This is a genomic window from Umezawaea sp., assembly GCF_057122925.1.
Window position 1 is genome coordinate 1 of record NZ_DBNGPQ010000092.1, and the last position, 56996, is coordinate 56996.

General features: G+C 71.4%; 48 protein-coding genes, 1 tRNA gene and 2 riboswitches. Of the genes, 34 read left to right on the top strand and 15 right to left on the bottom strand.

Features of this window, described 5'->3' with window-relative positions; genetic code table 11:
- Positions 1-456: 456 nt before the first annotated feature.
- A complete protein-coding gene (locus tag AC156L_RS20490) occupies positions 457-783 on the bottom strand; it encodes a hypothetical protein (protein WP_330878000.1) in 327 nt (108 codons plus the stop codon).
- A gap of 221 nt (positions 784-1004) precedes the next feature.
- On the opposite strand from AC156L_RS20490, the gene AC156L_RS20495 reads away from it, so the two are divergent.
- From AC156L_RS20495 to AC156L_RS20525, 7 genes are all read left to right on the top strand, one after another.
- A complete protein-coding gene (locus AC156L_RS20495; protein ID WP_330878001.1) occupies positions 1005-1886 on the top strand; it encodes a helix-turn-helix domain-containing protein in 882 nt (293 codons plus the stop codon).
- 7 nt (positions 1887-1893) lie between these two features.
- Positions 1894-2106, top strand: a complete 213-nt coding sequence (locus AC156L_RS20500; protein ID WP_330878002.1) for a DUF397 domain-containing protein — start codon at positions 1894-1896, stop codon at positions 2104-2106.
- 688 nt (positions 2107-2794) lie between these two features.
- On the top strand, positions 2795-3439 hold the full coding sequence (locus tag AC156L_RS20505; protein WP_330878003.1) for a DedA family protein: 645 nt from the start codon (positions 2795-2797) through the stop codon (positions 3437-3439).
- A gap of 268 nt (positions 3440-3707) precedes the next feature.
- A complete protein-coding gene (locus AC156L_RS20510; RefSeq protein WP_330878004.1) occupies positions 3708-6617 on the top strand; it encodes an AfsR/SARP family transcriptional regulator in 2910 nt (969 codons plus the stop codon).
- Between the two features lie 166 nt (positions 6618-6783).
- Entirely contained in the window at positions 6784-9108 is a 2325-nt protein-coding gene (locus AC156L_RS20515) for a chitinase C-terminal domain-containing protein (protein WP_330878111.1), read from the top strand.
- Between the two features lie 168 nt (positions 9109-9276).
- Positions 9277-9471, top strand: a complete 195-nt coding sequence (locus AC156L_RS20520) for a hypothetical protein (protein ID WP_330878005.1) — start codon at positions 9277-9279, stop codon at positions 9469-9471.
- A gap of 11 nt (positions 9472-9482) precedes the next feature.
- Positions 9483-12473 (top strand): helix-turn-helix transcriptional regulator, encoded by a 2991-nt coding sequence (locus tag AC156L_RS20525; RefSeq protein WP_330878006.1) that lies wholly within the window; start codon positions 9483-9485, stop codon positions 12471-12473.
- Here the strand turns inward: AC156L_RS20525 and AC156L_RS20530 are convergent.
- Positions 12470-13330 carry an AraC family transcriptional regulator gene (locus tag AC156L_RS20530; RefSeq protein ID WP_330878007.1) on the bottom strand — a complete coding sequence of 287 codons (861 nt, stop codon included), beginning with the start codon at positions 13328-13330 and terminating at the stop codon, positions 12470-12472. The two genes, AC156L_RS20525 and AC156L_RS20530, sit on opposite strands and share 4 nt — an antisense overlap.
- 215 nt (positions 13331-13545) lie before the next feature.
- On the opposite strand from AC156L_RS20530, the gene AC156L_RS20535 reads away from it, so the two are divergent.
- The 6 genes from AC156L_RS20535 (at position 13546) to AC156L_RS20560 (ending at position 21129) form a co-directional block, all read left to right on the top strand.
- Positions 13546-14307 carry an ABC transporter ATP-binding protein gene (locus AC156L_RS20535; protein ID WP_330878008.1) on the top strand — a complete coding sequence of 254 codons (762 nt, stop codon included), beginning with the start codon at positions 13546-13548 and terminating at the stop codon, positions 14305-14307.
- Positions 14307-16838 (top strand): ABC transporter permease, encoded by a 2532-nt coding sequence (locus AC156L_RS20540; RefSeq protein ID WP_330878009.1) that lies wholly within the window; start codon positions 14307-14309, stop codon positions 16836-16838. Before AC156L_RS20535 ends, AC156L_RS20540 begins: the two co-directional genes overlap by 1 nt.
- A 684-nt stretch (positions 16839-17522) precedes the next feature.
- Positions 17523-18803: an extracellular solute-binding protein gene (locus tag AC156L_RS20545; protein ID WP_330878010.1), complete on the top strand. Its 1281-nt coding sequence runs from the start codon at positions 17523-17525 to the stop codon at positions 18801-18803.
- 63 nt (positions 18804-18866) lie between these two features.
- Positions 18867-19175, top strand: coding sequence for a hypothetical protein (locus AC156L_RS20550; RefSeq protein WP_330878011.1), 309 nt, complete (start codon positions 18867-18869; stop codon positions 19173-19175).
- Positions 19176-19184: 9 nt separating this feature from the next.
- Entirely contained in the window at positions 19185-19664 is a 480-nt protein-coding gene (locus AC156L_RS20555; protein ID WP_484407175.1) for an ABC transporter permease family protein, read from the top strand.
- A 4-nt stretch (positions 19665-19668) separates the two neighbouring features.
- Complete coding sequence (locus tag AC156L_RS20560) at positions 19669-21129, top strand: GH1 family beta-glucosidase (RefSeq protein WP_330878013.1); 1461 nt, start codon at positions 19669-19671, stop codon at positions 21127-21129.
- Between the two features lie 508 nt (positions 21130-21637).
- On the opposite strand, the gene AC156L_RS20565 is transcribed toward AC156L_RS20560, so the two are convergent.
- From AC156L_RS20565 to AC156L_RS20580, 4 genes are all read right to left on the bottom strand, one after another.
- Positions 21638-22669 (bottom strand): LacI family DNA-binding transcriptional regulator, encoded by a 1032-nt coding sequence (locus AC156L_RS20565; RefSeq protein WP_330878014.1) that lies wholly within the window; start codon positions 22667-22669, stop codon positions 21638-21640.
- Positions 22670-22750: 81 nt separating this feature from the next.
- Positions 22751-23854: a GNAT family N-acetyltransferase gene (locus tag AC156L_RS20570; RefSeq protein WP_330878015.1), complete on the bottom strand. Its 1104-nt coding sequence runs from the start codon at positions 23852-23854 to the stop codon at positions 22751-22753.
- 58 nt (positions 23855-23912) lie between these two features.
- A complete protein-coding gene (locus AC156L_RS20575) occupies positions 23913-24308 on the bottom strand; it encodes a hypothetical protein (protein ID WP_330878016.1) in 396 nt (131 codons plus the stop codon).
- Positions 24309-24672: 364 nt separating this feature from the next.
- Complete coding sequence (locus AC156L_RS20580) at positions 24673-25098, bottom strand: hypothetical protein (protein ID WP_330878017.1); 426 nt, start codon at positions 25096-25098, stop codon at positions 24673-24675.
- 127 nt (positions 25099-25225) lie between these two features.
- Between AC156L_RS20580 and AC156L_RS20585 the strand changes: the two genes are divergently transcribed.
- Together AC156L_RS20585 and AC156L_RS20590 are read left to right on the top strand one after the other, a co-directional pair.
- Positions 25226-25786 carry a DM13 domain-containing protein gene (locus AC156L_RS20585; RefSeq protein ID WP_330878018.1) on the top strand — a complete coding sequence of 187 codons (561 nt, stop codon included), beginning with the start codon at positions 25226-25228 and terminating at the stop codon, positions 25784-25786.
- 228 nt (positions 25787-26014) lie between these two features.
- Positions 26015-27010, top strand: a complete 996-nt coding sequence (locus AC156L_RS20590) for an AraC family transcriptional regulator (protein WP_330878019.1) — start codon at positions 26015-26017, stop codon at positions 27008-27010.
- Positions 27011-27256: 246 nt separating this feature from the next.
- Here the strand turns inward: AC156L_RS20590 and AC156L_RS20595 are convergent, their stop codons facing one another.
- Together AC156L_RS20595 and AC156L_RS20600 are read right to left on the bottom strand one after the other, a co-directional pair.
- Positions 27257-29320 carry a 3-hydroxyacyl-CoA dehydrogenase NAD-binding domain-containing protein gene (locus AC156L_RS20595; protein WP_330878020.1) on the bottom strand — a complete coding sequence of 688 codons (2064 nt, stop codon included), beginning with the start codon at positions 29318-29320 and terminating at the stop codon, positions 27257-27259.
- A 3-nt stretch (positions 29321-29323) separates the two neighbouring features.
- A complete protein-coding gene (locus AC156L_RS20600; RefSeq protein ID WP_330878021.1) occupies positions 29324-30526 on the bottom strand; it encodes an acetyl-CoA C-acetyltransferase in 1203 nt (400 codons plus the stop codon).
- A 195-nt stretch (positions 30527-30721) separates the two neighbouring features.
- On the opposite strand from AC156L_RS20600, the gene AC156L_RS20605 reads away from it, so the two are divergent.
- The 8 genes from AC156L_RS20605 to glyA all read left to right on the top strand — a co-directional run bounded on the left by AC156L_RS20605 (position 30722) and on the right by glyA (position 37883).
- A complete protein-coding gene (locus AC156L_RS20605) occupies positions 30722-31870 on the top strand; it encodes an acyl-CoA dehydrogenase family protein (protein WP_330878022.1) in 1149 nt (382 codons plus the stop codon).
- A 36-nt stretch (positions 31871-31906) separates the two neighbouring features.
- Entirely contained in the window at positions 31907-33037 is a 1131-nt protein-coding gene (locus AC156L_RS20610) for a CaiB/BaiF CoA transferase family protein (protein ID WP_330878023.1), read from the top strand.
- Positions 33038-33435: 398 nt separating this feature from the next.
- Complete coding sequence (locus AC156L_RS20615; RefSeq protein ID WP_330878024.1) at positions 33436-33597, top strand: hypothetical protein; 162 nt, start codon at positions 33436-33438, stop codon at positions 33595-33597.
- A gap of 245 nt (positions 33598-33842) precedes the next feature.
- The gene (locus AC156L_RS20620) at positions 33843-34334 is read left to right on the top strand and encodes a helix-turn-helix transcriptional regulator (protein ID WP_259623720.1); all 492 of its coding nucleotides are present in this window, start codon (positions 33843-33845) and stop codon (positions 34332-34334) included.
- A gap of 108 nt (positions 34335-34442) precedes the next feature.
- Positions 34443-34799: a hypothetical protein gene (locus AC156L_RS20625; RefSeq protein WP_330878025.1), complete on the top strand. Its 357-nt coding sequence runs from the start codon at positions 34443-34445 to the stop codon at positions 34797-34799.
- A gap of 26 nt (positions 34800-34825) precedes the next feature.
- A complete protein-coding gene (locus AC156L_RS20630) occupies positions 34826-35128 on the top strand; it encodes a DUF3817 domain-containing protein (RefSeq protein ID WP_330878026.1) in 303 nt (100 codons plus the stop codon).
- A 68-nt stretch (positions 35129-35196) separates the two neighbouring features.
- Positions 35197-35284: riboswitch (glycine riboswitch) on the top strand.
- A riboswitch (glycine riboswitch) is annotated at positions 35285-35379 on the top strand.
- Positions 35380-35496: 117 nt separating this feature from the next.
- The gene (gene gcvT, locus AC156L_RS20635) at positions 35497-36597 is read left to right on the top strand and encodes a glycine cleavage system aminomethyltransferase GcvT (RefSeq protein ID WP_330878027.1); all 1101 of its coding nucleotides are present in this window, start codon (positions 35497-35499) and stop codon (positions 36595-36597) included.
- 20 nt (positions 36598-36617) lie between these two features.
- Positions 36618-37883, top strand: coding sequence for a serine hydroxymethyltransferase (gene glyA / locus AC156L_RS20640; RefSeq protein ID WP_330878028.1), 1266 nt, complete (start codon positions 36618-36620; stop codon positions 37881-37883).
- A gap of 213 nt (positions 37884-38096) precedes the next feature.
- Here glyA and AC156L_RS20645 read toward each other — a convergent pair whose 3' ends face one another.
- Positions 38097-38759, bottom strand: coding sequence for a hypothetical protein (locus tag AC156L_RS20645; RefSeq protein WP_330878029.1), 663 nt, complete (start codon positions 38757-38759; stop codon positions 38097-38099).
- Between the two features lie 204 nt (positions 38760-38963).
- On the opposite strand from AC156L_RS20645, the gene AC156L_RS20650 reads away from it, so the two are divergent.
- Genes AC156L_RS20650 through AC156L_RS20670 form a run of 5 tightly spaced genes read left to right on the top strand, consistent with a single transcriptional unit; the run spans position 38964 to position 45113 of the window.
- Entirely contained in the window at positions 38964-40175 is a 1212-nt protein-coding gene (locus AC156L_RS20650) for a class I SAM-dependent methyltransferase (protein ID WP_484407179.1), read from the top strand.
- A complete protein-coding gene (locus AC156L_RS20655) occupies positions 40172-40948 on the top strand; it encodes a DUF1295 domain-containing protein (RefSeq protein WP_484407177.1) in 777 nt (258 codons plus the stop codon). Before AC156L_RS20650 ends, AC156L_RS20655 begins: the two co-directional genes overlap by 4 nt.
- A 45-nt stretch (positions 40949-40993) precedes the next feature.
- Complete coding sequence (locus tag AC156L_RS20660; protein WP_330878032.1) at positions 40994-41662, top strand: response regulator transcription factor; 669 nt, start codon at positions 40994-40996, stop codon at positions 41660-41662.
- Positions 41659-42993 (top strand): sensor histidine kinase, encoded by a 1335-nt coding sequence (locus AC156L_RS20665; RefSeq protein WP_330878033.1) that lies wholly within the window; start codon positions 41659-41661, stop codon positions 42991-42993. Before AC156L_RS20660 ends, AC156L_RS20665 begins: the two co-directional genes overlap by 4 nt.
- A gap of 50 nt (positions 42994-43043) precedes the next feature.
- Positions 43044-45113 (top strand): S9 family peptidase, encoded by a 2070-nt coding sequence (locus AC156L_RS20670; RefSeq protein WP_330878034.1) that lies wholly within the window; start codon positions 43044-43046, stop codon positions 45111-45113.
- 39 nt (positions 45114-45152) lie between these two features.
- On the opposite strand, the gene AC156L_RS20675 is transcribed toward AC156L_RS20670, so the two are convergent.
- The 4 genes from AC156L_RS20675 to AC156L_RS20690 form a co-directional block, all read right to left on the bottom strand.
- Entirely contained in the window at positions 45153-46019 is an 867-nt protein-coding gene (locus AC156L_RS20675; protein WP_330878112.1) for a spermidine synthase, read from the bottom strand.
- A gap of 5 nt (positions 46020-46024) precedes the next feature.
- Complete coding sequence (gene speD, locus AC156L_RS20680) at positions 46025-46435, bottom strand: adenosylmethionine decarboxylase (RefSeq protein ID WP_330878035.1); 411 nt, start codon at positions 46433-46435, stop codon at positions 46025-46027.
- Between the two features lie 54 nt (positions 46436-46489).
- The gene (locus AC156L_RS20685; RefSeq protein ID WP_414719975.1) at positions 46490-47656 is read right to left on the bottom strand and encodes a type III PLP-dependent enzyme; all 1167 of its coding nucleotides are present in this window, start codon (positions 47654-47656) and stop codon (positions 46490-46492) included.
- A gap of 138 nt (positions 47657-47794) precedes the next feature.
- Entirely contained in the window at positions 47795-49003 is a 1209-nt protein-coding gene (locus tag AC156L_RS20690) for a metallophosphoesterase (protein WP_330878037.1), read from the bottom strand.
- Positions 49004-49397: 394 nt separating this feature from the next.
- Here AC156L_RS20690 and AC156L_RS20695 point away from each other — a divergent pair, with 394 nt between their 5' ends.
- Positions 49398-51014, top strand: coding sequence for an aromatic amino acid ammonia-lyase (locus tag AC156L_RS20695; protein ID WP_330878038.1), 1617 nt, complete (start codon positions 49398-49400; stop codon positions 51012-51014).
- 16 nt (positions 51015-51030) lie between these two features.
- On the opposite strand, the gene AC156L_RS20700 is transcribed toward AC156L_RS20695, so the two are convergent.
- Entirely contained in the window at positions 51031-51294 is a 264-nt protein-coding gene (locus AC156L_RS20700) for a hypothetical protein (protein ID WP_330878039.1), read from the bottom strand.
- Between the two features lie 92 nt (positions 51295-51386).
- Between AC156L_RS20700 and pabB the strand changes: the two genes are divergently transcribed.
- Positions 51387-53450, top strand: a complete 2064-nt coding sequence (gene pabB, locus AC156L_RS20705) for an aminodeoxychorismate synthase component I (protein ID WP_330878040.1) — start codon at positions 51387-51389, stop codon at positions 53448-53450.
- A gap of 67 nt (positions 53451-53517) precedes the next feature.
- Here pabB and AC156L_RS20710 read toward each other — a convergent pair whose 3' ends face one another.
- Positions 53518-53859, bottom strand: a complete 342-nt coding sequence (locus AC156L_RS20710) for a histone-like nucleoid-structuring protein Lsr2 (RefSeq protein ID WP_259623707.1) — start codon at positions 53857-53859, stop codon at positions 53518-53520.
- A 270-nt stretch (positions 53860-54129) separates the two neighbouring features.
- Here AC156L_RS20710 and AC156L_RS20715 point away from each other — a divergent pair, with 270 nt between their 5' ends.
- From AC156L_RS20715 to AC156L_RS20730, 4 genes are all read left to right on the top strand, one after another.
- A complete protein-coding gene (locus tag AC156L_RS20715) occupies positions 54130-54411 on the top strand; it encodes a metal-sensitive transcriptional regulator (RefSeq protein ID WP_330878041.1) in 282 nt (93 codons plus the stop codon).
- 50 nt (positions 54412-54461) lie between these two features.
- A tRNA-Leu gene (locus AC156L_RS20720) sits at positions 54462-54535 on the top strand.
- A 787-nt stretch (positions 54536-55322) separates the two neighbouring features.
- Positions 55323-55919 (top strand): phosphoribosylanthranilate isomerase, encoded by a 597-nt coding sequence (locus AC156L_RS20725; RefSeq protein ID WP_330878042.1) that lies wholly within the window; start codon positions 55323-55325, stop codon positions 55917-55919.
- Positions 55920-55960: 41 nt separating this feature from the next.
- The gene (locus tag AC156L_RS20730; protein WP_330878043.1) at positions 55961-56701 is read left to right on the top strand and encodes a methyltransferase domain-containing protein; all 741 of its coding nucleotides are present in this window, start codon (positions 55961-55963) and stop codon (positions 56699-56701) included.
- Positions 56702-56996: the final 295 nt, after the last annotated feature.

Below are 56996 nucleotides of genomic sequence, written 5' to 3' on the forward strand. Positions count from 1 at the left end.
TGCGGTCGTGCGGTCGTGCGGTCGTGCGGTCGTGCGGTCGTGCGGTCGTGCGGTCGTGCGGTCGTGCGGTCGTGCGGTCGTGCGGTCGTGCGGTCGTGCGGTCGTGCGGTCGTGCGGAACGCGGTGAGGCGGTGACGCGGCAAAACAGGAACGCGGCAACACAGGAACACAAGAACGCAGAAACACAGGAACGCAGAAACGCAGAAATGCGGGAAACGTGGTGGGAAAAGGTGCGGTGGTCGGCGTGCGGTGCTGGGGTCTTGCGAGAACTGCGGCCGCCGTGTGCGGAACAGTCGGGGTGGAACCAGTCGGGGTGGAACTACGTCTGCGGGGCCGCGGTGGTGGTCCGCGGTGACCGCGTCGGTGTTGTCGTCACGACCGTGACGGTGGTCGAGGTCGTCGGTGGTTCAAGCCAGGTGGACCCGCGCCGCCGTCGCGTGGAAGACCGTGCCGCGCTCAGCCGACCCGACGGAGGTGGCGGTGGCTGCCGCCCCCTGGGGACTGCTCGCCCGCCACGGTCAGGCAGAGCTGCGCGCTCAGGTACGCGCGGCAGGGCGCGGGTAGGCGCCTGCTCCACCAGCGGGTGCGGCAGGTGGGGCAGCGGCCGTGCTCGTCGGGCTGGTGTTCGTCCAGCAGGACCTTGATGGCGGCGACGATGCGGGGCAGTTCGGCCCTCGCGAGTTCCGCGACGGTCTGGTCGTCGCCGCGGGCCGCCATCTGGGCCACGGTGGCGAGGTGTTCGTGCAGCGACTTGTCGAGTTGGCTGAACACGGTCACGGACATCTCAGCGCTCCCCGACCGGCTGAACTGGGGGATTCCAGGCGACGGCTGGGCGTCGTCCCGTGACGCTGGGCATGGCTGCGACCCTCCGGAGTCCTTCCACGACCGGATGGCCGCGAAAACGTGCTCATGCAGCCTGCGACCGTTCACCCGCGAACTGCAAGTTGCAGTACACGAATGGATGACGTCTCTTTGCTCGCTTGGCTTCTCGTCACAGACTGTGCATGACCCAGGAGGTGCTGGTGATGGCACGGGGCAGCAGCCCGACGTTGCGCAAGCGCAGGCTCGTGGCCGAGCTCCGCCGGTTGCGCGAGGTCGCGGGTCTGACGATCGAGGAGGTCGGCGAGCGGCTGGAGTGCTCGGCCTCGAAGATCAGCCGGATCGAGACCGGTCGGGTGGGGGTCACGCCGCGCGACGTGAGGGACATGCTCGCCGCGTACGGGGCCGACGACCTGCTGCTGGACGAACTGGTCCAACTGGCGCGCGAGGCGCGCCGCAAGGGCTGGTGGGACGAGTACGGGGACATCGCGCCCGGTCGGTACATCGGGTTCGAGGCGGACGCGGAGTTCGTGCGCACCTACCAGGGTCTGATGATCCCCGGCCTGCTCCAGTGCGAGGAGTACACGCGCGCCCTGATCCGCGAGGTGCTGCCCGACGCCGCTCCCGCCGAGGTGGAGCGGCGGGTGAAGCTGCGCAACGCCCGCCAGGCGCTGCTGCGGGAGGAGGACCCGCTGCGGTTGCACGTGGTGATCGACGAGGCCGCCCTGCGCAGGCTCGTCGGCGGCCCCCTCGTGCTGCGGGCCCAGCTCCGACGACTGCTGGAGGTCGGCGAGCTGGCCAACGTCACCCTCCAGGTCGTCCCCTTCGCCTGCGGCGGTCACGCCGCGATGGACGGGCCGTTCGTCATCCTGAGCTTTCCCGAGCGGCTCGATCCGGACGTGGTATACATCGAAAGCACCAGAAGCGGCGTCTATTTGGAGCAGCCCTCGGACGTCGAGTGGTACTCCCAGATGTTCGAGCGGTTGTCGGGCACCGCGCTCGGGCCTGTCGAGTCGGCCGAGGTGCTCGAAGCCGCGGCGCACGCTCTTTCCCCAGAACTGGAGTGAATCCGCAGTGGAACCAACAACCGATTTGTCGAGAGCGACCTGGCGCAAGAGCAGCCGGTCGTCAGCGGGTGGGCCGGACTGCGTGGAGGTCGCGCTCGCGCCGGTCGGAGCCGGTGTCCGCGATTCGAAGAACCCCTCGGGCCCCGTGCTGGGCTTCGACGGAGCCGCTTGGGGCCGCTTCCTCGGCACGACCAAGCACGGTGCGTTCGACCTGAACTAGCTCGTCCGGGGGACATCCCCCTCACTCCTCCCTCAGGGTCTTCTACGACTCCGGTCTGGTTCGTGGTCAGACCGTGGAACGACGCGGTGTAGCCCGCGGTCCGATGTTCGCGACACCCCTTTCCGGTGAACTGTGTCCAGTCACCGGAAAGGGGTTCACGTCGTGTCGTCGCGCGTTCCCGTTTCCGTCGTGCTCGGGCTGTGCTGCCTGGTCGCGGGCCTCGTGCCCGCGCTGCGGGAGCCGACCAGGTACCGCGGCGCGGACCTGGTCGAGGGCCGCTGGTGGCGGCTCCCGGTGAGCCTGTTCGGCTCCTACCACCTCGCGCACGTCCTGTGGACGCTGCTGCTCGTGGCGCTCGTCGTCGCGACCCTCGAACGGACCGCGGGGTCCGCCGCCACGGTCGTCGTCCTCGCGCTCGGCCACCTCGTGCCGACCCTGGTCGCCTTCGGCTTGGCGAACCTGTTCTCCGCGCACGCCGTGCTGCACCGCCTCGACTACGGCGCTTCGGCCGCGCTCGCGTGCGCCGCCGCCGCTCTGGCGCTCCTGCGCCGCTCACGGGTGCTCGCGGCGGTCATCGCCGCGGTGCTCGTGGCCGACCTCTTCTACAGCGACTGGCTCACGGCCGCGCAGCACTGGGCCGCGGTCCTGCTGGGGCTGGGGCTCGTCGCGCTCACCTCTGGGGGAACGCATGGGATTCGTGACCGACGCGCTGGCCGGGCTGGCGAGCCTGCCGCAACCGGCGGTCGTGGCCGTGACCGGGGCGCTGACCCTGGCCGAGTGCACGCTGGGGGTGGGCTTCCTGGCGCCGGGGGAGACGTCGCTGCTGATCGCGTCGACGACGGTCACGACGGTGCCGCGGTTCCTGGTGATGTGGCTGGTGGTGTCGGTGTGCGCGGTGGCGGGCGACAGCATCGGGTACCTGCTCGGCCGTCGCTACGGTGAGCGGCTGCGCGAGTCGCGGATCGTCCGCAAGCTCGGGCAGGTCCACTGGGACCGGGCCGGTGACCTGCTGCGCAGACGCGGTGGGACGGCCGTGTTCACCGCCAGGTTCCTGCCGGTGGTGAGGACGCTGGTCCCGGCGTCGGCCGGGGCGTCGAAGCTGCCCTACCGCCGGTTCCTGCCCGCCTCCGTCGCCGGCGCGATCTGCTGGTCGGCGCTGCACATCGGCATCGGGTCGGCGGCGGGCGCGTCGGCGAAGTACGTCGAGTCGGTGCTCGGCGGGGTCAGCTGGGTCCTGTTCGGCGCCATCGCCGTCGCGGGCGCGGTCTACGCGCTGCGCCGCAGGGCGAAGGAGCGGCGGGTCCCGGAGCGCGAGTTCGAGAAGGTGTCCTGAAAAGGGCGAAGAGGGCCACCCCCTACCGGGTGGCCCTCTTCATCTGATGGGGACGTGGGTCGGCCGGCGTTCCGCCGCCGCGGGCTGGATGCCCCTTGCACGCCGGACGACCCACGTCGATCAGGGAGATGGCGGAGGTTCGGTTCCGCCATCTGGTCCAACCTCCCCCACCGGGTTTCGCCCTGTGTGGTTGGTCGGACACGCTTAGCCTAAGAACGCGGCTACAGCGCGACTGGAGCCGGACTGAAGTGATCTCTAGGCTCAGGGCGTGGGGCACAGCACTTCGGCAAAGGACACGTCGGTGGAGCACGACAACCCCGAGTCCCTCCGGTTCGAGGTACTCGGCCTGCTGCGGGTGATCCGCACCGGTCGCGAGGTCGACCTCGGTGCGGCCAAGCAGCGTGCCGTCCTGGCCGTGCTGCTGCTCAACCGCAACACCCCGGTGAGCCGCGACCACATCATCACGGCGGTCTGGGGCGACGCCGCGCCGACGAGCGCGGTGAACCTCGTGCAGACGTACGTGGCCGGGTTGCGCCGGGCGTTGGAGCCGACCCGCGCCCGTAGGGCGCCCGCCGAACTGCTGACGTCGGTCGGCGACGGCTACCTGCTGCGGGTCGACCGCGGCGCGCTGGACCTGGACGTGTTCGAGTCGAGCGCGGCGGAAGCGGTGAGGCTGCGGGCCGCGGGCGACCTCGCGGGCGCCGCCCGGCTGCTGGAGGACGGGCTCGCGCTGTGGCGGGCCGAACCCCTGGGCGGCATCTCCGGGCTGTTCGCCGAGGTGGAGCGCGGCAGGCTGGTCGAGCGCCGCTTCGCCGTGCTGGAGGAGCGCGCCGAGCTGCGGCTGGCGCTCGGCCAGGGAGCCGACCTGGTCGGCCAGCTCACCGCGCTGGTCGGCGACCAGCCGCTGCGCGAGCGCGCGCACGGGCTGCTGATGCGCGCGCTGTGCCAGGCCGACCGCCAGGCCGAGGCGCTCGCCGTCTACCGCGAGGCGCGCCGGGTCCTGATCGACGAGCTGGGCGTCGAGCCGGGGCCGGAGCTGCGCCGCGTCCAGATGGCCGTGCTGGCGGGCGACGACCCCGAACCCGGCCGGGCCGCGACCCCCGCCCCGCCCGCACCCGTCACGCCGATCTCGCCGGTCGGCGGCACGGTGCCTGCCCAGCTCCCGCGCGCCCCCGCGTCCCTGATCGGCAGGGACGCCGAGCTGCGCCGCATGGACGAGCTGCTCGCCGACGACCCCGGCAGCGGCCTGCTGCTGGTGGTGAGCGGCCCCGCGGGCGTCGGCAAGACGGCCCTCGCGCTGCACTGGGCCCACCGGGTCCGCGACGCCTTCCCCGACGGGCAGCTCTACGTCGACCTGCACGGCTACGACCCGAACCAGGACCCGCTGGACGCGGGCGAGGTGCTCAACCGGTTCCTGCGCACGCTCGGCGTGCAGCCGAACGACGCCCCGGTGACCGTCGAGGAGCGCTCGGCCCTCTACCGCACGCTCGTCGCGGACCGCCGCATGGTGGTGATGCTGGACAACGTGCTCGGCTCGACCGAGCTGCTGCCGCTGCTGCCCGGCTCGTCCTCGTGCGTCGTCGTGACCAGCCGCAGGCGCCTGGTCGGGCTGGTCGCGCACGCCGAGGCCCGGCTGGTGGAGCTGGACATGCTCACCCCGGAGGCGGCCGTGGAGGTGCTGGGCCGGGTCGCCGGTCGCGGCGCGGGCGCCGACGCCGCCGGGCTGCGCAGGCTGGCCGAGCTGTGCGACGGGCTGCCGCTCGCGCTGCGCATCGCCGCCGCCCGGCTCGCGGTGTCGCCGACGCTGCGCGTGGCGGACTTCGTGGCGGAGCTGGACGACGAGCACGGCAGGCTCGCCGCGCTCGGCCTGGAGGACGGCGAGGGCCCCGTGCGGGCCGCGCTGGACGCGTCCCGGCGCGCGCTGCCGCCGCTGGCCGCCCGCCTGCTCGCGCTGGTCGGCCTGCACCCCGGCACGCACGTGACGCCGTTCGTCGCCGCCGCGATGGCCGCCGTCGACGCGGGGCAGGCGCAGCGGGCGCTGGACTCGCTGACGGCGGCGAACCTGCTCTCGGTCGGCGAGCCCGGCCGCTACGGCGCCCACGACCTGGTCCGCGTGTACAGCAAGACCCTCGCGGGCGAGCTGGCGCCGGAGGAGCGGCGCGACGCCACCGGCCGGATGCTCGACTACTACCTGCACGTCGCGGACGTGGCCGACGGCCTGCTGCCGATCAGCCGCGGCAGCGTCCGGGTCGAGCCGAAGCACCGGCCGACCGCGGTGCCGAAGCTGGCGTCGTCGGCCGACGCGATCGGCTGGCTGGAGGCCGAGGAGGCGAACCTGCTGGCCGTCGCCGACCTGGCCGCGGACAGCTCCGCGCCGGTGTTCGACCGCGAGTGGCTGGTGCACGCCTGGCAGCTCGCGTACGCGCTGTCGCGGTTCTTCTGGCTGCGCGCCGACCACGGGACCTGGCTGCGGGTCACCGAGTCCGGTCTGCGGGCGGCCACCGAACTCGGCGAGCCGAAGGCGAAGTTCGTGATGCTGTTCAACCTCGGCACGGCGCTGCTGCGGCTGCGGCGCAACGACGAGGCGCTGGTCCGGCACGGCGAGGCGCTGGACGTGGCGCGCGCGAGCGGCGACCTCGACCAGCAGGCGCGCGCGCTGACGACGGTGGCGGACACGCTGCTCGACGTCGGCCGGATCGAGGAGTCCGAGGCGCACTACCGCGAGGCCATCGAGGTCAGCCGCAGCGCCGGGTCGCGGTGGACCGAGGCGAACGCCCACCACAACCTCGGGCTGCTGTACCTGGCGAACGGCCGGGTGGCGGACGCGCCGACGTGGCTGCGCGCTGCGTTGGTGATGTACCGGGAGGTCGGCGAGCAGTGCGGCGAGTCGACGTGCCACTCGGACCTGTCGGTCGCCCTGCTGTCGGAGGGGCACTACGAGGAGGCCGCGGTGAGCGCGCGGTCGGCCTTGACGCTGGCGACGGACGCCGCCAGCCCGTACCACCAGGCGCTCGCGCACGACCAGCTCGCGACCGTGTTCGACCGCCAGGGGGTGCCGGGCGCGGTGTCGCACTGGCAGCGGGCGCTCGCGCTGTTCACCGAACTGGACGCCCCGGAGGCAGACCAGGTCCGGGCGCGGCTGGCCCGCACGCGGGCGGTGTCGCCGACCGCTGTGTGACGATTGGTCTATACCTATTGACACCGGGTGCCCGCGCTACCTACGTTCAGCGCGACGCGTCACGGGTGAGCCGTGACACACATCCCTGCTCTCTCAACACACCTGCCAGGCCGCCGCCAGGTGCAGGAGGTTCGCCGTGCCCAGAAAGCTGGTGCCGGTGTTGGCGATGCTCGCCACGCTGGCCGGACTCTTGATCGCCGTAGCCAACCCCGCCCCGTCCAGTGCCGCGGGCAACGAGGACTGCCGCCCCGACGGCCTCTACAAGACGCCCGGCGTCGACGTGCCGTACTGCTCGGTCTACGACACCGCGGGCCGGGAGTCGTTCGACGCCAACCACTCCCGCCGCGTCATCGGCTACTTCAGCAGTTGGCGCACCGGCAAGGACGGCTCGCCCGCGTACCTGCCGAAGGACATCCCGTGGAGCAAGGTCACGCACCTCAACTACGCGTTCGCGCACATCGACAACCAGAACAGGATCTCCGTCGGTGACGCGGGCGCGACCAACGCCTCCACCGGCATGGAGTGGCCCGGTGTCGCGGGCGCGGAGATGGACCCGTCGCTGTCCTACAAGGGGCACTTCAACCAGCTGACGAAGTTCAAGAAGCAGAACCCGAAGGTGAAGACGCTGATCTCGGTCGGCGGCTGGGCGGAGACCGGCGGCTTCCTGCGCCCCGACGGCACCCGCGACGCCAACGGCGGCTTCTACAAGCTGGGCCAGGACCAGGGCGCGATCAACACCTTCGCCGACTCGGTCGTGGACTTCCTGCGCACCTACGGATTCAACGGCGCGGACATCGACTACGAGTACCCGACGTCGAACAACAACGCGGGCAACCCGGACGACTTCGCCCTGGCCAACGCGAACCGCGGCCGGCTGTGGGCGGGCTACGAGAACATCATGAAGACCCTGCGCGAGAAGCTGGACCGCGCGGGCGCCGCCGACGGCAAGCACTACCTGCTGACCGCCGCCGTTCCCGCGTCGGGCTGGCTGCTGCGCGGCATGGAGGCCTACCAGGTCACCAAGTACATGGACTACCTGAACGTGATGACCTACGACCTGCACGGCTCGTGGAACCACTTCGTCGGCCCGAACGCCGCGCTCTACGACAACGGCAAGGACGGCGAGCTGGCCGCGGGCGGCGTCTACACCGCCCCGCAGTACGAGGGCATCGGCTACCTCAACACCGACTGGGCCTACCACTACTTCCGCGGCGCCATGCCCGCGGGCCGGATCAACATGGGCCTGCCGTTCTACACCCGCGGCTGGCAGGGCGTCAGCGGCGGCGTCAACGGGCTCGGCGGCACGGCCGCGCTCCCGGACCAGTCGAAGTGCCCCGCGGGCACGGGCGGCTCGGTCGGCTCGACGACCCCGTGCGGCAACGGCGCGATCGGCATCGACAACCTGTGGCACGACAGCACGGCGGGCAACGCCGAGGTGCCGTCGGGCGTGAACCCCATGTGGCACGCCATGAACCTCCAGAACGGCATCACGCCGGACTACCTGGCGGCGTACGGCCTCACCCCGGACACCGACCCGACCGACCGGATCAGCGGCACCTACGCGCGCAACTACGACAGCACCCTCGTCTCCCCGTGGCTGTGGAACAGCACCAAGAAGGTGTTCCTGTCCACCGAGGACGAGCAGTCGGTCGCCACGAAGGCGAAGTACATCGCCGACAAGGGCATCGGCGGCGTGATGATCTGGGAACTCGCCGGTGACTACCGGTTCGACTCCACCAAGCAGCAGTACACGATCGGCGACACGCTGATCAGCAAGATCAACGACGGTCTGCGCGGCGCGGCCCCGTACGGGAACCTCAAGGCGTCCACGGCCACCCCGGCCGACGTGCTCGACGTCTCGGCCGTGGTCGGCGGCTTCGCCCTCGGCGACGCCAACTACCCGATCACGCCGAAGCTGAAGATCACCAACAACTCGACGGTCACCATCCCCGGTGGCGCGAAGATCGAGTTCGACTACGGCACCAGCGCGCCCGGCAGCATGACCGACCAGTCCGGCTTCGGCCTCCAGGTCGTGTCGAAGGGCCACACCGGGTCCAACGTCGGCGGTCTGCGCGGCGACTTCCAGCACGTGTCGGTGGCCATGCCGACGTGGCAGTCGCTGGCACCGGGCGCCAGCGTCGACATCACGATCAACTACCAGCTCCCGATCACGTCGCCGTCGAACTTCCGGTTCACCTTCGGCGGCAAGACCTACGCCATCGCGTCGGACCACCCGCGCGGAGCGGGCGGCAACCCGCCGACCAGCACCACCACGACGACGACGACCACGACCACCACCACCACGACGACGACCACCACGACCACCCCGCCGAACTGCACCGCGGCGGCGTGGGACCGGACGAAGGTCTACGTCGGCACGAACGCGGTGTCGTGGAAGGGCCGCAAGTGGACGGCCCAGTGGTGGACGCAGGGCGAGGAGCCCGGCACCACCGGCGAGTGGGGCGCGTGGCGCGACAGCGGCGCCTGCTGATCGCCTGACGCGGAGCGCGGGGGCACCTCCGACCAGGGTCGGGGGTGCCCCTTCCCGCTGTCGGGTAAGGCCCTCGCGGGCGCGGGCCACGTGAACCTCCGATGCCCGCCCCCACCCCTTACGACGACTCTCGGTGTCACTGACGAAGACGACACGGGAGTGAAGACGATGAGCCTCGAGTGGACGCCCGAAGCGATCAAGGCGGAGGTCGACTACCGGCAGCGGTCGATGCGGGCCGACGCGGAGCACGTGCGGCAGTCGCGGCGCACCGCGCCGCGCAAGGCGGCCTGGTGGGCGCGGCTGGCCGGGTTCGCCGGGGCCGACGTCCCCGAGCAGCGGAAAGCCAGGGGCGACGCCGCCTGAGGTGTGCGAACATGCCACTCGTGGCGCGTCTCGGATCCGGCATCCCCCTGGTGGCCCGCGGTCGGGAAATGGCTCGGCTGCGGGCTTCGCTCGCGTCCGCCGCCGCGGGATCGGCGTCGGCGGTGCTGCTCGCGGGTGACGCGGGGGTCGGCAAGACGCGCGTGGTCGAGGAACTGGCGTCCGCGGCGGACACGCTGGTGCTGACGGGCCGCTGCCTCGACGTGGAGGAGATGGGCATCCCCTACCTCCCCTTCGCCGAGGTGCTCGGCCAGGCGAGGGACCGGGGCCTGCTCGACATCGGCGCGAGGCCCGCACTGGCGCGGCTGCTGCCCGAACTGGCGCTGCCGGTGGGGCAGGACGAGACGCGGGACGGCTCGAACCAGCCGCCGCTGTTCCCGCGGAGCCGCCGGTCGGAGCAGGACGTCGGCCAGTTGCAGCTGTTCGACGCGGTGCACGGGCTGCTCGGCGAGCTGGCCGAGCGGCGGACCGTGCTGCTGGTGCTGGAGGACCTGCACTGGGCGGACGCCTCGACCCGCTACCTCCTGTCGTTCCTGCTGTCGCGGCTGCGCTCGCAGCGGCTGCTGATCCTGGGCACCTACCGGTCCGACGACCTGCACCGCGCGCACCCGCTGCGGCCCCTGCTGACCGAGCTGCTGCGCCTGCCCGCCGTGGAGCGGCTGGAACTGGCGCCGTTCGGGGCTGAGCAGTCGCGCGCGTTCGTCGAGGCGCTGGCCGACGAGCTGCCGGACGACGTGGTCCGCGAGGTCGCCGAGCGGTCGGAGGGCAACCCGTTCTTCGCCGAGGAACTGCTCGCCGCCGCGAGCTGCCTGCCCAGCGGCGGCATGCCGGCGGCGCTGGCTGACGTGCTGCTGACCCGGATCGAACGCCTGGCGCCCGACACCCAGCACGTCCTGCGGGTCGCGTCCATCGGCGGCAGGCGGGTGAGCCACGACCGGCTGCGGACCGTGGCGGGCCTGGACGACGCGAGGTTGGACGCCGCGCTGCGGGAAGCCGTGCAGCACCACGTGCTGCTGGTCGGCGACGCCGACGAGATCTACGTGTTCCGGCACGCCCTGCTCCAGGAGGCGGTCTACGGCGACCTGCTGCCCGGCGAGCGGGTGCGGCTGCACGCGGCGTACGCGCGGTACCTGACCGGCCGCGAGGGGCGCGGGTTCGCGGCGGGGCTGGCCTACCACAGCCTGGAGAGCCACGACCTGCCGCGCGCGCTGGCCGCGTCGGTGGACGCCGGGCAGGAGGCGCACCGCACGGGCGCGCCCGCCGAGGCGCTGCGGCACTTCGAGCAGGCGCTGAGGCTGTGGGCCGCGGTCGCGGAGGACCAGCGGCCACCGGACGTGACGGAACTGGTGCTGCTGAGCCGCGCGTCCTGGTCGGCGGGCACGGCGGGGCAGCCGGAGCGGGCGCTCGCGTTCGCCAGGTCCGCGACCGAGGTCGTCGACCCGGCCGACCCGGAGAAGGCCGCCGAGATGTGGCGGCGGGTCGCGCAGGCGTCGCAGGGGCTCGACGGGCACGACCGGGAGATGCACGAGGCCGTCGACCAGGCGTGGCGGCTGGTGCGCGACCGGCCCGCCAGCCAGTCCCGCGCGTGGGTGCTGGCCGTGTCGGCGTCGTGCCTGCGCTACGCCCGCGACCTGCCGCTGGCGCGGGAGCGCGCGGAGATGGCGGTGCGCGACGGGCGCGAGTCCGGCGCGGCGGGGGCCGTCGCGGACGCGCTGGCCACGCTGGGGCTGCTGGACGGCCGCGAGGACCGCACCGAGTCGGCGCGCGAGCACCTGATCGGCGCGATCGACTGCGCCGTCGAGGCGGACGCGGTCAACACCGAGATGCGCGCCCGGTACTTCCTCGGCCTGGACCACTACGACCGGGGCGAACTGGAGGACGCGCTGCGCGTGTTCGAGGAGGCGTCCCGCCGGGCCAGGGCCAAGGGCATCACCTGGAGCGGGTTCGGGCTGGAGGTGCGGGTGCTCCAAGCGCTGGCGCTCTACCACCTTGGCCGCTGGGACGAGAGCGCCGCCGCGGCCGAGCCACCCGGCCTGGCCGTGTCGAGCACGGTCGTCGCGAGGCTCGCCGCCGTGGGCACGCACGTCGCCGTCAGCCGGGGCGACGTCGACCACGCCGAGCGCATGATCGCCGAACTCCGCGAGGACTGGCACCGCGACGTGCAGATCGCGCTGATCACCGGCGGCACCGGGGCCGAGCTGGCGCAGTGGCGCGGCAGGCCCGAGCAGGCCGTGGACCGCGTCGCGGACGCCCTCGCCTGGACCCGCGAGGTGGGCGACGAGTGGCTGCTGGCGGGCATCCGGCTGGGGGCGCTGGGCGTCGCGGCCCACGCCGACGTCGCCGCCGGGGCCAGGCGCCGCCGGGACGGCGACGGCGAGGCGACCGCCGTCGCCGAGGGCAACCGGCTGGCCGACCACGCCCGCGCCACGGCCGTGAACGGCCTGCCGCGCACCGGCGTCCTCGGCCCGGAGGGGCGGGCGTGGCTGGCGCGCGCCGACGCCGAGCGCAGCAGGCTCACCGGAGCGGGCGACCCCGAGCTGTGGGCGCGCGCCGCGGCCGAGTTCGGCTTCGGCATGGTGTTCGAGCAGGCCGTGTGCCGGTGGCGGCTGGCCGAGGCGCTGCTGGGCGCCGACCGCCGCGACGAGGCCGCAGCCCACCTGCGGGAGGTCGCCGAGTTCGCCCGCACCGTCGGCGCGGCCCCGCTGCTCGACGCCGTCACCCGCGTCGCCCGCCGGGCCCGCGTCACCCTGCGCGCGGACGAGGCCGAGCCGCGCGACCGCGTGGACCCGTTCACCCCGAGGGAACGGTCCGTGCTCGGCCTCGTCGCACTGGGGCGCACCAACCGCGAGGTCGGCGAGGAGCTGTACATCAGCGAGAAGACGGTCAGCGTCCACCTCACCCGCATCATGGCGAAGCTCGGCGCGGGCCGCCGCGCCGAAGCCGTCGCCCTCGCCTACGACCGCGGCCTGCTGGACCACTCCTAGGCGCGTTCCACCTTCACCCACAGCGCCGCGTCCGCCGTGGCGCCGTCGGCCGACACCTTCGCGCTGAGCAGCGACGGACCCGGCGCGCTGCGGTAGGGGTTGGACGGGAACCACTGCGTGTACACGTCCCGCCACACCTCCTGCAACACCTTCGGGAACTCGCCCGAACTCTCGAACACCGCCCACGTCCCGGCGTCCACGTCCAGCGACTCCAGGTCCTCCGGCACGTCGGCGCCGGACGCCACGGCGTAGTAGAAGTCCAGCTCGGTGCCCTCCTCGAAGCCCTCGTCGACGTTCACGCTCACGTTGAGCACCCCGGACGGCTCCTGGTCCGACAGCGCCTCGATCCGCGCCCGCACCTCCGGTCCGAGACCCTTCACGAACTCGACGATCGCCGGGTTCATCCCCTCGTGGACGAGCGGCACCCTCGCCCTCCGGCCGACCACCCGGAACCCGTCCTTCTCCACGACCCGGTACCGCATGCTGCTGCTCCCTTCGACGACGAGGCGGAAGGACATCCGTGGCTGGGACCGCAGGGCCGCTCCGGTCCTGCGCGCCTCACCGGGCCCGACGCCGTGCACGGCCCGGAACGCCCTGGCGAACGCCTCGCCCGAGCCGTACCCGTACCGCACGGCGATGTCGAGCAGCGTCTCCCGCCCGGCCAGCACCTCCGCGCCCGCGACGGTGAGCCGCCTGCGCCGGACGTACTCCGACAGCGGCACGCCCGCGAGCGCCGAGAACAGCCGACGCAGGTGGTACTCCGACGTCAGCGCGATCCGCGCCAGGTCGGCAACCTCGATCGGCTGGTCGAGGTTGCGCTCGACGTGCTCCATGGCCTGGTTCAGCCGTTCCAGCACTCCGGCCTCCCTTCCTCGACGTCCATGCTGCGGCCCGTCCACCCTGCCGGACCCGACAGTTCGTGCCCGCCCCGGTCGGGTCGTGCGACCACGGGAGGAGCCGGGGTCATCCTGCGGGTTGAGTCCGGAGTGCGCGTCGGGAGGGATGTCCGCTCACGTGGCCGCTGCCTAGGTTTTCCCCTGTCAGCGAGACGGTGAGCGAAATGGGGCAGGGAATGTCTGCAGTGGTGTCCGAGACGGGCCGGGTTGGCACGCAAGCCGCCGTCGCCGCCTCCAGCCTGGTGAAGGTGTACGGCAAGGGCGACACCGCGGTGCGGGCGCTCGGCGGCGTGAGCGTCGCGTTCCAGGCCGGGAAGTTCACGGCCATCATGGGCCCGTCGGGCTCCGGGAAGTCGACGCTCATGCACTGCCTCGCGGGTCTGGACAACGTGGACGGCGGGTCCGTCCACATCGGCGGGACCGAGATCACCGGCCTCAACGACAAGGACCTGACCAAGCTCCGCCGCGACCGCGTCGGGTTCGTCTTCCAGGCGTTCAACCTGCTGCCCACGCTGTCCGCGGAGGCGAACATCCTGCTCGGCCTCGAACTGGCGGGCCGCAAGCCCGACAAGCAGTGGTTCGACACCATCGTCGACGTGCTGGGCCTGCGGGACCGGCTGAAGCACAAGCCGTCCGAGCTGTCCGGCGGCCAGCAGCAGCGCGTGGCCTGCGCCCGCGCCCTGGTCGCCCGCCCGGACGTGGTGTTCGCCGACGAGCCGACCGGCAACCTGGACTCGCGCTCCGGCGCCGAGGTCCTCGACTTCCTGCGGATGTCCGTGCGCAAGCTCGGCCAGACCGTGATCATGGTGACCCACGACCCCGTCGCCGCGTCCTACGCCGACCGCGTCGTGCTCCTCGCCGACGGCCACCTCGCCGGTGAGATCCAGAACCCGACCGCCGACTCGGTGCTCTCCGCGCTCAAGCACCTGGGGGCGTGATGCTGAAGACGATCATCGCGGGTGTCAGGGCGCGCACCGCGCGGCTCCTGCTGTCGTCGATCGCCATCATGCTCGGGGTCGCCTTCGTCAGCGGCACGCTCGTGCTCGGCGACGGCATCACCGAGGGCATGAAGGACGAGTTCGCCAAGACCTCGCGCGGCGTCGACGCGTCGATGTCGCTCACGGGGGAGGGCCCGGAGTCCGAGACCGGCATCTCCCAGGCCGCGCTCGACAAGGTCCGCGGCACGCAGGGCGTGCAGGGCGCGGACATCCGCAGCTACGTCTCCGCCGCGCTGCTGACGGCGGGCGGCAAGGCCAAGCCCGCCAGCGCAGGCCCGCTCGCGTCCACGCCGGAGCTGCGCGAGTACGACCTGAAGGACGGCCGCTTCCCCGCGTCGACCACCGAGACCGCGGTCGACGTGCGGGCACTGGCCACGACGAAGCTGTCGCTGGGCCAGCAGATCACGCTGCTCGACGAGAACGACGCCAAGCACTCGTTCACCATCGTCGGCACGTTCGCCCAGGGCGCCAACTCCATGTCGCTCGGCGGCAGCGAGCACCTCGTCCTGCTGCCCGAGGCGCTGACCGGGCTCAGCGACAAGGTCCGCGGGTACGAGCTGGTCGCGAAGGCCGCTCCCGGCGTGACCCAGCAGCAGCTCGTCGCGAACCTGGAGAAGACCTTCGGCGGCGACAGGGCGTTCAAGTTCCAGACCGGTGAGCAGCTCACCACCGAGACCCTGAAGCAGATCAGCGAGCGCTCGAACGAGTTCACCCAGCTGCTGCTCGCGTTCGCGCTCATCGCGCTCGTGGTCGCGGCCATGGTCATCTACAACACGTTCACCATCCTGGTCGCCCAGCGCACCAGGGAACTCGCCCTCATGCGGTGCGTCGGCGCCAGCCGCGGCCAGGTGTTCGGCAGCGTCATCGCCGAAGCCGTCGCCATGGGCTTCCTCGCCTCCGTGATCGGCCTGTTCGGCGGGATCGGCGTCTCCGCCCTCATGCAGACGGTCGTCGGGTCGCTCTCCGGCGACAACACGGTCGTCCGGCTCCCCGTCACGCCCACCACGGTGCTCGCCGCGTTCGGCGTCGGCGTGCTGATCACGGTGGTCTCGGCGGCGCTGCCCGCCCGCAAGGCGACGAAGGTCGCCCCGGTCGCCGCGCTGCGCGCCCAGCTCGACAGCGGCGAGGAGGTCGCCCGCACCGGCAAGCTGCGGATCGCGTTCGCCGTGCTCCTCGGCCTGGCGGGCGCGGGCGTCGTCTACCTCGGCACGGGCATGGAGGAGGAAGCGGCGCTGATCATCACCGGCTCCGGCACGATGCTGCTGCTGGCCATGGTGGTCACGCTCGGCCCGGTGCTCGTCGGACCGGTCAACCGGGTGCTCGGCGTCGTGCCGAGGGCGCTGTTCGGCGTTCCCGCCAAGCTGGCGTCCGGCAACGCGGGCCGCAACCCCAAGCGCACCGCGGCCACGACCGCCGCGCTGATGATCGGCGTGACCATCGTCAGCCTCGTCACGGTCGTCGCCACCAGCGCGAAGGAGACCGCGAGCGCCGAGGTCGACCAGCGCTTCCCCGCCGACTACACCGTCACCTCGTCGATCTACAGCAGGCCGTTGCAGCAGGACCTGCTGGACCAGCTCACCGCCGTCCCCCAGGTCGCCAAGGTGGCCCCGGTGGCCGCGTTCGCCCCGGAGAGCGAGGAGAACTCCCAGTACAGCGCGTACCTGGAGGCCACCACGCCCGAGGCGCTCGGCGACCTCGTGCGGCCGAAGGTCGTGTCGGGCAGCATCACGGGCCTCGAGGACGGCGAGGTCGCGATCAGCTCCAGCTTCGCCAAGCGCGGCGGACTGGCCGTCGGCGGCACCCTCCCGCAGGGCGTCGGCGCCACCAAGAAGGACCTGAAGGTCGTCGCGGTCGTCGACGGCATCGACAGCAGCGGCATCGTCACGCTGGCCACGCTCAACTCGTTCAACCCCGACACGCCCGGCTTCCGCAGCATCATGGTGAAGCTCAAGGACGGCGTGGGCGCCGAAGCGGGCCGGGCGGCCGTCGAGAAGGTCACCGACCCCTCGCCGATCGCCGTCATCGACAGCGCCGCCGAGACGAAGGCCCAGCTCAACACCCAGGTCGACCAGGTGCTCGGTTTCATCTGGGCCCTCATCGGCCTCGCCGTGATCATCGCCCTGTTCGGCATCGCCAACACGCTGACGCTGTCGGTCCTGGAGCGCACCAGGGAGTCGGCGCTGCTGCGGGCGCTCGGCCTCACCAAGAGCCAGCTGCGGCTGATGCTCGTGGTCGAGTCGGTCCTGATGGCCGTCATGGGCGCCGCGATCGGCCTGGTCCTCGGTGTCGGGTTCGGCTGGATCCTGGTCGAGGCGCTGTCGTCGGACAGCTTCCCGATCACCTTCGACGTCCCGGTCGGCCAGATCGGCGTCATGCTCCTCGCGGCCGTGGTCGCGGCGATGATCGCCGCCGCCATGCCCGCGAGGCGAGCGGCCCGCACCTCGGTCGTCGCCGGGATGGCCGAGGCCTGACCCGACGGCCCGTCCTTCTTCGGGGGAGGGCGGGCCGTCATCCCCGGTACGGCCGCTGCCCCGCGCCCCACGGTGCGGGGCAGCGGCGCGCCACGGGGGTGCGAAGCCGGGGTCCGCGGTCGCGGGAGCCGTTCCAGCTCCCGCACGGGCCGGTCCGGGGACGCGACGAGGTCGCACGACCGGTACCGCTCGGCGAACCCAGCCCCGCCGAGCCGCGGCTCGCACAGGTCGCCCTCGGGCACCACCGCGTCGAGCCGACCACCTCGCGGCGGCGTTCCGCCCGAACGTCCGATTCGCACCGCGGCGGCGTCCGCTCCGCGGGACGGCCGGGAGCGGTCGAGGAATCTTTTCTTCCCGCGCGTCACGTTCGGCGGCGCGAGGCCTCTACCAGGGTGCGGGGTTGGCTCGGGCGAGGGCCGAGCCAACCCCCGCCTCTTGCCCCTCTGGGCCGTTCGGAGCACAGTTCACCCGGTGTTCACCCGTACTGGTGCTGCCGCCACCACCTCGTACTGCTGAAATCACGGGCGGCCCCGTGCTCGTCGCGCGGTGCGCCGGAAGCGGTCGGAAGGTTACGGAACGATGTCGACAGCGGTCCGCCTGCTTGACACCGGGGGCTGCCACGTCGACTGTGAGAGCGCTCTCACTGCGTTGGGTCACGCGGGCGGAGCGCGCCGAGGAGGACGGATGAGCAGGACTCTGGTCGGTCGTGCGGCTGCGGCCGTGGTGGCCGCCCTCGCCGTGACGAGCGTCGCGGCGTGCGGGGGAGAGGCGGGAGGCTCGGACGGCAAGATCAAGCTGTCCATCGGCGTCTTCTCCGACTTCGGGTACGACGCCCTGGTCAAGGAGTACCAGGCCGCGCACCCGAACATCGAGGTCGAGCAGCGCAAGGTCAAGATGGAGCAGCACCACACGCAGCTCGCCACCCAGCTCGCGGGCGGACGCGGCGCCGCGGACATCGTCGCCATCGAAGAGGGCAACGTCGCCCAGTTCCGCCAGTCCAAGGACAAGTTCGTGAACCTCGCGGACCACGGCGCCAAGGACCTGGAGAACCAGTGGGCCGCCTGGAAGTGGAGCCAGGGCACCACCGACAACGGCAACTTCGTGCTGGGGCTCGGCACGGACATGGGCAGCCTCGCCCTGTGCTACCGCCGCGACCTGTTCGAGGCGGCGGGCCTGCCCGTCGACCGCGTGGAGGTCGGCAAGCTCTGGCCCACGTGGCAGGACTACGTCGCCACCGCCCAGACCTTCACCGAGCAGACGCCGGACGTGAAGTTCGTCGACACGGCCCTCAACGTCTACAAGGCGATCCTCGACCAGACCGAGGAGGCGTACTTCGCCAAGGCCGACGACTCCTACATCGCCGACAGGAACACGAAGGTCGGCGACGCCTTCACCCTCGCGGCGAGCCTCGGCGAGAAGCGCCAGACCGGCGCGCTCCCCCCGTTCAGCCCGGAGTGGAACGTCGCGCTGAAGCAGGCGTCCTTCGCCACCACCACGTGCCCCGCCTGGGCCCTCGCCCTCATCAAGGCGGGCGCGGGCGACGAGGCCGCGGGCAAGTGGGACGTCGCGGACGCCCCCGGCCCCGGCGGCAACTGGGGCGGGTCCTTCCTGGCCGTGCCCAAGCAGAGCGCGCACCCCCAGGAGGCCTACGAGCTGGCCAAGTGGCTGACCGCCCCCGAGCAGCAGAAGCGGATCTTCAAGGAGACCGGCAACCTGCCGAGCGAACCGGTGGCCTACAAGGACCCCGAGGTCACGGCCACCGTCAACACCTACTTCAACAACGCCCCGGTCGGCCAGATCTTCGGCACCTCCGCCGAGAACCTGCAACCCACCTACCGCGGCACCAAGGACTCCAAGGTGACCCCGGTGTTCAGCAGCGCCCTCTCCAGGGTCGAACAGGGCAAGCAGAACACGTCGGAGGCGTTCGCGCAGGCGTTGAAGGAAGCGCAGGACGCCGTCAAGTGACACCGGACAACCACGGGCGGAGCGGGGTCCCGGCCCCGCTCCGCCGCGCGCCGGGGGCCGTCGATGGCCGGTGAGACCAACGGCGACCGGCGGTGGCCGCTCGCGCGGCTGGACGGCGAGTGCACGCCCCACCTGGTGATCGCCCCCTTCTTCCTGGTGTTCGGCGTCTTCGGCCTCCACCCCCTGCTGCACACCGCCTGGGTGTCGCTGCGCGACTGGCAGCCGATCGACGGCGACCAGGGCCTCGTCGGCCTCGACAACTACGCGACCCTCCTCGGCGACGCCAACTCCTGGAACACCCCGATCCTGGTCGTCCTGGTCGTCGCGGGCATCAACTTCTCCGTGACGCGACGCATCGCGTCCAAGGGCTGAGGGGGAGCCGTGGCAGCGCTCGACACCGCCCCGCCGCTGACGCCGGGTGGTCACCCGGTCGAGAACACCACCAGGGTCTTCGACACCGTCGACTCCTCCCCGGCGATGACGAACTCCCCGTTCCTCCTCGCCCCGGGCACCGCGATGGTGCCGACCCAGCTCGGCGTGGCCCCGCTCCACACGCTGATGTCCGACCTCGACCGGTACGGCACCCCGCAAGCCGTCATCGTGCGACCCCAGGCCGCCGTCATGGGCGTGTTCGCGTTCACGACGGCGTGGAACGACTTCTTCCGGCCGCTGATCGTGCTGGACCCCAACGACGGCCCGACGGTCCAGGTCGCGCTGTCAGCACTGGCCAGCGGCTACCACACCGACCACTCGCTCATGCTCGCCGGCGCATCGCTCGCGGTGCTGCCGGTCGTCGCGATCTTCATCCTGCCGGCCCGCCGGATCGTCGGCGGGATCGTGCAGGGTGCCGTGAAGGGATGACTAGATGACCACCACCGACCCGGACAGCCGAGTCGGGCGGGCGCCAGTGCCCGCCCCGGACCTCGCCCCCGACACCCTCCGATTCCCGGCGGGCTTCACCTGGGGCGCGGCCACCGCGTCCTTCCAGATCGAGGGTTCGACCACCGTGGACGGTCGCACACCGTCCATCTGGGACACCTTCGCCGCCACGCCGGGCAAGGTGCTCAACGGCGACACCGGCGAGCCCGCGTGCGACCACTACAACCGGTCCGCCGAGGACGTCGAGCTGATGTCGCAGCTCGGCCTGGCGGCGTACCGCTTCTCCGTGGCGTGGCCCCGGATCGTGCCCGCGGCCGACGGCCTGGTGGAGCCGCGCGGTCTGGCGTTCTACGACAGGCTGGTGGACCAGTTGCTGGCCAAGGGCATCGAGCCCGTCGCCACGCTGTACCACTGGGACCTCCCGCAGTGGCTGGAGGACCAGGGCGGGTGGCGCAACCGCGACACCGCCCACCGGTTCGCCGAGTACGCGCAGGTCGTGTTCGGCCACCTCGGCGACCGGGTGAAGCTGTGGAGCACGCTCAACGAGCCGTGGTGCTCCGCGTTCCTGGGTCACCACAAGGGCAACCACGCGCCCGGCCTGACGGACTCCAAGGCGTCGCTGGAGGCCATGCACCACCTGCTCCTGGCGCACGGCCTCGCCACGCGGGCGATGCGCGAGCGGGCCACCGAGGAACACAAGTTCTCGCTGGTCCTGAACTTCACCCAGGGCAAGGCTGACAACGATGACACCGCGTCGCTGGACGCCGTGCGCAAGGTCGACGGCCTGCACAACCGGATCTTCCTGGACCCGGTGCTCGGCCGCGGTTACCCGGCCGACGTAGTGCAGGACGTGGCGTGGCTCGGTGACTGGCAGCGCGTGGTGCTGGACGGTGACCTCGACGTCATCGCCACGCCGATCGACTTCCTGGGCGTGAACTACTACAGCCCCACCCGCGTCGCGCCCGCCGCCGACCCGGAGGTCGTCACCGACGGGCCGTTCCCCGGTCTGCGCGGTGTCGAGCTGCTCGACCCGCGCGGTGAGCTGACCAGCTTCGGCTGGGAGCAGAACGCGGACGCGTTCGCCGAGCTGCTCGTCCGCCTCGGGAAGGACGCGCCGGGCCTGCCGATCGTGATCACCGAGAACGGGTCGGCGTTCGTCGACGAGGTCGACGAGTTCGGCCACGTCGAGGACCCGCAGCGGGTCGCGTTCCTGGTCGACCACCTGCGGGCCGTGCACCGGGCCATCGAGGCGGGCACCGACATCCGCGGGTACCTCGCGTGGTCGCTGCTGGACAACTTCGAGTGGGCCGAGGGGTACAGCCAGCGGTTCGGTGTCGTGCGGGTCGACTACGAGACCCAGGAGCGGACGGTGAAGCGCAGCGGGGCGACCCTGGCGCGGATCATCGGCCGCAATTCGATTCCCGCCACCGGGTACGAGGTGGAGTAGGGGCGTGAGGTGACGAGGGGCCCGCACCGTCGCGCGGGTCCCTCGTCCAGGGCTTGAGGAGGTCCCGATCGGGGCCTCCTCAATTCATGTGCGATGCATATTCCGGGGGAGACGTACGCAGAGTTGTTTGCATCGACAAGCGCTCATCGGAATGACGGCCGTCCGCCGTGCCCCGACCGCGGACTCGCCACCCCGTCGAGCGGTGTCCGGTGCTCAGGGCGGGGGTGCCGCACCGCGTGACCGGAAGCCCGGTCGGCGGAATGGCGATTGACCCGCGGTCAACAATTTCCGAACGGCAAAACGCGATCACGCGGAATCGCGCTTCCCCGCCTCGCGCACTCACGCCGACTCAGAGGTAACCCGCCCAGGGGGACCCCTGTTTTATACATTACTCTCGGGGTCCGACAAATACGGTGAGTTGTCTGCGGCAATAGGAAATGCTCGAAAGAGTGGCCATTGGCGGCGATAAGGACACCAGGGGTAGTAGTAATACCGCCCGAAGGTGGTATCAAGTCGACTGGCGGCGCACGAGAATCGTCGGCAGCACTTCCCGGCGGGCCCGGACCGGCTCGTCGCGCAGCAGCCGCAGCAGGTGGTTGACCATGTGGGCCACCTGGTCGTTCGAGTCCTGCTTGATCGTCGTCAGCGGCGGCTCGGTGTGCGGGGCGATCAGCGGGTGGTCGTCGAAGCCCACGACGGCCACGTCGTCCGGCACGCGCCTGCCCGCCTCGCGCAGGGCGTCCAGCGCGCCCGCGGCCATCAGGTCGCTGGCGACGAACGCGGCGTCCAGGTCGGGCACGCGGTCGAGCAGCGCGGCCATCGCCCGCTTGCCGCCCTCGCGGTCGAAGTTGCCGCTCTCGGTCATCAGCGCGGTCACGGCGTCGTCCGCGCCGACGGCCGTCCGCCAGCCTTCGAGGCGGTCGATGGACGAGTACTCGTCGGCCGTGCCCGTGACGCTGACGATCTTCTTGCGCCCCAACGACAACAGGTGCTCGGTCGCGACGACCGCGCCGCCGGTGTTGTCGTTGTCGACCAGGTGCAGGCCGCGCAGCGGACCCCACGGGCGGCCCGCGTAGACGACCGGCAGCGGGAGCTTGCGGGCGATCGACGGCAGCTGGTCGCCCTTGTGCGGCGCGAACAGCAGGGCGCCGTCGACGTGGCCGCCCGCCAGGAAGCGCTCGGCGCGGGCCTGGTCCTCGGGGGAGTGCACCAGCATCAGGACCATCTGCACGTCCGCGGCGGCGAGCGCGCGGGCCGCCGCCCTGATCAGCTGCCCGAAGTGCGGGTCGTCGAAGATCTTCGGTTCCGGCTCGGAGAACACGACCGCGACCGCGTCGGTGCGCCGCGTGACCAGCGAGCGGGCCGCGTGGTTCGGCGTGTAACCGAGCTCCACCACCGCAGCCGTCACCGCTTCGTGCGCCTCGGGACTCACCCTCGGCGAGGAGTTCAGCACCCGCGACGCCGTCGCCCTCGACACGCCCGCTCTCTCGGCGACGTCCTCCAGGGTGGGACGCGCCGCGCGCTGCGGTTGGACGGACACGGGCACCACTCCTCGACGATCGGTGAATCGGCTCAGCTTAGCCGGATCACCCCCGCTCGGGAGCGCTCCCACACCCGACCGTCAGCGAGTCCCACCGATTTGCGCACGCGCCGCGCGGACGGGTGCGCGCAGCGGCGCGGGCGTCGGCGTGATGGACAGCCGCAGCAGTCCGTCCTCCCGCCGCACCGCGGTCTCCAGGCCCGCGCGGGCGGCCGTGCGCACGAGCCCGGTCTCCGAGGGCAGGCACCACGCCACGAGTTCGCGGTACCCCGCCGCACGACCGGTGTCGGCCAGCGCGCACAGCAGCGCCGTGCCCACTCCCCGGTGCTGCCACGCGTCCTCGACGAGCAGGGAGATCTCCGCGCTGTCCGGAGTGGACGTCCGGATCAGCTGGCCCAGCGCCACGACCCGGTCCGCGCACTGCGCCACCACGGTGCTGCCCCGCGGCGGGCTGAGCAGCCGGTGCAGCCAGCGGCGCGGGAGCGTGCGCATCCCGGAGTGGTAGCGGGTGAACAGGGTCCGCATCGAGCACCGCGAGTGCAGGGCCGCCACGGCGTCCTCGTCGTCCGCGCCGCCCGCCCTGAGCACCAGCGCCATGCCGTCCGCGCTGATCAGCGCCGTCGGTCGAGGGGTGGGCGTGCCCGACTCGTCGAGCAGGTCGATCAGCGCCGCCGCTCTGGCCAGTTCGACCTGGGTGAACGGCGACCAGCCGCGCCGCGCCACGACGACCGTGCCGTCACGGGTGAGCAGGCGCGCGTGGTGGCCGGGCTTCTCGTCGGACGGGTCGCCCTCGGCGCCGACGGGCAGCACCACGACCGAGTCCGCGGCCAGCACGGCGCGCAGGGCGTCGCACGCGCTGCCGGGGTGGCGGACCGCGTCGCCCGCCGCGCGCAGGGCCGCCGTCGGGGCGTCGACCAGGTCGTGCACGTCGGCGTTGGTGATGCCGACGCACCGGCCGCCCTCGGCGCGGATCGCCTCGACCAGGTCGGCGGGCAGCAGGCCGGGCGCGGCCCGCACGACGAGTTCGTCGACGACGCCGCCGGGCACCGGGATGACGGACAGCGCGAGCACGTTGCAGTCGCGTTCGGCGAGTCGGATGGTGACCCTGGCGAGCGCGCCGGGACTGTCGTCGAGCTGGACGCGCAGTCGCCAGGTCAGCGGTGTGGTCTTCCCCGTGGACTCCATCGCTCCAGGCTTCCGAGCTCCTGTTGCCGCCGGGGGACGGGCTTGTTTCGACTTCCGCTCAGGGGCCGCAGGTGGGCGGTGGCAGCGGGTTGAGCGGGCTGCACGGCCATTCCCTGGGCTTGGTGGTCGTCGTCGTGGTGGTGGTCTGGGTCGTCGCCACCGGAGGCGCGACGGCCTCGGTCGTCGTGGTCTCGGGGGGCGGCGCGGCGGGGGGAGTGGTGGTCGTCGTGGTCGTGGTCGTCGTCGTGGACGACGGCGGGACGCTGGAACTCGAACCGGTCGACGACGACGGGGGTCTGGACGTGCTCGACGGGGCGTTGGTCATCCAGGTCGACCCCGGCTTCGTCGGATCACCGGCCTGCTGCCCGGAACCGTCGAGGAGCACACCCAGCAGCACACCGGCCAACGCCGATGCCGCGACGGCCGAGCCGCACGCGGCCCAGAGCACTCGCACAGCAAGCTCCTTCGCAGGGATGACCAGAACGTCGTGTGGAGAGGGATTCGTTCGAGACAGTACAGGTGGTTCGACGCCGGATAAATGTGTTGGCTGAACTTAATCGAGCCATTCCAGGTCTGCCTCTGACCCCTGGAAGTCGATGCACCGATCGATCTCCCAGCGCGTGGTTTTCCGCGTCGGCGCGCTGACCGGGAAGAATGGCTCGACGACCACCCCGGCTCCCTTGTCACCGCGCTCGAACCGCCGCGCACCGGCCGACTTTGCGCCCGCGGCCCGTGCGCGGGACGACCCGGCTCGAGTCCTATGCGCACGGTCGGGTGAAATGGCTCCGGGTGCCCGGTTCACGCACCCGGACCGGTGGTCAACGCCTGCCGCGCATCGCGTTCAGGTCTTCCTGGATCCGCGCCAGCCTCTGGTCGACGCTCGCCGTGCCCGCGATCCGCGCCAGCACCAGGCTCGCGCCGGACAGGCCCGCCACCAGCACCGAACCGGTCATGTGCCACGTCGGCGCGTCGCCCGCGCAGGTGAAGACGTCGGTGAACCGGTCGTTGGAGCAGGTCGCGAACGGCACCGCGGCCAGTCCGACGCTCGCGACGGCCACACCCCCGAGCAGCGCCGAGCCGAACGTGCGCATGAGGTCGAACGCGGCGTTGGCCGTGCCCACCGCGGCGATCACGAACAGCAGCGGGACGGGACTCGGGAACGGACCCGCGGCGGCGCAGCCGAGCATGATTGCCCCGACCACCAGTTGGCCGACGGTCGTCTCCGTGCTCGTTCGTGGAACCACCGGGCGACCCTAACCCGATCAGGTGAGCTGATGTCAGAACTTCGTAAGGCCGAAACCGCCCCGTGAGGCACGTCTCCGGTGGTCTCCTCTCGGGGACGGACTGATCGGACGACGAAGGGTGGCGGGCATGTCCCGGCGGGTAGTGGTGAGCGCGGTGGCGGTGGTCCTGGTCGTGGGGGTCGGGGTGGGCTTGGCGCTGTTCCAGCCCTGGCGGCTGATCACCACCCGCACCGCCGACGAGGCCCTGCTGGTCCCACCGTCGACCAGCGCCCCGGCGGCAGGCGCGCCGACGACCACCGGCCCCACGGCCTCCGCGACCTCGTCGACCCCCGAACCCCCGAAGCAACCGGTCGCACTGGCATCGGGACCCTTCCGCTCACTGGAGCACGCGACCACGGGCTCCGCGACGCTGGTGCGGCGAGCCGACGGCGGCCACGTCGTCCAGTTCGAGGCCCTGGACACCAGCGACGGTCCGGACCTCTACGTCTACCTGTCCGACAAGCCGTCCGACTCGGCCGAGAAGGCGTTCGGCAGCGGTTTCACCAGCCTGGGAAAGCTCAAGGCCAACCAGGGCAACCAGGTCTACGAGATCCCGGCGGCCACCGACCTGGACGGCGTGCGCAGCGTCGTGATCTGGTGCCAGCGGTTCTCCGCGGGCTTCGCCGTAGCGCCGCTGGAACAGGCCTGACACGCAGGCGGAACACGGCCGCCTGCGCGGCCCGGATAGGGCCGTTGGACCGTATTGACGTATCTGGTCTAGACCTCATACCGTGGTGTGAGGCACAACTTCCCTTGCCGGCGGACGAGCACAAGCCCCGTCGGCGAGGAGTCGGCTCACTGGGGTGAGCCATCCGCGGGCGGCGGCGCGGGAGACCGCGCCGCCGCACCCGGATGTCCGGTGGGAGACTGTCGGGTGATGCTCACCAGGACCATCGCGATCCACTACGTCCGCGCCGCCCTGCGCGGCGCGCTCCGCGGCGGCCACGACGTGACCCCGGTGCTGGCCGCGGCCGGGATCAGCGGGTCGCTGCTGGCCGACGACCGCGCCAGGGTCACCGCCGAGCAGTACACCCACCTCATCCAGGCGCTGTGGGACCAGCTCGACGACGAGCTGATGGGCTTCGGCCCGAAGCCGAGCAAACGGGGCACCTTCCAGACCATGTGCCTGCTGGCGGTCCACTGCCCGGACCTGGGTGCCGCACTGCGGAGGGGCCTGGACTTCTACGACCTGCTGGACTCCAGGCCTGCCATGTCGCTGGTGGAGGACACCCCGGACACCTTCCGCCTGGAACTGGACCTGTCCGCGGCGGACGACCCGGACCACTTCCTCGCGGAGTCCCTGCTGGTCCTGTGGCACCGCTTCTCCAGCTGGCTGATCGGCAGGCGGATCCCGTTGCGCAGAGTCGACTTCAGCTACCCGGAACCAGCCCACGGCGGCGAGTACCACCTCATCTTCGGCTGTCCGCTGAACTTCAACGCACCGAGGACAGCGCTCAGGTTCGACACCAGGTTCCTCAGGATGCCGGTGGTCCAGGACGAGAGCGCACTGCACCGCTACCTCCGCGCCTCACCGGCGGAGTTGTTGTCCCGCAGGGACTACGGCGCCAACACCGCGGGCCTGGTGAGGCGCATCCTCGGCAACGGGATCTCCGGCGGCCTGCCAGAGGTGGCGGCGAGACTGGGAGTCAGCGCCCCAACGCTGCGCAGAAAACTGGCAGCGGAAGGCACCTCGTTCCGCGAGGTGAGAGAGCAGCTGCTGCGCGACCAGGCGGTCTCAAGCCTGGTGAGGGGCGGCGAATCGGTAGAAGAGCTGGCTCTGAGATTGGGTTTCTCGGAAGCCTCGGCGTTCCACAGGGCGTTCAAACGCTGGACGGGAAGCAGCCCGGGAGCCTACAGAGCAGCCGGCACCTGACCACCGAGAACTCTCACAGGTCCAACGGCACCCAGCCGGCTCCCGGCCAACGGCACCCGGATGTGACCGGCCCCCGGCCCGAACCAACCCCGGACCCACCCCACCACCCACAGCTCTTCCACCCGCACCCCCCGCCCCCGATGCTCTAAGACCCTCGACGCCCCACCCCTTTGTCCAGGCATCTTTCCAGCCTGGACAAAGGGGCGGGGCGTCGAGACACTGCCAAGATCGGGGAGGGAAGATCCCCTAGAACCCCTCCCCCCTCACCACCCGCTCCCGCAGCGAAGCAGGCGGCCGGAACCTCTCCCCGTACGTATCCGCCAGGTAATCAGCCCGCTCCACGAAAGCCCCGAGCCCGTACGAGTTCACGAACTGCAACGTCCCCCCGGACCACGGCGCGAACCCGAACCCGAAGACGCTCCCGATGTTCGCGTCCCGAACACTCGTCAACACCCCCTCGTCCAGGCAGCGCACCGTCTCCAACGCCTGCACGAACAGCAACCGGTCCGCGACGTCCTGCTCGGACACCCCGGCGTCCTCGCGCGAGTACCGCGTCACCAGTTCCGGCCACAGGAACTTCTTCGCGCCCTCCGGGTACTCGTAGAACCCGGCCCCACCGGACTTCCCGGTGCGTCCGAGCCCCACCAGCTCCTCGATCACCGCGAACGCCGGGTGGGCGCCCAGCGCGGCCAACGACGGGTCGTCCGCCAACGTCTGCTCGCGGATCTTCAGCTGCAACGTCAGCGTCACCTCGTCGGACACCGCCAACGGCCCCACGGCCATCCCGGCCCTCTTCGCCACGTTCTCGATCAACGCGGGCCGGACGCCCTCGGCGACCATCGTCACGGCCTCGGTCACGTACGTCCCGAACGTCCGCGACGTGTAGAAGCCCCGGCTGTCGTTCACCACGATCGGCGTCTTCCCGATCTGGAGCACGTAGTCGAACGCCTTCGCCAGCGTCTCGTCCGACGTCTTCTCCCCGCGGATGATCTCCACCAGCCGCATCTTCTGCACCGGCGAGAAGAAGTGCAGCCCGATGAACTTCTCCGCGTCCGACACCGAGGCGGCCAACCCGGTGATCGGCAACGTGGACGTGTTCGACGCGATCACCGCGTCCGGCAGCGCCGCGGCCTCGGCCGCGGGCAGCACCTTCCCCTTCAGCTCGCGGTTCTCGAACACCGCCTCGATGATCAGGTCGCACCCGGCGAGGTCGGCGTCGGAGTCGGTGGGGGTGATCCCCGCGATCCCGGCAGCGCCCCTGGTGGCCGCCTCCAGCGTCACGTCCTTGAGCACGACCTCGATGCCCGCCTTGGCGCTCACCTCGGCGATCCCGGCGCCCATCATCCCCGCGCCGAGCACACCCACCTTGGCGGTCTTCCGGCGCTCCACACCGGACGGTCGCGAACCGCCCGCGTTGATCTCGTTGAGCTGGAACCAGAACGCCGTGATCATGTTCTTGGACACCTGCCCGGAGGCCAGCTCCAGGAAGTACCGCCCCTCGATCTGCAACGCCGTCTCGAAGTCGACCAGCGCACCCTCGACCGCCGCGGCGAGGATCTTCTCCGGCGCGGGGAAAGCGCCGTGGGTCTTCTTCCGCAGCACGGCAGGCGCCGCCGCGAGCAGCGAGTACACGTTCGGGTCCCCGACCCGCACGTCCTTGATCGCGAACCCCGGCTCGTCCCACGGCTGCCGCGGCGCGGGGTTCGCGGCGATCCACGCCCGCGCCTTGGCGATCATGTCGTCCCGGTCGGCCGCCAGCTCGTCCACGAACCCGGCCTGCAACGCCCGCGAGGGCCGCAGCTGCTTGCCCTCCATCAGCAGCGGCAGCGCGGCCTGCAAGCCGAGCAACCGCACCATCCGGGTCACACCCCCGCCGCCCGGCAGCAGCCCGAGGGTGGCCTCGGGCAACCCCAGCCTGATCCGGTCGTCGTCCAGCACCACCCGGTGGTGGCAGGCCAGCGCGATCTCCAGCCCCCCGCCCAGCGCGGCACCGTTGACCGCGGCCACCACCGGCTTCCCCAGCAGCTCCAACCGCCGCAGCTGCGACTTCACCAGCGACACCCCGGCCAGCGCCTCCGACGAGTTCTCCGGCGTGACCTGGATCAGCAGGTTCAGGTCGCCACCGGCGAAGAACGTCTTCTTCGCCGACGTCAGCACCACCCCGGTGATCTCGTCGCGCTCGGCCTCCAGCCGGTCGACCGCGACCCCCATCGCCTCCTGGTACTCGGCGTTCATCACGTTCGCCGACCCGGACATGTCCATCGTCAACGTGACGACGCCCCCGGCGTCCTTCTCGTAGTGCACAGGCATGTCTCAGACCCTCTCGATGATCGTCGCGATACCCATGCCGCCACCGACGCACAGCGTGGCGAGGCCCCGCCGGAGCCCCTGGCGCTCCAGCTCGTCCAGCAGCGTCGACAGGATCATGCAGCCGGTGGCCCCCAGCGGGTGCCCGAGCGCGATGGCCCCGCCGTTCACGTTGATCTTCTCCTCGGGCAGGTCGAGGTCGCGCTGGAACTTCAGCACCACCGACGAGAAAGCCTCGTTGATCTCGAAGAGGTCGATGTCCTCGACCGTCAACCCGGCCCGGTCCAGCGCCTTGCGCGCCGCGGGGGCGGGCCCGGTCAGCATGATCGTCGGCTCGGTGCCGATCACGGCGGTCGCGATGATCCGGGCCCTGGGCGTCAACCCCAGGTCCTTGCCCGCCCGCTCGTTCCCGATCAACATCGCCGCGGCGCCGTCGACGATCTGCGACGAGTTGCCGGGGTGGTGGACGTGGTTGATCCGCTCGACCGACGGGTACCGGTCGATCGCCACCGAGTCGTACCCGAGGTCACCGTGGAACTGGAAGCTCGGCTTCAACCCCGCCAACCGCTCCAGCGTCGTCTCCGGCCGGATCGTCTCGTCGGCCGCCAGCACCAGCGTGCCGTTCTGGTCCACGACCGGCACGATCGACCGGTCGAAGTAGCCCTTCTCCTGCGCGAGCGTCGCCAGCCGGTGCGACCGCACGGCCCACGTGTCGACGGCCGACCGGTCGAAGCCCTCCAGGGTCGCGATCAGGTCCGCGCTCACGCCCTGCGGCACGAAGTTCGTCGCCATGTTGGTCTCGGGGTCCGACGCCCACGCGCCGCCGTCCGAGCCCATCGCCACCCGCGACATCGACTCGACGCCACCGGCGACCACGAGGTCCTCGAACCCGGACGCGACCTTCGCCGCCGCCATGTTCACCGACTCCAGGCCCGACGCGCAGAACCGGTTGAGCTGCACGCCCGCCGTCCGCTGCGCCCAGCCCGCCGCCATCACGGCCGTCCGCGCGATGTCCGAGCCCTGCTCGCCGACCGGCGACACCACGCCGAACACGACGTCGTCGACCGCCGAGGTGTCCAGTGCGTTCCGCTCGGACAGCGCCTTCAGCACCCCGGCGGCCAGCGTGACCGGCTTGACGCTGTGCAGCGACCCGCGCTTTCCCTTGCCGCGCGGCGTCCGCACGGCATCGAAGATCAAGGCTTCGCTCATGTGCTCGACGGTAGGCCCGCGGCGGGGCGTTGCCCATGACCGCGATGGGTGACCGAATAGCTCACTTGAGCGGTCCAGACCACGGCCGCACCAGGTGCGGGACGAGCAGCAACGACATTTTCGCTCACGTTCGGCCCCTCATCGGAAGCTCGATGGTCATGGCAGACCGCGCGGTGCGGTGCTTGGCTGACGGGTATGCCGAAGCGCCGTTCCGCCTGGATGACCGAGGACCTCGACCAGCTCCGCGAGCTGGCCCGCACGTTCATGGCGAAGGAGATGACACCCAACCAGGAGCGCTGGGCGGCGCAGAAGCACGTCGACCGCGACCTGTGGACGAAGGCGGGCGAGGTCGGGCTGCTGTGCCTGTCCATCCCCGAGGAGTACGGCGGGGGCGGGGGCACGTTCGCCCACGAGGCCGTGCTGATCGAGGAGCAGGCGCGCGCGGGCGACAGCGCGTGGGGCAACAGCGTGCACAGCGGCATCGTCGCGCCCTACCTGCTCGCCTACGGCACGGAGGAGCAGAGGCTCCGGTGGCTGCCCAAGCTCGCGAGCGGCGAGTACGTGGGCGCCATCGCGATGTCCGAGCCCGGCGCGGGCTCCGACCTCCAGGGCATCAAGACCAAGGCCGTCCGCGACGGCGACTCCTACGTGCTGAACGGCTCCAAGACCTTCATCACCAACGGCAGCCAGGCCGACCTCGTCGTCGTGGTCGCCAAGACCGACCCGGCCGGAGGAGCGGCGGGCACCTCGCTGCTCGTCGTCGAGACCGCCAAGGCGCCCGGCTTCCGGCGCGGCCGGGTGCTCGACAAGGTCGGCATGAAGGGCCAGGACACCGCCGAGCTGTTCTTCGACGACGTCCGCGTGCCCGCCGCCAACCTGCTCGGCGGCACCGAGGGGCAGGGGTTCGTCCAGCTGATGAACCAGCTCCCGCAGGAGCGGCTGATCATCGCGGTGGCCTCCGTCGCGGGCATCGAGGCGGCGGTCGCGATGACGCTGGAGTACACCAAGGACCGCACCGCGTTCGGCCGTGAGCTGATCAAGTTCCAGAACACCCGGTTCACCCTCGCCGAGTGCGCCACCGAGGCCGCGGTGACCAGGTCGTTCGTCGACGACTGCATCCGCCTGCACCTGGACGGCGAGCTCGACGTCCCCACGGCCGCGATGGCCAAGTGGTGGTCGACCGAGCGCCTGTGCCGGGTCGTGGACGAGTGCGTGCAGCTCTTCGGCGGCTACGGCTACATGACGGAGTACCCGATCGCGCGGGCGTGGGCCGACGCGCGTGTCCAGAAGATCTACGGCGGCACGAACGAGATCATGAAGGAGATCATCGCCCGGTCGCTGTAGTCCGCCGCGACGAGTTCGCCGTAGCAGGGAGAACCCATGAAGCAGGGACCGCTGGCCGGGCTGCGGGTCGTGGAGCTGGCCGGGCTCGCGCCCGCCCCGTTCGGTGCGATGGTGCTGGCCGACCTCGGCGCGGACGTCATCAGGGTGGACCGGATCGGCGGCGACCCCGGCGCCGTGCCGGGCGATCCGCTGGGCCGCGGCAGGCGGTCGGTGGGCATCGACATCCGCACGCCCGAGGGCGCGGCGCTCGTGCTGCGCCTGGTCGACCGGGCCGACGTGCTGGTCGAGGGCTTCCGGCCCGGCGTCACCGAGCGCCTCGGATTCGGCCCGGAGGACGTGGCCGCGGTCAACCCGCGCATCGTGTACGGCCGGATGACCGGCTGGGGCCAGGACGGGCCGCTGGCCGAGCGCGCGGGCCACGACATCAACTACATCGCCCTCTCCGGGGCGCTGGAACCCATCGGCCGGGCCGGTCAGGCGCCGACCGTGCCGCTGAACCTGCTCGGCGACTTCGGCGGCGGTGGCCTGCTGCTCGCGATGGGCGTGCTCGCCGCGCTCTACGAGCGGGAGCGCTCCGGCCGGGGCCAGGTCGTGGACGCGGCGATGGTCGAGGGTGCCGCGCTGCTCACGACGTTCCTGCACGGGATGCGCGCGGCGGGCGGGGAGAAGGGCGAGCGCGGCACGAACCTGCTGGACGGCGGCGCGCCGTTCTACGACGTCTACCGGGCCGCCGACGGCCGGTACGTCAGCATCGGCGCGCTGGAGGACAGGTTCTTCGCCGAACTGGTGGAGGTGCTGGGCCTGGGGGAGCTGCCCAACCGGCACGACCCGGCGAACTGGCCCGACCTGCGCGCCCGCATCGCGGCGGTGGTCGCCACGAGGACCAGGGACGAGTGGGCGGACCTCGCCGCGGGCACCGACGCGTGCCTGGTGCCGGTGCTCGAACCCGGTGAGGCGCCCTCGCACCCGCACAACGTCGCGCGCGGGGTGTTCACCGACGTGGGTGGGACGGCGCTGCCCGCACCCGCTCCCCGGTTCGACCGCACTCCCGCCGGGGCGCCCGAGCCACCCGTGCGGGCCGGAAAACACACGATCGAGGTCTTGGCAGAACTCGGCCTGCCGGACTCGGAGATTACGGAACTGAGTCGGGCCGGAGTAATTGGATGATCGATAAAAGGGCAGCGAAATAGCGCCGGGAAAGAATCACGGCACTGAACTACGGCGATCACGCAGAGTGCTCGTGGAGCACGGCTCGGGAGAGCGGCGGGACCCTCTGGGTGTGCTGATGGTTCGCGAGTACCTCGGTGCGCTAGCTGGGGGGTTGCCGGACGAGACGCCCGTACCCAGGTCATCGTCCGATCCGGACGGCTCCTTGAGCGGCCATTCGGGTGACGCTCGAACCCCCTCGAGCGTCTCAGGGCGCTGATCTCGGGGCGGTTCGAGGACGGCATGCGTGTTCGAGGTTCATCAACCGGGTGAATGGGGGACCATGTCGGGTGACACGGCGTGCTCCCGGCTGTCACGGGGGACCGCCGCACGAACCTGAGCGGACGGAGTGGCTTGACGTGAACACGAAGAAGGTGGTCGTGCTGGCGGCGGTCGCGCTGGTGCTGTTCCTCCTGATCACCCGCCCGGTGGAGTCCGCCGACGCGGTCTCGCAGGTCCTCGCCTGGTTGCGCGAGGGGGCCGAAGCGATCATCACGTTCCTCCGGAGCCTGTTCGGCTAGTCGCCGGGGCCCCGTCCCGGCCCGTTCGACCGGTGTTGCGCGGCCCGCTTCCCGGCGGGCCGCGCGACCCGGTTCCGTACCATCACCCTGGGTGACGTGGCGGCTCGACCGTTGGACCTTATGGGTGGAATAGGGCCTATAACACCCTGGTAACGGGGTTATCGACAAACAAGGGTCTAGCGGTTGGCCGAACCCTTGAATACGGTGCGCTGCATTGGCTGATCTTCGACCCCAGGGAGGCATAAATGGTCGAGGACTCCGGAGTCGACGAACTGCTTAGGCAGTGGGCGGCGGAGCGGTCGGACGACGCCGAGATGCAGGAGGTGAACCGGATCAAGAACGCCTGGCTGGCGGAGGCACCACCCAGCGCGTCGCCGGGGATCCCCTCGCAGCGGGCGAACGGTGGTCCACGTGGAGTGGTGCGGGTCGAGTCGGCCAGCCCCGCGTACGTGGCGGCGATGCGGAGGAGGGCACCCGAGGTGCCCGAGGTCCTCCTGGAGGCGGCGGCGAGCTACTGGCAGCTCGTGGGCGACCTCGCCGAGGCGGAGCAGTGGTGGGACGCGGGCATCAGCCCGTTGGACCAGCGCGCTCTGGACTACCGGGTGGCCGGGCTCCTGCCCGCGGACCTGGGTCGTCGACTCGGCCCGATGACGGTGCTCCAGCACCTGCGTCGGGGTAGTGCGGCAGCGTGGTGCGTCGCCAGGTTGCAGCGGCAACGCCGGGACGGCGTGGCCTAGGACGGTCGGCGGTCCGGATACGGGAGTGGGCTCCGAGCGGAGCCCCAACCCTTGGGTCACCCGGCCCTGGACCTCCAGCCGCAGTACCGCCGGTGCTAGTTTGGAGAGGTGACCGGCGGTCCTCTCATCACCCCCCAGCGCCTGGGCATCGCTCTGGTGTGCGCGGTCGCGCTGGTGGGCTGTTGCGGTCTCGCGTGGTGGCAGTGGACGAGGTTCGAATCCGCCAGCGGGACCTTCCAGAACCTCGGCTACGTGTTGCAGTGGCCGCTGTTCGGACTCTTCCCGGCCTTCATGGTCTGGCGCATCCGCAAGCTCGACGCGCAGCGCAAAGCCGAGCCGCCCGTGGTCGCACCCGCGCCTGTCGTTACCGTTGACGCCGTCAGGGCTCCCGTCGTGGACACCGACGACGAGCTGGCGGTCTACAACCGCTACCTCGCCGAGCTGAACGCGCGGGACCAGCGGTAAGCGGAACGAAGGCGGTCGGACGGGCGATGAGCGGTGCGTTGAACCGGTTCAGGTTCATGGCCTACGTGGTCGGTGTGGGCCTGTTGCTGCTGGTCGTGGCCATGCTCTTCAAGTACGTGGGCGACTCGACCGGCATGATCAAGCTCGTCGGTCCGGTCCACGGCTTCCTCTACGCCATCTACCTGGTGATCGCCGTCGACCTCGGGCTCAAGGCCCGCTGGTCCATCAAGGGCACGATCCTGGTCCTGCTCGCGGGCACGATCCCGTTCCTGTCGTTCTACGCGGAGCGCAAGGTGGTCGAGCGCGTCCGGGAGGGCGTCCCCCTGTGAGGCGACCCCTGTTGACCTGCGGCACGGCCTGCGAATAGCGTCTGGCGGTATCAACTGAACACGGCCGTCGATGGCGCGCGGAAGAGTCCCCGCGAGGGGCGCCGAAGGAGCAACTCCTCCCCGGAATCTCTCAGGCACCGGTACCGCGCGACGCAGGCAACTCTGAAAAGCAGGCGCACCCGTGCGCCTCGCCCACGGTGCAAGTCGCGCTCGCGCGTCGAAGCTCTCAGGCTCATGACAGAGGGGGAGGCTCGCTCACAGGAGGAGTCTCGCCGATGACCGTGTCCCCACTGCCCGCCGCCGGTCGACCGGTCGCCCCCGCGGCGCGGTCGGCCGTTGAGCATGCCCACCAGGGAGGATCCACCCAGATGGAAAGCCGTCGGACGCCGCTGCACGCCGAGCACGAGGCGCTGGGCGCCATGTTCACCGACTTCGCGGGCTGGCGGATGCCCCTGCGCTACGACAGCGAGCTGGCCGAGCACCACGCGGTCCGCCGGACGGCGGGGCTGTTCGACCTCACGCACATGGGCGAGATCGTGCTGGAGGGCCCGGAGGCGGGCGCCGCGCTCGACCACGCGCTGGTCGGCCACTGCTCCGCGATCGGCGTCGGCCGCGCCCGCTACACCATGATCACCCAGGCCGACGGCGGTGTGCTGGACGACCTGATCGTGTACCGGCTGGGCGACACCGAGTACCTCGTCGTCGCGAACGCCTCCAACGCCGCGCTGGTGTTCGGCGAACTGGTCGAGCGCGCGAAGGGCTTCGACACCGCCGTGGTCGACCGGTCGACGGACTACGCGCTGCTCGCCGTGCAGGGGCCGAACTCCACCGCGATCCTGGCGGGCCTCACGCCGACCGACCTGGCGACGGTGAAGTACTACGCCTCCTACCCGACCGAGGTCGCGGGCACCCCGGTGCTGCTGGCCAGGACGGGCTACACGGGCGAGGACGGCTTCGAGCTGTTCACGGCACCGGCCGACGCGCCCGCCGTGTGGGCGGCGCTCCTGGAGGCGGGCGAGGAGCACGGCCTGAAGCCCGCGGGCCTCGGCTGCCGCGACACGCTGCGCCTGGAGGCCGGGATGCCCTTGTACGGCAACGAACTGAGCACCTCCCGCACCCCGTACCACGCGAACCTCGGCCGGGTCGTGAAGCTCGACAAGCCCGGCGACTTCGTCGGGCGCGACGCGCTGGCGAAGGTCGCGGAGTCCGGTGTGGACACCACGCTCGTCGGTCTCAAGACCGAGGGACGCCGGGCGCCGAGGCACGGGTACACCGTGCTGGACGCCGACGGCGCCGCGGTCGGCGAGATCACCAGCGGGGCCCTCTCCCCGACGCTCGGGTACTCGGTGGCGATGGCCTACGTGGCCAAGGGCAGCGCCGAGCCCGGCACCAAGCTGGCGGTGGACGTCCGGGGCAGGCAGGAGCCCGTCGAGGTCGTCGCACTGCCGTTCTACAAGCGCGCCAACTGATCCGTCCCAAGGGAGACCACATGTCGGACCACTTCAACACCTCCCTCGCGGAGTTCGACCCGGAGGTGGCGGAAGCCGTCGCCGCCGAGCTCGCCCGCCAGCAGAACACGCTGGAGATGATCGCGTCGGAGAACTTCACCCCGGTGTCGGTCCTCGAAGCGCAGGGATCGGTGCTCACCAACAAGTACGCCGAGGGCTACCCCGGCCGCCGCTACTACGGCGGCTGCGAGAACGTCGACGTCGTCGAGCGGCTCGCCATCGCGCGGATCAAGGAGCTGTTCGGCGCGGGCTTCGCCAACGTGCAGCCGCACTCCGGCGCGCAGGCGAACGCCGCCGCGATGTTCGCGCTGCTGAACACCGGCGACACGATCCTCGGCCTCGACCTGGCCCACGGCGGTCACCTGACGCACGGCATGCGGATCAACTTCTCCGGCAAGCTGTACAACGTGGTGCCCTACCACGTGTCCGATTCGGACGGTCTGGTCGACATGGCCGAGGTCGAGCGCCTCGCCCAGGAGCACCAGCCGAAGCTGATCGTCGCGGGCTGGTCGGCCTACCCCCGCCAGCTGGACTTCGCGGAGTTCCGCCGGATCGCGGACTCCGTGGGCGCGTTCCTGATGGTGGACATGGCCCACTTCGCCGGTCTCGTCGCCGCGGGTCTGCACCCGAGCCCCGTGCCGCACGCGCACGTGACCACGACCACCACGCACAAGACCCTCGGCGGTCCGCGCGGCGGCGTGATCCTGTCCAACGACGCGGACATCGCGAAGAAGATCAACTCCGCTGTCTTCCCCGGCCAGCAGGGCGGCCCGCTGGAGCACGTGATCGCGGGCAAGGCCGTCGCGTTCAAGCACGCCGCCAGCCCCGAGTTCGCCGACCGCCAGCGCCGCACGGTCGAGGGCGCGAAGATCCTCGCGAACCGCCTGGTCCAGTCCGACGCCGCCGCCGCGGGCATCAAGGTGCTCACCGGCGGCACCGACGTGCACCTGGTGCTCGTCGACCTCGTCGCGTCCGAGCTGGACGGCAAGCAGGCCGAGGACCGCCTGCACCAGGTGGGCATCACCGTCAACCGCAACGCCGTCCCGAACGACCCCCGCCCGCCGATGGTCACCTCGGGCCTGCGCGTCGGCACCCCCGCCCTGGCGACCCGCGGCTTCGGCGAGGCCGACTTCGCCGAGGTGGCGGACATCATCGTCGCGGCCCTCCTGCCCGACCCGGACCTCGCCGAACTGCGCTCGCGCGTCGAGGTGCTGGCCGCGAAGCACCCGCTCTACCCGAGCCTCTGACGGCAGCGGTGGTGGAGGCCGACCGGTCTCCACCACCGGGAGACCTCGATCTCCCACCACCGCGACGAGAACGGCCCCCCGCGGACGCGGGGGGCCGTTCTCGTCGTACCTCACCGCGAAGCGAATGAGCGGCAAGTCCTCAGTTCCACGAGTGCGGTGAAGCCCGGCCCCTTCCCCGGGGCCGGGCTTCACCGCACTACCGGTGGTTCAGCACTACGCGGCGGGGGCCGTGACGCCCGGCGGGAGGCACTCGACGTTGCGCTTGCCGTTCGGCTGGATCACGAACCAGGTGCCGCCCACGCCCTGGCCCGCCCACTTGCCGGGGCCGGGGTCCTTCGAGTACGTGTACAGGCCCCAACCGTCGATCGTGACCTGCTCGGTGCCGTCAGCGCGCTTCAGCGTGCCGACGAGGGCCGGGTCGACGCCCTCCAGCTGCGGGGTGGAGCCCGCGGGCACGACCAGCGGCGGCCAGGTCACGGCGCACGCGTCGTTGCAGTTGGAGACCGGCGGCTTGGGGGTGTCCTTGTCGAAGCGGTACAGCGTGCGGCCGTCGCCGTCCTGCACGACCTCGCCCATCTTGTCGACGGTCTTGGCGACCAGCCGGACGTTCGAGACCTCGGGTGCGGCGGCGGGCGGCTCCGCGGCGGGCTGCCCGGCGGCGCTGGTCTGCGCGCCCGCGGCGGGGGCGTCGGTGCCCGCCGCGGCAGGAGTGTCGTAGCCGTAGTCACCCGGCGCGGCAGCAGCCTCCACCGCGGAACCGGTCTGAGCCACGGTGGTGCCCTGAACGCCAACGGCGTTGGTGCTCCACATGACCAGGGCGAGCACGGTTGCCATGCCGCCTGCAACGGCGATGGCGATGCGGTTACGTCGGATCACTTCTCAACTCCTCCTCGTCCGTTCATTCGCTTCACGGAGCAATACGGGGGGACCGCGTCAGCGGTTCAGAACCGAACCGAAAACAATCTCGGGCCGAACAACTGCTACCCGTCTTGGCTCAGGAGGCTCGTGGTGGTCGTTACCGGTGGAGTGGCAGGTCAGCTCGCTACCGTCGTCGAAAAGGTCCTCGGAACGCCCCTGCCGATCGGCCTGCGGGCGTGGGACGGGAGCAGCGCGGGCCCCACGAACGGACCAGTGGCGGTCATCCGGTCCAAGCGGGCGCTGCGCCGCCTGGTGTGGAACCCGGACGAGCTGGGCCTCGCGCGCGCGTACGTCGCGGGTGAGCTGGACGTCGAGGGCGACCTGACCGACGGCCTGGCGCGGTTCTGGGCGTTGGCCAGGCGGGGAGCGCTGCGCGCGGGCAAGCCGAAGGCCGTCGACCTGCTGGGGGCGGCACGGGTGGCGCTGCGCCTCGGCGCGCTCGGACCCCGGCCCGCGGCACCCGGTGAGGAGGCCAGGCTGTCCGGCGCGCGGCACACCCGCGGCCGCGACCGGGCGGCCATCGCGCACCACTACGACCTGAGCAACGACTTCTACCAGCTCGTGCTCGACCCGAGCATGGCCTACTCCAGCGGCTACTGGACGTCGGACGGTCCTGAGTACACCGTCGCGGACGCGCAGCGCGACAAGCTCGACCTGGTCTGCCGCAAGCTGGACGTGGGACCCGGCACGCGGCTGCTCGACGTCGGCTGCGGCTGGGGTTCGATGGTCGTCCACGCGGCCAAGCACTTCGGCGCGTCCACGACCGGCGTCACGATCTCCCGCGCGCAGCACGCGCACATCAGGAAGCGCGTGGCCGACGAGGGACTGGAAGACCTCGTGACGGTCAAGCTCCAGGACTACCGGGAGATCGACGACGAGCCGTTCGACGCGATCTCGACGATCGAGATGGGTGAGCACGTCGGCGAGGAGAACTACCCCGAGTACGCCGCCACCCTGCACCGGCTGCTCAAGCCCGAGGGCAGGCTGCTGCTCCAGCAGATGTCGCGCGGGGCCAACGCACCCGGTGGTGGCGCGTTCATCGAGTCCTACGTGGCCCCCGACATGCACATGCGGCCCGTCAGCGCGACGATCGGCCACCTGGAGCGGGCGGGCCTGGAGATCCGTGATGTCCACGCCCTGCGCGAGCACTACGTTCGGACCGTCCGGGCCTGGGCCGCGATGCTGGAGGAGCGGTGGGACGAGGTCGTCCCGCTGGTCGGCGAGGGCCAGGCGCGGGTGTGGCGGCTCTACCTCGCGGGCGGGGCGCTGACCTTCGAGGAGGGGCGGATGGGCGTGGACCAGGTCCTCGCGGTGCGGCCGAGCGCGAACGGCACCAGCGGCATGCCGCGCACCCGTGAGCGGGTGGCGGGGTGAACGCGGGTGGTTTCGGCCTGAACGTCCTGCTGACCGCGGTCTTCGTGCTGGTGCTCGTGTCGGCGCTGTTCGCCGCCGCGAGGTCGCGCGGCCGGTACGACGTGATCGACGTGTTCTGGGGCGTCGGCTTCGCGATCATCTCCGTGGTCACGCTGCTGCTCGCCGGTCCGACGCCGCGCGGCCTGCTGGTGGCGCTGCTGACGGTGGTGTGGGGTGTCCGCCTCGGCTGGCACATCCACGCGCGCAACCGCGGCGGGGACGAGGACCCGCGCTACGTCGCGATCCTCAAGAGGCGCGGCGTGCTCGGCATGTACCGGGTCTACGCGATCCAGGCCGTCGTCATGGTGCTGGTGTCGCTGCCGGTGCAGGCCGCGTCGTACCTGACCGCCCCGCTCGGGGTGCTCGACCACCTGGCGGTGCTCGTCTGGGCCGTCGGGTTCGCGTTCGAGTCGGTCGGCGACCGGCAGCTGGCGAGGTTCCGCGCCGATCCGGCCAGCAAGGGCCAGGTCATGGACCGCGGGCTCTGGCGCTACACCCGGCACCCGAACTACTTCGGCGACGCGGTCGTGTGGTGGGGGCTGTTCCTGTTCGCCGCGCACCACTGGATCGGCCTGCTCACGGTGGTCGCGCCGATCGCGATGACGTTCACCCTCGCCAAGGGCACCGGCAAGCCCCTGCTGGAGAAGGACATGGCCGCGCGCAGGCCCGGCTACGCGGACTACGCGGAGCGGACCAGCGGCTTCGTGCCGTGGCCGCCGAAGAAGTCCGCCTAGGTTCTTACCGGCCTCTCACCGGGACCGGCCAGACTGCTCGACGTGATGAGCACGGTGCTGCTGGCCGACGACGATCGGGCGATCCGCGAGTCCCTGGTGCGGGCGATGGAACTGGAGGGGTACCGGGTGATCCCGGTGCCCAACGGCGTCCAGGCGCTGAACGAGGTGCGCCGGTCCGGCGTGGACGCCGCGGTGGTCGACGTGATGATGCCCGGCGTCGACGGCCTCGACGTGTGCCGCCTGCTGCGCGCGGACGGCTACCGCACCCCGATCCTGCTGCTGACGGCCCGGTCCGAGACCTCGGAGCGGGTCGAGGGCCTGGACGCGGGCGCGGACGACTACCTGGTGAAGCCGTTCGAGCTGGACGAGCTGCTGGCCCGCCTGCGCGCGCTGCTGCGCCGGGTGGAGCCGCCGGACGGGAACAGGGTGCTCCAGGTCTCGGACCTGCGGATCGACCCCGCCGCCCGGCGGGTGTGGCGCGGCGGTACCGCGGTCGAGCTGTCCAAGACCGAGTTCGACCTCCTGGAACTGCTGGTGCGCAACGCGGGCATCGTGCTGGACCACGCCACCATCTACGACCGGATCTGGGGCTACGACTTCGGCGTCGAGTCGAAGAACCTCGCGGTGTACGTGGGGTACCTGAGGCGCAAGGTGGGCGGGCCGTCGCTGATCCACACCGTGCGCGGTGTCGGCTACACGGTGCGTGGGGCGTGAACGCGCGGCGCGGGCTCACGCGGGCGTTCACGGGCATCTCGGCCGCCGTGGTCCTCGCCGTCTCCGGGGTCGCCTACGCCGTCGGGGAGAGCGCCCTGGAGGGTGACGCCGAGAGGGCGTTCCGCTCGCAGGTCGACGCCACGGTCGACCGCGTCTCGCGGACCGAGCTGACCCCCAAGGGGTTCATCGAGGACGGCGAGGTCGGGAAGGACGTGATGAGCTCCCGCGACGTCGTCACGCAGGTCCTCGCGGGTGACGGCAGGCTCGGCCAGACCGATCCGGAGGCAGGTTCGTTCCCCGTCTACACCGTCGACAAGGAGGTCGCGGCCCTCGACACCGCGGGGGAGACGGCCGAGCGCGAGTTCACCCCTCGCGGGGGTGAGGAGCTGAGGGTGGTCACGGTGTCGCTCGGGGGCGGTCGGGGCGCCGTCCAGCTCGCCCGGCCGATCTCCCGGACCGAGGCGATGATCGCCGGGTTCGCCTGGCGCCTGGCGGGCGCCGCGGTGCTGGTGCTGCTGCTCGCCGTCCTGGTCGGGAGGCTCGTGGCCCGGCGCCTGACCCGTGGCCTGGAGCGGCTGACGAGGGCCGCCGAGGAGGTCGCCGAAGGCGGTCGGCTCGACCTGATGCTCGGGACGGGCGGCACCGACGAGGTGGCCAGGCTGGGGGCGGCGTTCGACTCGGTGCTGGTGCGGCTCGCGGGCGCCCGCGAGGACCAGCGGCGGCTGGTCCAGGACGCGAACCACGAGCTGCGCACGCCGTTGACCAGCCTGCGCACCAACATCGCCGTGCTCAAGAGGGTGGACGAGCTGCCGTCGGAGTCGCGCGGGCAGCTCATCGACGACTTGGACGGCGAGGCGCGGGAGCTGTCGCACCTCGTGGCGGAGCTGATCGAGTTCTCGGCGGAGCGGCGGGTGGACGAGGCGTTCGACGCGGTCGACCTGCCCGGTCTCGCCGAGCGGGTGGCGGGCCGGGCCCGGCGGCGCAGCGGGCGCGAGGTGCTGGTGGACGCCGAGGGCGTGGTCACGGGCCGCGTGCGGGGCCTGGAACGGGCGGTGACCAACCTGGTCGACAACGCGATCAAGTTCTCCGAGGGACCGGTCGAGATCGTGCTCCGGCCGAACGGCTTCCGCGTGCTCGACCGGGGACCCGGTGTCGCGCCGGAGGACCGGGCCCGGATCTTCGACCGGTTCCACCGCGCCACCTCTGCCCGCTCGCTGCCCGGTTCGGGGCTCGGGCTGGCGATCGTCCACGAGGTCGCCACCACCCACGGCGGCGCGGTGTTCGCCCGCCCGAGGTCCGGTGGCGGAGCGGAGATCGGGTTCACGCTGTGACCCCGTCCCACTGCCGGGACCAGCGCGGATCGCGGTACTAGGGTGGCCGGGTGGGCAACGAAACCTCCTTCCCGCGCCAACACGCGCGCACCCAGCGGTTCACCCTCGGCGCACCGAGGACCTTCACCGTCGCACCCGACGGTTCACACGTGTACTTCCTGCGCGTCGCGACGGCCACGAGCCGCGCGAACGGGCTGTGGGCGCTGGACACGGCCACCGGCGTCGAGACGCTCGTCGCCGATCCGGCGGCGCTGCTGACCGACCCCGAGGACCTCTCGCCGCAGGAGCGCGCGCGGCGCGAGCGCAGCCGGGAGTCCGGCGCGGGCGTCGTCGGGTACGCGGTCGACGCGGACGCCCGCCAGGCGGTGTTCGCCCTGTCCGGCAGGCTGTTCCTGGCCGACCTGACGACGAACGCGGTGCGGGAGCTGCCCGCGGCGGGCTCGGTGGTCGACCCGAGGCTGGACCCGACCGGCACGCGCGTCGCGTACGCGGCGGACGGCGACCTGCACGTCGTCGACCTGGCGAGCGGTGAGGACGCCGTGCTCGGCCACGACGACGACCCCGAGGTCACCTGGGGCCTGGCGGAGTTCATCGCGGCGGAGGAGATGAGCCGGTTCCGCGGGTACTGGTTCGCGCCGGACGGCACGGCCGTGCTCGCCGCGCGGGTGGACAACACGCCGGTCGCGCGCTGGTACATCGCCGACCCGGCCAACCCGGCGACGCGGGCGACCGAGATCGCCTACCCGGCGGCGGGCACGCCGAACGCGCTCGTGAGCCTGTCCGTGCTGGGCCTGGACGGCTCGGCCGTCGCCGTCGAGTGGGACCGCGACGCCTACCCGTACCTGGCCTCGGCGCACTGGTCCTCGGGCGGCGCCCCGCTGCTGCTGGTGCAGACCAGGGACCAGCGGACCGCGCTGGTGCTGGCCGTGGACACCGCGACCGGCGCCACCGAGGTCGTGCACACCGACACCGACCCGACCTGGGTGGAGATCATGCCGGGCGTGCCGGTGTGGACGCCGGACGGCAGGCTCGTGCGGATCGCCGTGCGCGACGGGGCGAACCGGCTCGTGGTCGGCGACGACGAGTGGACGCCGGACGGCTTCCAGGTGCGCGCGGTGCTCGACGTGACGGCCGACGACGTGCTGGTGACCGCCTCCGAGGCCGACCCGACCCAGGTCCCCGTCTACCGGGTCACCGCGGGCGCGGTGGAGCGGCTGTCCACTGAGGACGGTGTGCACCACGCGGTGCGCGGCGGTGACGTCCTGCTGCTCTCGTCGGCGGGGCTCGGCTGGTCCGGTTCCAGGGTGACCGTGTCGACCGGGCAGGAGATCGCGTCGTTCGCCGAGACCCCCGTGCTGACGCCGGAGGTGCGGCTGCTGACCGCGGGGGAGCGGGACCTGCGCGTGGCTCTGCTGTTCCCGACCGGCCACGTGCCCGGCTCGGCGAAGCTGCCGGTGCTGCTCGACCCGTACGGCGGCCCGCACGCGCAGCGCGTGCTGTCGGCGCGCAACGCCTACCTGGCCTCGCAGTGGTTGGCGGACCAGGGTTTCGCGGTGCTCGTCGCCGACGGGCGCGGCACGCCCGGCCGCGGACCGGTGTGGGAGCGGGAGATCGCGTTCGACTTCGCGGGCTCGACGCTGGAGGACCAGGTCGACGCGCTCCAGGCCGTGGCGGCGCGGTTCGACGACCTCGACCTGTCCCGCGTGGCCATCCGGGGCTGGTCCTACGGCGGGTACCTGTCGGCGCTGGCCGTGCTGCGCAGGCCTGACGTGTTCCACGCGGGCATCGCCGGGGCGCCGGTCACCGACTGGGCGCTCTACGACACGCACTACACCGAGCGCTACCTGGGGACCCCGCAGGAGCGGCCCGAGGTGTACGAGGCGAACTCGCTGATCGCCGACGCGGCGAAGCTGGAACGCCCGCTGATGATCATCCACGGGCTGGCCGACGACAACGTGGTGGCGGCGCACACGCTGCGGCTCTCGTCCGCGCTGGTCGCGGCGGGCAGGCCGCACACCGTGCTGCCGCTGAGCGGCGTCACGCACATGACGCCGCAGGAGCAGGTGGCGGAGAACCTGCTGCTGCTCCAGGTGGAATTCCTGCGCAGGTCGCTGGGCTGAGCCGAGGGGGGAGCCGGGAACCGGCTCCCCCCAACGGTTCTACGCCAGGGACTGGCGAACGGTGAACGGCGGGATCGAGCCGGACAGCAGCGCCAGGTCGTCGATCGTCTCCGGCTGGTAGCCGGAGGTCGCCAGCCGCTCGGTCATCAGCGCGGTCGGGTCCTCGACCACGTCCGCGCGGCCGAACAGGTACGCCCACTCGTGCTCGTCCGAGCCGTAGTAGACGATCGTGTCGAACACGTCGTTGAACCGCTGGAACGAGCGGATCAGCGTCGTGTTGCGCCACATGGTCTGGCAGCCAGCCTGCGTCACCACGACACCGCCGGGCGTGAGCAGCGCCTTGCACATGCGCAGGAACTCCTCGCCGTACAGGCGGTTGTGCTGCGCCTCCTCCTCGCGCTCGTCGGGGAGGTCGACCAGCACGATGTCGTACCTCGCCCCGTTGTCCGCTTCGGCGGCGCCGCGGATGTACTCCCACCCGTCGGTGTACCTCACCCGCACCGGCCCGGTGCCCGCCTCGGCCTCGGCCAGCTCCGACGGCGTGTAGCCGTACGGCAGGTGCTCGGCGCACAGCTTCACGGCCTGGGAGTCGATGTCGACGTGGTCCACGACGGTCGCGCCCGCCCGCACCGCCATCTGGCACACGACGCCCTCGCTGGACCCGATGACCAGCACGCGCTCGACCCGGTCCGCGAGCAGCAGCGCCGGGACCATCAGCGCCTCGTGGTAGGTGAGCTGGCTGAACTCGGTGCTCTGGCGGTCGTCGTCGCAGAACAGGGACCGGCCCTGCGCCGTGTCGGCGATCACCAGGTGCTGGAACTCGGTCTTGGTGTCCACCACGACGTCCTTGACGTCCCAGAGGCGGGTGAGGCCGTCACCCAGCGGTTCCCGAATGGAGTTGTCGATCGTGGTCACGCGTTTTCCTCACCAACGAGAGCCGGGACGCGGTTGCCCCGGCTGATCATGTCCGTCCGTGTCGACGCGGCGCCCAGCGCCTCGGCGAGCAACTGCACCGCAAGCGCGGGTTTCGCCCTCGTGCCGCAGGTGAACACGTCCACGAACACCGATCCGACCTCCGGATAGGTGTGGATGGACGCGTGCGACTCCGAAAGCAGGGCCAGCACGGTGACCCCCTGCGGGTCGAACTGCTTGGAGATCACCTCCAGCACCGTGGCATTCGCCTGGGTGAGAGCTTCACCGAGCGCATGCCGCAGGAACTTCTCGTCGTCGAGGATCTCGGGGCTCACGCCCTCCAACTCGGCGAGCACGTGCTGTCCTGCGAACAAGCCGACCGGCTCCGTCTCGCACGGAACTTCGGACATCAATCACTCCAAACATCTTCAGCGGGACCGAACTGGTGGACATCCGGGGCGTGCTCATCGCACGCAGTACGTGGCCAGCGGGCCGAAACCGTTGAAGGCCACCGAGGAGTAGCTCGACGTGTAGGCGCCCGCGCCGAGCAGGTCGACGTGGTCACCCGCCCGCAGGTCGAGCGGCAGGTCGTAGCGGACGCGCTGGTAGAGCACGTCGTCGGCGTCGCAGGTCGGTCCGGCGAGCACGACCGGGCCGCACTGCCCGTCGTCCTTGCTGGTGCGCAGCGGGTAGGCGATGGCTTCGCCCTCGGTCTCCGCCAAACCACCGTAGCGGCCGACGTCGAGGTAGACCCACCGCCGTTCGTCGGAGTACGACTTCCGCGACACCAGAACGACTTCCGAGCGGATCACGCCGGACTCGGCGACGACCGCGCGGCCGGGCTCGATCATCACGGTCGGCCGGTGCTCGCCGAAGTGCTCGGCGATCGAGGCGGTGATGGCCTCGGCGAAGTCCGCCAGCGGCGGCGGTTCCTCCAGGTACGCCGACGGCAGGCCGCCGCCGAGGTTGACCGTGGACAGCTCCAGGCCCTCGGCCCGCAGCTTCGCGGTGATCGCGCCCGCGTCGGCGATGGCGGCGTCCCAGCCGTGCGGGTCCAGCTGCTGGGACCCGGCGTGGAAGGCGACACCCAGTGCCCGCAGCCCGAGCCGGTCGGCCAGCCGCAGCAGGTCCGTCGCCATCTCCGGGTCGCAGCCGAACTTCTTGCCGAACGGGTAGGTGGACCTGTTGGCCTTGACGAAGATCCGCAGCAGCACGCCCGAACCGGGCGCGTGCTCGGCGATGGCCCGCACGTCCTGCTCGCTGTCCGACACGAACAGCCGCACACCCCGCCCGAAGGCGTAGGCGACGTCGGCGGCCTTCTTGATCGGGTTGCTGTAGGAGATCCGCTCGGCGGGAGCGCCCTGCGCGAGGCACAGGTCGATCTCCGCCGGGCTGGCCACGTCGAACGAGCTGCCCTCCGCGGCCAGCAGGCCGACCACCTCGGGCTCCGGGTTCGCCTTCACGGCGTAGAAGACGCCGACACCGGGGAGCGCGGCCGAGATCGCGGTGTAGCGCTCCCGCACGGTCTCCAGGTCGACGACCAAACAGGGGGTGGCGGGTCGCTCATGATCCAGAAAACGGCGGATGCGAGCTTGTGCCTCCTCACGCCCGGTTCCAACGGGACGTGGCATCAGCGGATCGACCGCTGGTGTGGCAACGCTCTCAGTCATTCCGCCAGGGATCTCCCATCACACCGTGTTCGGGCACGGCCGTCCACTCTAGGTGGTGTCGGCGGAAAACGGGGTACCGGATCTGCCCAATGTGATCGATCAGGCGTTGCGGAGCTCGATCAGGGACACGTCCGGAGGAGCGCCCACCCGGACCGGGGGACCCCAGAAGCCCGCGCCGTTGCTGACGTAGACCGGCATCCCGCCGACCGTCGCCAGCCCGGAGACGACCGGCTGCTGGAGGGTGACGGCGTAGTTGAACGGCCACATCTGGCCGCCGTGGGTGTGGCCCGACAGCTGGAGGTCCACGCCCAGCTCCGCGGCCTGCGTGGCCTGCACGGGCTGGTGCGCGAGCAGGACGACCGGCGTGGACGTGTCGCGGCCGTCGAGCGCCTTCACCATGTCCGGGCCGTCGCCGTAGCCGCGGCCGGTGACGTCGTTGACGCCCGCGAGGTCGAACGAGGCCCCGTCGCGGGCGATGGTGAGCCGCTCGTTGCGCAGCGGGTCCACGCCGAGCCTGCTCAGCTCCGCCAGCCACGGCTGCGCGCCGGAGAAGTACTCGTGGTTGCCGGTGACGAAGAAGCTGCCGTGCCTGCTGACCAGGTCGCGCAGCGGCGCGGCGGCCTCGCCCAGCTCCTCCACGGTGCCGTCGACGAGGTCGCCGACGATGGCGACCAGGTCGGGCTGGAGGCCGTTGATGGTGTTCACGATCCGCTCGGTGTGCGACCGGCCCAGCAGCGGGCCGAGGTGGATGTCGCTGACCACGGCGATCCGGAAGCCCGAGAGCGAGGGGGCGAGCTTGCCCAGGGGGACGGGCACCCGCTTGACGACGGGCCCGCCGAGCGCCTGCGTCGCCCCGTAGCCGACGACGCCGGTCGCGGCGAGCCCGCCCGCGACGGCCAGCGACCGGGCGATGAACAGCCGCCTGCTCGTGTCGACCGGCCCGGCCGGGGGTTCCTCGACCGGTGCCGCCGCGGGCTCGGTTGGCACGGTGACCGGCGCGGGGACCTGCTCGCGGCGCCACACCCGGTTGAGCACCGCGCGGGGCACCTCCAGCACGGCCAGCAGCAGCGTGAGGTAGAGCGTCATCGCCAGCCACAGGTAGCCGGGCCAGGCGAGCACCGCGCCGAGGTCGGGGCCGAGGTACCGGCCGCCGACGAGACCGGCGAACAGGAGCAGGAACATGCCGACGACGGCGGCGGTGCCCAGCCTCCTGCCGCGGGGCGTGGTGGTCGTGTCGCGGACCAGCCGCTTCCACAGGTAGAGGTGGGCGAGGCCGGTCGGCACGCCGAGCAGCAGCAGGAAGATCACGGCGCCAGTGTCCACGTTCTCGCGTTCGTCCGGCGTCTGGCCCCGCGATCGGCCATTCGGGTTGTCGTGTCACGAGCGCGGGACCGTCCGGCCTGGACGGACACCGGCGTCGCGGCGGCGAGGACGGGCATAAATGCGGAAAGTGACCGGGATATTGACGATGATCCGATGCCCCTGCCCCCTGGAATCCAGTGTTGACAGGTTATCCGAGCCGCTGTCACGCTCCCCGCAGCAAGGAGAAACCGCTTGCTTCCACGGGAGGAAGTACAGCGGTGTAATTAACTGGAGTTTCGTGGTGGGGTGGAAAGGAGAAACCAGGCGACTAGGTGGGGGTTCTCTTTTTCCTCATGAGGGGGACCTTCTTAGGGGATAACTCCTGGAAAGAGGCGACGAGATGACCTCGACCTTCGACGACGTGCGGAATGCGATGTGCCTGAACGGTCACGACCTGACTCCGCGCGAGGTCGCGGACATCGCGCGGCGCCCGGTGCGGCCGCGGGTGGGCGTCGACCCCGAAGCGCTCGCGCGCATGGAGTGCTCCCACGGCCTCAAGCTCCGGCTGATCGACCTCGGCCTGCCCCTCTACGGGGTCACGACCGGCTTCGGCGACAGCAGCGCGCGCCAGATCTCCGCGGTCAAGACCGCCGAACTCCAGCGCAACCTCGTCCGCTACCACCTCAACGGCACCGGCCCGCGCAGCAGTCCCGAGGTCGTGCGCGCCACCCTGCTGATCCGGGCCAACTGCTTGGCCAGGGGCCACTCCGGAGTCCGCCCGGCGCTGGTCGCGAGGCTGCTGGCCCTGTTGGAGAACGACGTCCTGCCGATCATCCCGGAGCGCGGCTCGGTCGGCGCGAGCGGTGACCTCGTCCCGCTCTGCTACCTGGCGAGCACCGTCATCGGCGAGGGGGACGTCCGGTTCCGGGGACGCGACGTCCCCGCGGTCGACGCCCTCGCCGAGTGCGGCCTCGAACCGTTCGTGCTGGAGGCCAAGGAGGGCCTGGCGCTCATCAACGGCACCTCCTTCATGTCCGCGTTCGCCGCGCTGGCGGTCGAGTCGGCCAAGGAGGTCGCCGCCGTCGCCGACCTGTGCACCGCGCTCGGCGCGCAGGTGCTGCTCGGCAACCAGGGCCACTACGACCGTTTCATCCACGAGCAGAAACCGCATCCCGGTCAACTCACGAGCGCCGACAACATCCGCGTGTTGTTGGACGGATCAGGTCTTTCGCGAACCTACGGAGAAGTGCTGACCTCCGATCCGATGCCGATCGGGGCGGGCTTCCACCACCTCGACCACGCCGTTCAGGATCGCTATTCCCTGCGCTGCGCACCCGCCGTCACCGGGGTTTTGCGAGATCTCGTGGAATGGGCCGAGAAATGGGTCACCATCGAGATCAACTCGACCAACGACAACCCGCTCTTCGACGCCGCCGACAACGCGGTGCGCAGCGGCGGCAACTTCTACGGCGGGCACATCGGGCAGGCGATGGACGGCCTCAAGCTCGCCGTGGCGAACGTGGCGGACCTGCTCGACCGGCAGCTCGCGCTCGTCGTGGACGAGAAGTTCAACAACGGGATGCCCGCGAACCTGGTGCTGCCGTTCGCCGAGGACGACTGGCGGGCCGGGCTGCACCACGGGTTCAAGGGGATGCAGATCGCCGCGTCCTCGCTCACGGCCGAGGCGCTGAAGCTGACCGCGCCCGCGAGCGCGTTCTCCCGGTCGACCGAGGCGCACAACCAGGACAAGGTCAGCATGGGCACGATCGCCGCCCGTGACGCCAGGACGGTGCTCGAACTGGCCGAGCAGGTCGCCGCGATCCACCTGCTCGCGCTCTGCCAGGCCGCCGACCTGCGCGGACCCGAGCTGCTCAGCCCCGCCACGCGGCCCGCGTTCGACCTGGTGCGCGAGCACGTGCCGATGGTCGACGCCGACCGGCGGATGGACGCCGACATCCACACCGTCGTCTCCCTGATCAGGAGCGGCGCGATGCGGACGTCGTGCAAGCTGCTGTGACGCCCGGCGCGGGGTTCTAGAGCGGTGGGATGAGCCCGGTGAACGTCCGGTTGCCGTCGCAGTGGGGGCACGACCGCCCGTTGTCCACGGTCCTGGGCGTGCCGCCGATCACGGCGAGCACCGGGTTCGCCACGAACCCCGCGCCACCGCACAGCTGGCACACCGTCCGCACCTCGCGGGTCACCTCGAACAGGTCCGACGGGTCTTCCTCGAAGTCCTCGTCGAAGCCCTCGTCGTCGTCCTCGGTGTAGTCGTCGTCCTGCTCGTCGTCCTCGCTCATCAGGGCACCACCGTACCCGTTGAGAGGTGCGCCACCGGCTCGTGGTCGAGGTAGTCCGTTCGAGTGTTTCAGCAGGTACCGTGCCGTACGTCATGCGCACGCTGTTGATCGACAACTACGACTCGTTCACCTTCAACCTGTTCCAGTACCTCGCGCGGGTGAACGAGCACGATCCGGTCGTCATCACGAACGACGATCCGCACTTCCGGCTGACCGATCTCGGCGGTTTCGACAACGTGGTGATCTCACCCGGACCGGGCGACCCCCGGAACAGGGGCGATTTCGGCCTCTGCCAAGACGTCATCGCGCACGCGCGCATTCCTCTGCTCGGTGTTTGCCTCGGGCACCAGGGGCTGTGCCTCGACCGCGGGGCCACCGTCGCGCTCGCGCCGGAACCGCGCCACGGCCGCGTCGACCTGGTCCGGCACACCGGCGCGGACCTGTTCGCCGGGCTGCCCTCGCCGTTCCGGGTGGTCCGCTACCACTCGCTGGCGGTCACCGACCTGCCGCCGGAGCTGGAACCGGTCGCCTGGTCGGACGACGGGGTGCTCATGGCCGTCCGGCACCGGACGCGGCCCGCGTGGGGGGTGCAGTTCCACCCGGAGTCGATCTGCACCGAGCACGGCCACCAGCTGCTGGCGAACTTCCGCCGCCTCACCGAGGAGCACCACGCGGTCGAGCCCGTCGAGCCCGTCCGGGTGACCCGACCGGCCGCCGCGCCGCCGTCGCGGGAGGTCCTGGTGCGGTCGCTGGACGCGCACCCGGACCCCGAGGCCGCGTTCGCGCGGCTGCACGGCTCGTCGCCGGACGCGTTCTGGCTGGACAGCAGCAGCGCGGGCGGGCGGGGGCGGTTCTCCGTGATGGGGGACGCGAGCGGACCGCTGGCGCGGGTCGCCACGGTCGACGTGTTCGCCGGGCGGGTGACCGTGACCGGCGCCGACGGCGTCACCGCGCACGACGGGCCGTTCTTCGACTGGCTGGAGCGCGACCTGGCGGAGAACGCCGTGCGGGCCCCCGACCTGCCGTTCGAGTTCGCGCTCGGCTGGGTGGGCTACCTCGGGTACGAGCTGAAGGCCGAGTGCGGCGGCGAGCTCGCCCACCGGTCCGAGCTCCCGGACGCGGCCATGGTGTTCGCCGACCGCGCGGTGGTGTTCGACCACCTGCTGCGGCGCGTGCACCTGCTGTCGTTGACCGACGACGGCTGGTTCGCCGAGGTCGAGGCCGCGCTGAGCGAGGTCGGCGCGTCGGCCGAGCCGGTGGGAGCGGTCGGCTCCGGGTTCGCCGGGGTGTCGCTGCGGCACGCGGGACCGCACTACCTGAAGCTGGTCGACGCGTGCCTGGAGGCGATCACCGCGGGGGAGACCTACGAGGTGTGCCTGACCAACCAGGTGACCTGGCGCGGCACCGTCGACCCGTGGACCGCCTACCGGTTCCTGCGGCGCGAGAGCCCGGCTCCGTTCGGGGCGCTGCTGCGGTTCGGCGCGCTGTCGGTGCTCAGCACCTCGCCCGAGCGGTTCCTGCGGGTCGACCGCGACCGCGTCGTGCTGTCCGAGCCGATCAAGGGCACCCGGCCGCGCGGTCGCACCCCCGAGGAGGACGCCGCGCTGCGCCACGACCTCGCCACCAGCGTGAAGGACCGCGCCGAGAACCTGATGATCGTGGACCTGGTCCGCAACGACCTCGGGCACAACGCGGAGGTCGGCTCGGTGGAGGTGCCGAGGATCTTCGACGTCGAGACGTACGCGACCGTCCACCAGCTCGTGAGCGGGGTCCGAGCGGTGCTGCGGCCCGGCGCCTCGACCGTGCGGTGCGTTCGCGACGCCTTCCCCGGTGGCTCGATGACCGGTGCGCCGAAGATCCGGACAATGCAGATCCTCGACGGCCTGGAAGGAGGGCCCAGGGGTGTCTACTCAGGAGCCCTCGGTTACTTCTCGCTGTCCGGATCAGCGGACTTCAGCATCGTCATCAGGACTCTCGTGGTCCACGAGGACAAGGTGAGTTTCGGCGTGGGCGGAGCCGTGATCGCCCTCTCGGACGGCGCCGAGGAATTCGAGGAGACGGCGGTCAAGGCGACTGCCGTGCTCCGTCTGCTCGACACGCCGTTTCCCGGTCGTCAGTCGAACGCCGCAGTGGACGCGGAATGGTCCACCACGTGAGTTAACGGCTCGTTTCGCCGCGTTGACCCGCCATCAGGCCAGGCCAACGCGGTGAAACGACGACGTGTCAGGAAGCGTGCGCTTCCTGGAACTGCACGACCAGGCCCTGCGGAATGCGGCCACGGTCGGAGATCTGGTGCCCCTGCGCACGCGCCCAGTCGCGAATGGCCTGCGCCTGAGCCTTGTCACCAGCCTTGACGGTGCTCTTGCCGGTGCCCTTGCGCTGCTTGCGACCTCCAGCGCGACGCGCCTTGGCGACGAAGTCGCCGAGCGACTCGCGCAGCTTGTCCGCATTCTCCTTCGACAGGTCGATGGAGTACTCCACACCGTCCAGCGCGAAGGTTACGGTCTCGTCGGCTTCGCCGCCGTCGAGGTCGTCGATGAGTTGGACGACGGTCTGCTGTGCCACTGTTCCTCCGTATGTGCTCGCATAGCGCGTGCTGCCGTCGACTGTAACTTCGCCACACGCTTCGGGGTCACCATAGTGCACAACGTGAATATCGGCTAACCTTTGAGAGGCAAAATGTGACTGATGCCCCCCGGTCGGGTCATTTTGGTGCCTGACGTTTAAATGCACGTCAAGACGGCGCCGGTTACCGCGACAAACGGCGCGCACGAGGGTGGTGCGGACGCCTATCCTGGAGGCGATACCCACCCAGGGTAGGGAAGGCCGGGAGTGATGCACGGGTACACCTCGAACAAGGACGACTACCTCAAGCGGCTCCGTCGCATCGAAGGCCAGGTGCGCGGTCTCCAGCGCATGGTCGACAACGACGACTACTGCATCGACGTCCTCACCCAGATCTCAGCGGCCACGAAGGCCCTCCAGGCCGTCTCCCTCGGCCTCCTCGACGAACACCTCAAGCACTGCGTCGCCCAGGCCGCGGCGGAGGGCGGTGAGGTCGCGGAGGAGAAGATCCGCGAAGCCAGCGCGGCCATCGGCCGCCTCGTCCGCTCCTAGGGCCCGTTTCCCGAGGGCGCGACCTGATCCAGTACAGTTGCGCCCTGCCGGCCCCCGTAGCCCAACCGGCAGAGGCAGCGGACTCAAAATCCGTCCAGTGTCAGTTCGACTCTGACCGGGGGCACTCCACTCGTTCTCCTCTTCGGCTCCTGACCAGCGGTACCGGTCAGGAGCCGAAGACGTTTGCGGCCCTGCCACCGCGGTGACCGATCGTCCCGCGCAATGGCTCCGAGCCCGTTCGCGGTGACGCGGTGCGCGGCCTTTTCGTTATCCCACCCGTCACCCGCCGTACCCGCGCTTGCGGCGCACTGGTGCATATGCGCACCCGTTCGGAGTCATCCCGCGCGTCCCTCGCTGGTGGTGAATGGAACGGGCTTCCTCGGGTTCTCGCAGCACGTTCTCCGCGTTCGCGGCCGGCGCCGCCGGGGTTTTCGTCGCGCGCGGAGAGGTTGACCCTCATATTTGCGCCGCGGTCCGGTCGGGCGGGTGTCGGGGCCGTCGCGGGGACGAAGTCGTGGTGGAAAGCGAGTGGGCGGTGTGCTAATCACCCGGTGCCCGCCGGTCCTCGCAGGACGGGGCTTTCGCTAACCGGCGGTGGGAAACGCGGTGCGGCACAGGGGTTCGCGGCCGGGTGAATGCGGTTCGGTGATCCGGTCGGTCGACCGGGCGAGGGTCACCTGGTGGTCGTGGGGGACCCGGAAAGGCTTATCGGACTTCGGGCCTTACCGAGTTCGCGACCTGCTCGGGCAGGGCGGGACGGGGGTCGTGCACCGCGCGTACGACTCGCTCACCACTCCACCGCGCGGACCCCGTCGTCGCTGTTCTGCCGCCGTCAGCCGGAGGTTTCCGCTCGCGGTGCCCCCGAAGCCTCGTGCCGACCGGTGTCGGAGTGCACGGGTAGCGTCCTCGCCATGTACGTGAAGCTGTGCGGGCTGCGCACCGAGGCCGACGTCGCGGTCGCCGTGGACGCGGGCGCGGACGCGGTCGGGTTCGTGTTCACCGCGAGCGCCCGGCAGGTCGACCCGGCGACCGCGAAACGGCTCGTGGCCGCCGTTCCGCCCGGTGTCCTGGCGGTCGGGGTGTTCGCGGGCGTCCCCGCCGCCGAGGCGGGTGACCTGGCCGTCGCCGCGGGCGTGGGCGCGGTCCAGTTGCACGGCGACTACCCGCGCGAGGCGTTCGCCGAGCTGGCGGGCCTGCCGGTGCGGCTGGTGCGCGCGACCGCGCTGCGCGCCGACACCGACCTGCGCGTCGGCGCGTACGGCGAGGAGTACCTGCTGCTCGACTCCCCGGTCCCCGGTTCGGGCCACCGCTGGGAACTGGACGCCCTGGCCACCCGCCCGGACGGCCCGTGGCTGCTCGCGGGCGGCCTGGACGTGGCCAACGTCGCCGACGCCGTCACCCGCGCCCAGCCCTGGGGGGTCGACGTGTCGAGCGGCATCGAGTCGTCGCGCGGTGTCAAGGACCACGGCCTGATGCGCGAGTTCGTGGCCGCCGCACACCTCCGCTGAACCACCACGGAACCTCCACGTCCCGGTGGTTGGCTGGGCGCATGGCGGACATCAGCTACCTGGACGACGTGGCGGCCACCCGTGCGGGCCACGACTACAAGCGGGCGCTCCTCGCGGCCCTGGCCCCCACCGGTGCCCACACCGTCCTCGACATCGGCTGCGGCCCCGGCACCGACCTGCCCGCGCTGGCGGCCCTGGCGGGCACCACCGTCGGCGTCGACCACGACCCGACCATGGTCGCCGAGGCCCGCCGCCGCACCGCCGCCCTCCCCGACGTCCGCGTCCTCACCGCCGACGCCCACGCCCTGCCGCTGCCCGACCACTCGGTCGACCGCGCCCGCGCCGACCGCGTCCTCCAGCACGTCGCCGACCCGCTCCGCGTGCTCACCGAGGTCCGCCGCGTCCTCCGCGCCGGCGGCCTGGCCGCGTTCGCCGAGCCGGACTGGGAGACGCTCGTCGTCGATCCGGGCGACCTCGACACGGGCCGCACCCTGGCCCGCTACCTGCGCACCGACGTCGTCCGCAACGCCGTCGTCGGCCGTCAGCTACCCCGCCTGGCGGAGGAGGCGGGCTTGGAGGTCCGCTCAGCCACCGCCACCGCCCCGGTGTTCCGCGACTTCACCGAGGCCGACCGCGTCTTCGGCCTGACCCGCACCGCGGAGCGGGCCGTGCGGGCGGGCGGGCTCACCCGCGCTGAGGTGGACCAGTGGCTGACGGCGTTGACCGCTGGCCCGTTCCTGGCGAGCGTGGTGCTGTCCGCGGTGGTCGTGGTCAAGCGGTAGCCGCTGCCACGGTCGCGTCGTGCACCGGTCCACGTCGGCCGGTGTGGCGGCCAGGCACGGGACGGAGCTGGTCGCGGCCGGCGCCGGGAGTGGACGGTGCTTTGTGGACGGAGGGTGGGCGACCGGGTGGTCGGACGGACCCGCCTGCACCCGTTCGGCGAAGCGGCGGACCGACTCCAGCACCTCGGGCAGCGGCTCCACGCCAATCCGGAAGAAGCGGACTCGTCGCGGTTCACCGGATCAGTGGGACGAACCGGTCGCACAAGGGGGCTGAGCAGCGGTGTTCCGGGGCGTC

Coding starts and splice junctions, on each gene's coding strand:
- AC156L_RS20535 (WP_330878008.1), top strand. CDS start 13,546: ATGTCTGCAGTGGTGTCCGAGACGGGCCGGGTTGGCACGCAAGCCGCC.
- AC156L_RS20495 (WP_330878001.1), top strand. CDS start 1,005: ATGACCCAGGAGGTGCTGGTGATGGCACGGGGCAGCAGCCCGACGTTG.
- AC156L_RS20540 (WP_330878009.1), top strand. CDS start 14,307: ATGCTGAAGACGATCATCGCGGGTGTCAGGGCGCGCACCGCGCGGCTC.
- AC156L_RS20545 (WP_330878010.1), top strand. CDS start 17,523: ATGAGCAGGACTCTGGTCGGTCGTGCGGCTGCGGCCGTGGTGGCCGCC.
- AC156L_RS20700 (WP_330878039.1), bottom strand. CDS start 51,294: ATGAGCGAGGACGACGAGCAGGACGACGACTACACCGAGGACGACGAC.
- AC156L_RS20520 (WP_330878005.1), top strand. CDS start 9,277: ATGAGCCTCGAGTGGACGCCCGAAGCGATCAAGGCGGAGGTCGACTAC.
- glyA (WP_330878028.1), top strand. CDS start 36,618: ATGTCGGACCACTTCAACACCTCCCTCGCGGAGTTCGACCCGGAGGTG.
- AC156L_RS20685 (WP_414719975.1), bottom strand. CDS start 47,656: ATGCCACGTCCCGTTGGAACCGGGCGTGAGGAGGCACAAGCTCGCATC.
- AC156L_RS20600 (WP_330878021.1), bottom strand. CDS start 30,526: ATGAGCGAAGCCTTGATCTTCGATGCCGTGCGGACGCCGCGCGGCAAG.
- AC156L_RS20715 (WP_330878041.1), top strand. CDS start 54,130: ATGCACGGGTACACCTCGAACAAGGACGACTACCTCAAGCGGCTCCGT.
- AC156L_RS20550 (WP_330878011.1), top strand. CDS start 18,867: ATGGCCGGTGAGACCAACGGCGACCGGCGGTGGCCGCTCGCGCGGCTG.
- AC156L_RS20725 (WP_330878042.1), top strand. CDS start 55,323: ATGTACGTGAAGCTGTGCGGGCTGCGCACCGAGGCCGACGTCGCGGTC.
- AC156L_RS20605 (WP_330878022.1), top strand. CDS start 30,722: ATGCCGAAGCGCCGTTCCGCCTGGATGACCGAGGACCTCGACCAGCTC.
- AC156L_RS20570 (WP_330878015.1), bottom strand. CDS start 23,854: ATGGAGTCCACGGGGAAGACCACACCGCTGACCTGGCGACTGCGCGTC.
- AC156L_RS20585 (WP_330878018.1), top strand. CDS start 25,226: ATGTCCCGGCGGGTAGTGGTGAGCGCGGTGGCGGTGGTCCTGGTCGTG.
- AC156L_RS20560 (WP_330878013.1), top strand. CDS start 19,669: ATGACCACCACCGACCCGGACAGCCGAGTCGGGCGGGCGCCAGTGCCC.
- gcvT (WP_330878027.1), top strand. CDS start 35,497: ATGGAAAGCCGTCGGACGCCGCTGCACGCCGAGCACGAGGCGCTGGGC.
- AC156L_RS20620 (WP_259623720.1), top strand. CDS start 33,843: ATGGTCGAGGACTCCGGAGTCGACGAACTGCTTAGGCAGTGGGCGGCG.
- AC156L_RS20630 (WP_330878026.1), top strand. CDS start 34,826: ATGAGCGGTGCGTTGAACCGGTTCAGGTTCATGGCCTACGTGGTCGGT.
- AC156L_RS20490 (WP_330878000.1), bottom strand. CDS start 783: ATGTCCGTGACCGTGTTCAGCCAACTCGACAAGTCGCTGCACGAACAC.
- AC156L_RS20695 (WP_330878038.1), top strand. CDS start 49,398: ATGACCTCGACCTTCGACGACGTGCGGAATGCGATGTGCCTGAACGGT.
- AC156L_RS20505 (WP_330878003.1), top strand. CDS start 2,795: ATGGGATTCGTGACCGACGCGCTGGCCGGGCTGGCGAGCCTGCCGCAA.
- AC156L_RS20515 (WP_330878111.1), top strand. CDS start 6,784: ATGCTCGCCACGCTGGCCGGACTCTTGATCGCCGTAGCCAACCCCGCC.
- speD (WP_330878035.1), bottom strand. CDS start 46,435: ATGTCCGAAGTTCCGTGCGAGACGGAGCCGGTCGGCTTGTTCGCAGGA.
- AC156L_RS20590 (WP_330878019.1), top strand. CDS start 26,015: ATGCTCACCAGGACCATCGCGATCCACTACGTCCGCGCCGCCCTGCGC.
- AC156L_RS20660 (WP_330878032.1), top strand. CDS start 40,994: ATGAGCACGGTGCTGCTGGCCGACGACGATCGGGCGATCCGCGAGTCC.
- pabB (WP_330878040.1), top strand. CDS start 51,387: ATGCGCACGCTGTTGATCGACAACTACGACTCGTTCACCTTCAACCTG.
- AC156L_RS20525 (WP_330878006.1), top strand. CDS start 9,483: ATGCCACTCGTGGCGCGTCTCGGATCCGGCATCCCCCTGGTGGCCCGC.
- AC156L_RS20595 (WP_330878020.1), bottom strand. CDS start 29,320: ATGCCTGTGCACTACGAGAAGGACGCCGGGGGCGTCGTCACGTTGACG.
- AC156L_RS20730 (WP_330878043.1), top strand. CDS start 55,961: ATGGCGGACATCAGCTACCTGGACGACGTGGCGGCCACCCGTGCGGGC.
- AC156L_RS20610 (WP_330878023.1), top strand. CDS start 31,907: ATGAAGCAGGGACCGCTGGCCGGGCTGCGGGTCGTGGAGCTGGCCGGG.